Below are 54,889 nucleotides of genomic sequence, written 5' to 3' on the forward strand. Positions count from 1 at the left end.
GCCGCCGTCGCCGGATCCATCGGTATCGCCCCGGCGGCCAACCTCAACCCCGAGCGGGACTTCCCCTCGATGTTCGAGCCGGTGCACGGCTCCACCCAGACGGGTGTGCAGATCCTCTTCGCCTTCCTGCTGTCGCTGGCCTTCACCTCGCGCTTCGGGGACCTCGACACGGTCCAGCACGTCACCTACGTCATCACGCTGCTGCTGGCGGTCCTGGCCGCCGCGCTCTTCACCGCGCCGGCCGCGCTGCACCGCTCCCTCTTCCAGCAGGGCGCCAAGCCCCGCATAGTGCAGGTCTCCTCGCGCCTGGCCACGACCGGCCTGAGCGTGCTGGTGCTCGCGTTCAGCGGTTCCGTGCTGCTGGTGGTCGACGTGACCACGGGCCGTGCCGGTGGCATCGCCGCGGGCGCCGCGACCTTCCTGGTCTGCGTCGGACTGTGGGGGGTGCTCCCCCGGCTGGTGCGACGGGCGGGGCCGCGCGGGGAACGGGACGGGGCAGAGGAACCCACCGAGGAGGAGCCGGAGAGGGCCGGGATCAGGATCCCCGCACCGCTGTGGCGCACTGTCCGGCAGCCGTCAGGGCTACGAGGGGCGGCAGCACACCGGGAGGCGTCGGCTCGGCACCGGTGACGGCCACGTGCTCGAGCGGGTCGCGAGGCGCGGAGCGGGCCGCGTAGAGCCGTGAGGGTGGCCCGGATGTGGGTCGCGCGGGCCGGGGTGCGTCGGGGCACCCGATGGGGAGGCGCTTCGGGTCTTTCAGGTGTTCCAGGTCCTGCGGTGACGGGCTACGGCTCCTGCTGGCCCGCCGCCGTCACCGGCCGGACCGGAACGGCCCACGGGAGTTCGATCGAGATGGTCTTGCCGCCCTCGCGGGTCGGGCGGATGCGCAGTCTGCCGCCGCACTCGGCGGTCAGCCAGCGGATGATGACCAGGCCGCGGCCGTTGTCCTGCTGGACGGCTGCGGGCAGGCGTCTGGGGAAGCGCGGGTGACTGTCCGTGACACCGATGCGCAGTCGTTCGTCGCGGTCCAGCTCGACGTCCACGGTGAAGGTGGGCGACTGGCCGAAGGTGTGCTGGACGGCGTTGGTGGCGAGTTCCGAGATGATGAGCCGGACGGTGTCGGACTCCTCCGTGTCCGCCGGCAGACCCCACTCCGCCAGCGTGCTCACCACATAGGCACGCGCGGCGGAGACCGAGGCGGGATCGCTCGGCAGAGTGACGGATGCTTCCAGATGGTCTGCCATGGCGACGTCGTCCCTTTCCCACGGGACCGTAGTCCGACACGGAGCGGATGGTTCGAGTACGGTCCCGGACTGGTGCTTCGTCGTCAGAGTGCCACCAGAACACCCCTCCAGGTCGGCGATCCACCAAGATATGCATATATCTGTCGCTCAAAGCGGTGAACTCTGCGACGCGAGACCGTATTTGGGTGGCTCCGAAGGAGTAAGGAGGAGCCCATGCAGCACGGTCCCGCGGTGCGCCGCCGGAAACTGGGCGCCGAACTGCGTGCGCTGCGCTCCTCGGCGGGGCTCACGAGCGGTGAGGCGGCCCGGCTGGTGGGCTGGCACCAGTCCAAGGTCAGCCGGATCGAGACGGGCACGAGCGGGGTGAAACCGGCCGATGTGCGGTTACTTCTGGACGCCTACGGTGTGACGGACTCCCAACTCCGCGAACTGCTCATGGTGTTGGCGGGTGCCGAGGACAGCGGCGGCCGGCACCACTGGTGGCATGCCTACCGCGGGGTGCTGCCGCCGACGTACCGGGACTTCATCAGCCTGGAGTCCCAGGCCGGTGCGATGCGCACGCTGGAGACCACCGTCGTCCCGGGCCTGCTCCAGACGCCCGAGTACGCGCGTGCGGTGACACGGGCCGCGGTGGAGGGGCTCCCGGAGGACCGGCTCGACACGCTGGTCGAGGTGCGGCTGGCCCGGCAGGACGTGTTGCGCGCCGATCCCCCGCTGAAGCTGAGCGCCGTCCTGGACGAAGCGGTGCTGCGACGGGAGGTGGGCGGACCCGGGGTCATGGCCCGCCAGCTGGAACGACTGGTCGAGGCGGCCCGGCTGCCCCAAGTGCGCCTGCAAGTACTGCCGTTCGCCGCCGGAGCGCACATCGGCGTCACCGGCCCTTTCGTTATCTTGTCATTTTCGAGCACTTCTGATCTGGATGTGGTTGTTCTCGACCACTTGACGAGTAGCCTCTACCTCGAACGGAAAGAAGACCTCCAGGCCTACACGGAGGCCTTCAACGCCCTTCAGATCCACGCCCTTTCGCCCGAGGACTCGTTGGATTTCATCGCCGGGACAGCCGCCGGCGCGTAAGGAGGCACCATGCGTGCACTGCCTCGTCACGTCCCCTCAAGCACCGAACTGCACGGTGTGCGGTGGTTGCGCAGCAGCTACAGCACCGGCGCGAACAACTGCGTCGAGACCGGGTGTCCGGATGCCCCGCCCTGGGCCGGACTGCTCGCCGTGCGCGACTCCAAGGACCCGGCCGGACCCGCGCTGCTCTTCTCCCGGGGGAGCTGGGAGGCCTTCGCGGCCGGGGTGGACCGTATGTAGGCGCGCTGGCGGGCGCGTTCGATCAGACCGTCATCGTGCGACGCACGGCCGTGTCACGCCGACTCATGGCCGCGTCTCGCCGATCAGCCGTACAGCGCGTTCGATCTGCTGACCGGTCAGGTCCGCGCGTGCGGTCAGCCTGAGCCGTGAGATGCCGTCCGGCACGGAAGGCGGCCGGAAGCACCCCACGGCCAGGCCCGCCGCGCGGCACTGGGCCGCCCAGCGCACGGCGTCCTCGGGAGAGGGCGCCCGCACCGAGACCACCGCGGCGTCCGGACGGACCGCTTCCAGACCCGCGGCGGTCAGGCGTGCGTGCAGTTCGCCCGCCACCGCGCGGGCCCGTGCCGCCCGCTCCGGCTCGCGTCGCAGCAGCCGCAGGGCGGCCAGGGCCGCTCCCGCCGCCGCGGGGGCGAGTCCGGTGTCGAAGATGAAGGTCCGGGCCGCGTTGACCAGGTGGTCGACGACCCGCGCGGGCCCGAGGACGGCTCCGCCCTGGCTGCCGAGCGACTTGGACAGCGTGACCGTCGCGACGACGTCGTCCGCGCCCGCGAGCCCCACCGCCTGCGGGGCGCCGCGGCCGCCGTCGCCGAGAACGCCCAGTCCGTGGGCGTCGTCGACGACCAGCCCGGCGCCCTGTTCCCGGCAGGCCGCGGCGAGCGCGGTGAGGGGGGCCGCGTCGCCGTCGACCGAGAAGACCGTGTCGGACACGGCGATCGCCGTGCCCTCGTGGGTCGCCAGCGCCTTGCGTACGGCGTCCGGCTCGGCGTGCGCCACGACCTGGGTGGTGCCGCGGGCCAGCCGGCAGCCGTCGATGAGCGAGGCGTGGTTACCCGCGTCGGACACGATCAGGGAGCCGTGCGGAGCCAGCGCGGTGACCGCGGCGAGGTTGGCCGCGTAGCCGGAGGAGAAGACGAGGGCCGCCTCGAAACCACAGAAATCGGCCAGTTCGCCCTCGAGTTCGGCGTGCAGTTCGGTGGTGCCGGTGACGAGCCGGGAGCCGGTCGAGCCGCCGCCCCAGTCCCGCGCGGCCCGAGCGGCGCCCTCGGTGACCTCGGGGTGGCGGGCCAGCCCGAGGTAGTCGTTGCTCGCCAGGTCGAGGAGCGGCGAATCGGCCGGACGGGGGCGCAGAGTCCGTACGAGTCCGGCGCGGGCGCGCAGCTCCGCCTGCTCGTCGATCCAGCCGAACGCCATGGGTGGTCCTCCGGGGAATTTGTAGGCAGTGCACAGACACTAGCGGGACCACCAGCAGGTCAGTGTGTGGCAATACCCACACCTCGAAGCGACTCTGTTGTGCGAACTCTCCTTTGCCCCGGGCGCCTCCTTAGGACAGGATCGGCTTCCATGGACCTGCTGAACACGCTGGTGGACAAGGGGCTTCGGCGCGAGCTGCCGACCCGCGACGAGGCACTGGCCGTCCTCGCGACGTCCGACGACGACCTGCTCGATGTGGTGGCCGCGGCCGGAAAGGTGCGCCGGCACTGGTTCGGCCGACGGGTGAAACTGAACTATCTCGTCAATCTCAAGTCCGGCCTGTGCCCCGAGGACTGCTCCTACTGTTCGCAGCGGCTCGGCTCGACGGCCGGGATCCTGAAGTACACCTGGCTGAAGCCCGACCAGGCGTCCGACGCGGCGGCGGCCGGTGTGGCCGGCGGGGCCAAGCGGGTGTGCCTGGTGGCGAGCGGGCGCGGCCCGACCGACAAGGACGTGGACCGGGTCTCCGAGACGATCAAGGCGATCAAGGACAGCAACGAGGGCGTCGAGGTGTGCGCCTGCCTCGGGCTGCTCTCCGACGGACAGGCGGAGCGGCTGCGTGAGGCCGGCGCCGACGCCTACAACCACAACCTCAACACGTCCGAGGCGACGTACGGCGAGATCACCACCACGCACACCTACGAGGACCGCGTCGACACCGTGCAGAAGGCGCACGCGGCCGGTCTGTCCGCCTGCTCCGGGCTGATCGCCGGCATGGGCGAGACGGACGAGGACCTGGTGGACGTCGTCTACTCGCTGCGCGAGCTGGACCCCGACTCGGTTCCGGTCAACTTCCTGATCCCGTTCGAGGGCACCCCGCTCGGCAAGGAGTGGAACCTGACTCCGCAGCGCTGCCTCAGGATCCTGGCGATGACGCGGTTCGTCTGCCCGGACGTCGAGGTGCGGATCGCGGGCGGACGCGAGGTCCATCTGCGCACGATGCAGCCGCTCGCCCTGCACCTGGCCAACTCGATCTTCCTCGGCGACTACCTCACGAGTGAGGGCCAGGCCGGCAAGGCCGACCTGGAGATGATCGCGGACGCAGGGTTCGAGGTGGAGGGCACCGACCAGGTGACGCTGCCCGAGCACCGGGGCGCCGGCGGCTGTCACGACGGGGGCGGGGTGTGCGGCTCCGGTGGCGGGGCGTGCGGCTCCGGCGAAGAGCCGCAGGTCGCCGACTCCCACACGGGTACCGACGCCCGGACCGACCTGGTCGCCGTGCGCCGCCGGGGCGCCGGGACGGACCTCGCGCCCAATGCCTGAGCCGGCCGTTTCCGAGCTGCTGGAGCTCGACCGGCGGCACGTGTGGCATCCCTACGGCCCGATGCCCGGGCGGCAGGAACCGCTCGTCGTGGAGTCGGCGAGCGGGGTGCGGCTGCGGCTCGCCGACGGCTCGGGAGTGCCGGGCGACTCTGGAGTGCCGGGCGGTCCGTGCGAGCTGGTCGACGGGATGTCGTCCTGGTGGTCGGCGATCCACGGCTACAACCACCCGGTGCTCAACGAGGCCGCCCGTGAGCAGCTCGGGCGGATGAGCCACGTGATGTTCGGCGGGCTCACCCACGAGCCCGCCGTCCGGCTGGCGAAGCTCCTTGTCGACATGTCGCCCGAGGGCCTCGAGCATGTCTTCCTGGCCGACTCCGGGTCGGTGTCGGTCGAGGTCGCCGTCAAGATGTGCCTGCAGTACTGGCGTTCCCTGGGCCGCCCCGGCAAGCAGCGGCTGCTGACCTGGCGCGGTGGCTACCACGGCGACACCTGGCAGCCGATGTCGGTGTGTGATCCCGAGGGCGGGATGCACGAGCTGTGGACCGGGGTGCTGCAGCGTCAGGTGTTCGCCGACCCGCCCCCGGCGGAGTTCGAGGAGGCGTACGCCGAACAGCTGCGATCGCTGATCGAGCGGCACGCGGGTGAACTGGCGGCGGTCATCGTCGAGCCGGTGGTGCAGGGCGCGGGCGGGATGCGGTTCCACTCCCCCGCCTATCTGCGGGTGCTGCGCGAGGCGTGCGACGCGCACGACGTGCTGCTGGTGTTCGACGAGATCGCGACCGGCTTCGGCCGTACGGGTGCGATGTTCGCGGCGGAGCACGCGGCCGTCACGCCGGACGTGATGTGCGTGGGCAAGGCTCTGACCGGCGGTTACCTGACCATGGCGGCGACCCTGTGCACCGCGCGGGTGGCCGACGGCATCTCGCGGGGTGAGGTGCCGGTGCTCGCGCACGGGCCGACGTTCATGGGCAACCCGCTGGCGGCGGCGGTGGCCTGCGCCTCGATCGAGCTGCTGCTCGGCCAGGACTGGCTCACGGAGGTCAAGCGGATCGAGACGGGGCTGCGGGACGGGCTCTCGGCCGCCGCGGACCTGCCGGGCGTGAAGGACGTACGCGTCCTCGGCGCCGTCGGCGTCGTCCAGCTGGACCACGCCGTGGACATGGAGGCGGCGACGCGGGCGGCCGTGCGCGAAGGCGTGTGGCTGCGGCCGTTCCGCGATCTGATCTACACCATGCCGCCGTACGTGACGGGTGACGCGGACCTGGCGCGGATCGCGCGCGCCGTGTGCGCGGCGGCGCGGGAGGGTTGACATGCCGGTACTGGTGATCACGGGCACGGGCACGGAGGTCGGCAAGACGGTCGTGACCGCCGCCGTCGCCGCGACGGCGCTGGCGGCGGGCCGTTCGGTGGCCGTCCTGAAGGCCGCCCAGACGGGCGTACGGCCGGACGAGCCCGGGGACGCCGCCGAGGTGGCGCGCCTGGCGGGCCCGGTGACGACGGCCGAACTGGCCCGGTATCCCGAGCCGCTGGCCCCGGCCACGGCGGCGCGCCGGGCCGGCCGGGCCCCGGTCCATCCGCACGAGGTCGCGGAGGCCGCCGCCAAGCTGGCCACCGAGCACGACCTGGTGCTGGTCGAGGGGGCGGGCGGGCTGCTCGTCCGGTTCGACGCGGCCGGAGGGACCCTGGCGGACGCGGCCCGGCTGCTGTCGGCGCCGGTGCTGGTCGTGGCGCCCGCGGGGCTCGGCACCCTCAACACCACGGAGCTGACGGCGCGTGAACTGCGCTCCCGGGGGCAGGACCTGGCCGGGATCGTCATCGGGAGCTGGCCCGCGGCCCCGGACCTCGCCGCGCGCTGCAATCTCGCGGACCTGCCCGACGTGGCCGGAGCACCGCTGCTGGGCTCCGTCCCGGAGGGGTCGGGCACGCTGCCCCCCACCGCCTTCCGGGCGGCAGCGCCGCACTGGCTCGCGCCCGGGCTGGACGGTTCCTGGGACGCGGAGGCGTTCCGGGTACGGGAGGCGCCCGGGGCGTTCTGAGGGACGGGACGGGAGGAAGGTGAAACCGAAACGGATGTGATCGCGTGTTTAACCACGTAAGTGATCGCCTCCGAAGGGACCACCTTGCACACGAACGGATCACACCCGTCCCGCCGCACGGCCCTCACGATGGGCACGGCCGCCGCCGCTCTCGCGCTGGGCGGCGGCACGGCACACGCCTCGACCGCCACCGGCGGGGCGACCGCGCGGTTACGGGAACTCGAGCGGGAGCACACCGCCCGGCTGGGCGTGTACGCCCGCAACATGCGCACGGGCCGGACGGTGGCGTACCGGGCCGACGAACGCTTCCCGATGGCCTCGGTGTTCAAGACACTGGCCGCCGCGGCCGTACTGCGCGACCTCGACCGCGACGGCGAGTTCCTGGCCCGGCGCATCCACTACACCCAGGCCTACGTCGAGGCGTCGCAACACTCCCCCGTCACCAAGGACTACGTCGCGACCGGCATGACCGTCGGCGAACTGTGCGACGCCACCATCCGCTTCAGCGACAACACCGCCGGCAACCTGCTGCTGAAGGAGCTGGGCGGACCGACCGCGATCACGCGCTTCGCCCGCTCGACCGGTGACCGCGTCACCCGGCTGGACCGCTGGGAGCCCGCGCTCAACTCCGCGGAGCCGTGGCGCGTGACCGACACGACGAGCCCGCGCGCCATCGGGCTGACCTACGCCCGGCTGGTGCTCGGCGACGTGCTCGAGCCCCGGGACAGGGCCCGGCTCACGGACTGGCTGCTGCGCAACACCACGAGCGTGGAGAGGTTCCGCAAGGGTCTGCCGGCCGACTGGCAGCTCGCCGACAAGACGGGTGGCGGGCAGTACGGCAGCAACAACGACGTGGGCATCACCTGGCCGCCGGACGGTCCGCCGATCGTGATGTCGGTGCTGACCACGCAGCCGGAGGAGGACGCCGAGGGCGACAACCCGCTGGTGGCCGGCGTCGCCGCACTGCTGGCGGCGGAACTCGCCTAGCGTGGCCGCCGGCGGCAGGCCGTCTTGGGACCCCTGGCTGCCGACCGGCGCCCTCGGGGTCGCCGGTCTGCTCGCCCTGCCCTCCGCCGTGCCCAACCGGGTCGGGCGGCTGGGGAGCCAGCTGGAGACGTTCCTGCCGTGGCTGGGGGCGGCCGTGCCCGTGCTCGGCTGCCTCGCCCTCCTCGGACGGTCACGGGCGGGGCTTCTCGCCTGCCTGGCGCCCCTGGCCGTGTGGCTGTGGATGTTCGGCGGGATGTGGTTCTCCCGGACCCCCGGCCCGTACGACCTGACCGTCGTCCAGCACAACGTGGCCGACGACAACACCGACCCCGCCGGCACCGCCCGGGCCCTGCGCGCGACCCGCGCGGGGCTGGTGGCGGTGCAGGAGCTCACGCCAACGGCACGGCCCGTGTACGAGAACGTCCTGGGTGCCTCCCATCCGCATCGGGCGGTCCACGGCACGGTCGGGCTCTGGTCGGCGTATCCGCTGTCGGACGTGCGGCCCGTGGACATCCGGCCAGAGGGCTTCCCCGAGAGCTGGCGGCGCGGTCTGCGGGCCACGGTGTCCGCACCCGGCGGCAGGTTCGCGGTGTACGTGGTCCATCTGCCGTCGGTGCGGCTGGGCCTCACGGGCCTCGCCTCGGCGGCCCGGGACGAGAGCGCTGCCCTGCTCGGGGACCGGATCGGCGCCGACCCCGCCGGCCGGCTGCTGGTGGTGGGTGACCTCAACGGCACGGTGCGCGACCGTGGGCTCGGCCCGCTCACCTCCCGGTTGCACGCCCCGCCCGGGGGCTTCGCGTTCAGCTGGCCGGCCGGTCTGCCGGTGGCGAGGATCGACCAAGTGCTGGGCCGGGGGGTGAGGGTGACGGAGGTGTCGGCGCTGGAGGCGACCGGGAGCGACCACCTTCCGGTGCTGGGCCGCGTACTCCTGCGGTAGGGCAGGGATGCGCCGGGCCCGTCCGGGGGACACTCACGGTAAGGCGCAAGGCCGGCCTCGTCAGGGAGGTTCCCATGCCGCTCCGCTCCGGCAAGGTGCCACGGGACGCCGTGCACCATCCGCTGTTCGCCCGCTGCTACGCCCGGATCAGCGTGGCCGCCGAGACCCGGATGGGCATGGGCCCGCTACGCGGCAGACTGCTCGACGGGCTGTCGGGACGGGTGATCGAGATCGGCGCGGGCAACGGGCTGAACTTCGCGCACTACCCGGGCACCGTAGCGGAGGTCGTCGCGATCGAACCGGAGCGGCGGCTGCGGCACCTGGCCGTGGAGGCCGCTCTGCGGGCCGGGGTGCCGGTGGACGTGGTGCCGGGTGCGGCCGAGGCGCTGCCGGTCAAGAGCGAGGGCTTCGACGCGGCCGTGGTGTCGCTGGTGCTGTGCAGTGTGCGGGACGTGCCGCGGGCGCTCGCGGAGCTGCGGCGGGTGCTGCGGCCGGGCGGCGAGGTGCGGTTCTTCGAGCACGGCCGGGGTGGTGGCCGGGTGATGACCTTCACGCAGCAGGCGCTGGACCGCACGGTGTGGCCGGTGCCGAGCGGGGGCTGCCATGTGGCGCGGGAGCCGGTGCGGGCGCTGCGGGACGCCGGGTTCGAACTCGGCCCCTACCGGCAGGTGCTGATGCCGGCGGAGGGGCCGCAGCTGCCCACCTCGTACTGCGTACTCGGGACCGCCTGGCGCCCGGCCGGCGGGTGATCACAGGCTCCACTGACGCAGCTCCTGCTCGATGTCCCGTACGGAGGCCTCGCCGCTCTTGACCAACTGGGCGAGGTCGCGCACCTGCTCGGGCGAGGTGACGACCTTGACACCACCGGCGACGAGGTACGCGTAGGCGACGGCGGAGGCGAACAGGGCGTTGGAGCGTTCCAGCGCGGGAACGTGGATCAGGAGCTGGAGCAGGGCGGCGGCGCGGGCGTGCGGGCTGTCGTAGACGGGGACGTCGAACACGGCGGCCCGGTGGCGGGCGACGGCGGCGACGAGGGCTCCCCAGTCGGTGACCTGGGGGTCCCCGGGGGTCTTCTGCTCGGCGAGCATCAGCAGCCAGGCGAGGTCGATCTCGAGGTTGTCCAACGGTTCAGTGGCGACCTTCGCGCGTGCCCTCGCCGTCCTCCCCGGCTCTCGGCTTCGCTCGAGCGGGGGCACCCCCGTCGAACTCCTCGGCGAAGACGGTCTCGTACTGCTTCATGAAGTCCGCGGCGGCCTCCACGAAGGTGTGACCCACCTCGCCGGTGTCCTGTCTGACCAGCTCCTCGATGTAGCGGTTGACGCTCATCCCGCGGGCCAGGGCGCGTTCACGGGCGACGCGGGCGGTGCCCTCGTCGACGCGCACGTTCAGCTGGGTCTTCGCCATACCTCGAAGCTAGCGCCGAGGTGCTAGCACCGGCAAGGGCGGTGTCCGACCCGCGGAGGATACCGAGTGTGGGCCGGGTCACATTACCCTCGGGCAGGGTCGGGGGTCCTGACGTCCACCCAAGGAGGCGGCCTTGTCCACACCTGCTGCGGAGCACGCTCCCGGCCTCGCGCCGGCCGACGGGATCGCGGCCCGCGCCCGCGGTCTGACCAAGGCGTACGGCGCGGGCGAGACGGCCGTGCTCGCGCTCGACTCGGTGGACGTGGACGTCGTCCGGGGCCGGTTCACCGCGGTGATGGGCCCGTCGGGCTCCGGTAAGTCCACGCTGATGCACTGCCTGGCCGGGCTCGACACCGTCTCGGCCGGTCAGGTGTGGCTGGGTGACACGGAGATCACCGGGCTGAGGGAGCGTGAGCTGACGCGGCTGCGCCGGGACCGGATCGGGTTCATGTTCCAGTCGTTCAACCTCATCCCGACCCTGAACGCGCTGGAGAACATCACCCTGCCCATGGACATCGCGGGCCGCAAGCCCGACGGGACGTGGCTGGACCGGGTGATCGACACCCTGGGCCTGCGGGACCGGTTGGGGCACCGGCCCTCGCAGCTCTCCGGCGGGCAGCAGCAGCGCGTGGCCTGCGCGCGGGCGCTGGCCTCCCGGCCCGAGCTGATCTTCGCGGACGAACCGACCGGCAACCTCGACTCGCGCGCCGGCCTCGAGGTGCTCGGTTTCCTGCGCGAGGCGGTGGACCAGCTCGGGCAGACGGTCGTCATGGTGACCCACGACCCGGGCGCCGCCGCCCACTCGGACCTGGTGCTCTTCCTGGGGGACGGCCGGATCGTCGACGAGATGCGGCGCCCGACGGCGGAGGCGGTCCTGGAGCGGATGAAGAGGTTCGACGTGATCCGCACCCGCTCCGAGGACGCCGGCGCCCCGGTGTCGCCCGAGGAGAACTGAGTCCGTGCTCAAGGCGACCCTGCGGAGCTTCCTGGCGCACAAGGGGCGGCTGCTGCTCTCCGCGCTCGCCGTCCTGCTGTCCGTCGCGTTCGTCACGGGGAGTCTGATCTTCTCGGACACCGTCAGCCGCACGTTCGACCGGTTGTTCGCCTCCACCGCGGCCGATGTCACGGTCAGCCCGAAGAAGGACCTCGACGAGGCGCTGCCCTCGGGCCGGACGGCCACCTTGCCCGCCGCGCTCGCCGAACGGGTCCGGCAGGTCGACGGGGTCGCGGCGGCCCGCGCCGACGTGAAGGTGAACGGCCTCACGGTCGTGAACCAGGAGAACGAACCGGTGGGCCCGACCACCGGGGCACCGACGCTCGGCTACGCCTGGAACCCGAACGAACGCAGCCCCGTGCGACTGACCTCGGGCCACGCCCCGCGCGGACCCGCGCAGGCGCTGCTCGACTCCGAGACCGCCGGCCGCAGGAACGTGCACATCGGTGACACCCTCACGGTCATCGCTCCCCCCGGGTCGTTCCGGGTCCGGGTGGTCGGCATCGTCACGTTCACGACGACGAACCCCGGCTCCGCGCTGCTCTACTTCGACACCCCCACCGCCCAGTCGAAGCTGCTGGGCCGGGCGGGCACGGCCACGAGCATCTCGGTCGACGCGGGGCAGGGCGTGAGCGACGACCGGCTCAAACAGCGCGTTGCCGGCGCGCTCGGCGCGCACACCTACGACTTCAGGACGGCCGGCGAACAGGCCGAGTCGGATGTCGAGCAGCTGGGCGGGTTCCTCGACGTCATCAAGTACGTGATGCTCGGCTTCGCCGGCGTCGCCGTGCTGGTCGGCGTGTTCCTGATCGTCAACACCTTCTCCATGCTCATCGCCCAGCGCACCCGTGAGCTGGGCCTGCTGCGCGCGCTGGGCGCCGACCGCCGCCAGGTCCGCGCCTCGGTGCTCAGCGAGGCGCTGCTGCTCGGGCTGGTCGGCTCCACGCTGGGACTCGCCGCGGGCATCGGGCTGGCGGCCGGGCTGATCGGGCTGATGGGCCTGCTCGGCATGAACATCGACGCCGACGAGATGCAGATCGGCTGGGCGACCCCGGTGGCGGCGTACGTCGTCGGGCTGGGCGTCACCTTCGTCGCCGCGTACCTCCCGGCCCGGCGGGCCGCGGGCGTCTCGCCGATGGCCGCGCTCTCGGACGCCGAGGTGGCCGGGGTGGGCCGGCCGCTGCGGGTGCGTGCGGTGGCGGGCGCGATCGTCGGGGCGGCCGGTGCGGCGGCCCTCGCGGGCTGCGCGGTGTCCCGGCAGACGTCGTCGGCGGCGTCCCTGCTCGGCCTCGGCGTGGTGCTCACCCTGATCGCGACGGTCATCGCCGGGCCCCTGCTGGTGCGCCCGGTGATCCGGGTGCTCGGCGCGGCCTTCCCCGCGCTGTTCGGCCCGATCGGCCGGATGAGCCAGCGCAACGCCCTGCGCAACCCCCGCCGCACCGGAGCCACGGCGGCGGCCCTGATGGTGGGCATCGCCCTGGTCGGCGGGATGTCGGTGGCGAGCGAGTCGATGACCGCGTCGTTCGACCGGCAGATCGACACGACGCTCGGCGCCGACTTCGTCGTGCAGAACACCAACTTCCAGCCGTTCCCGCAGGAGGTCACCGACAAGGTGCGCCGCACCGACGGCGTGGGCCTGGTCGTGCGCGGGAGGTTCACACCGGTCGCGGTGCGCCTCCCGGACGGCGACCGCGTGGAGACCACGGCGGCGGGCTACGACCCGCGGCTGGACGAGGTCGCCGACATCACCTACGCGCGAGGGGACTCGGCGGCCGCGCTCGCACGCGGGCACCTGGCCATGGACCGGGACTTCGCACGCGACCACGGCGTCCGCGTGGGCAGCGTCCTCCCGGTGCGTTTCCCGGGCGGACGCTCGGCCGAACTGACGGTCGGCGCGCTCACCGACCAGGACGCCGCCGAGGGGTTCGGCACCCAGGGCGGGCTGTTCTTCGGGATGGACACCCTGGAGCGGTACGCGCCGGGCGGGCGGGACTCCGCGCTGTACGTCAACGCCGCCGCAGGCACGAGCGACGACGATCTGCGCGCGCACCTGGAGAAGACCCTGGATCCCTACCCGCAGGTGCAGGTACGGGACCTGGCCGACTACAAGCAGCTGGTCCATGACCAGATCGCCGTCCTGCTGTACCTCGTGTACGCCCTGCTCGGGCTGGCGATCATCATCGCGGTGCTGGGCGTGGTCAACACCCTGGCGCTCTCGGTCGTCGAACGCACCCGGGAGATCGGTCTGTTGCGGGCGATCGGGCTTGCCCGGCGTCAGCTGCGGCGGATGATCCGGCTGGAGTCGGTGGTGATCGCGGTGTTCGGCGCGGTCCTCGGGCTCGCACTGGGGCTGGTGTGGGGCGTGTGCATGCATGAGGTGCTGGCGCTCCAGGGCATGACGGCCCTGGCGATCCCGTGGCTCACGATCGTGCTGGTGGTGGCCGGCTCGGCGGTGGTCGGGGTCGTGGCGGCGCTGCTGCCGGCGTTGCGTGCGTCCCGCATGAACGTCCTCGCGGCCATCGCCCACGAGTGACGTCCGCATGCTGAAACGGTCTCCCGCCGGTCGGCGTGGGTGATGTGATCTTGGGATGACCGACTTGCGTATCCGGGCCGCGACGCCCGAGGACCTCGACGCCGTGCTGGCCTTCTGGAAAGTGGCCGCCGAGGGCACGAGCATCAGCGACGACCGCGGTGGGGTGGAGCGGCTCGTCGCCCGTGATCCCGAGGCGCTGATCCTGGCCGACCGCGGGGGCGAACTGGCGGGCACGGTGATCGCCGGGTTCGACGGCTGGCGCTGCCATCTGTACCGGCTGGCCGTGCACCCGGACCACCGCCGCCAGGGCGTCGCGACCGCGCTGCTCGCCGCCGCGGAGGAGCGCTTCGTACGGCTCGGCGGGCGCCGCGCGGACGCGATGGTGCTCACGCGCAACGAGATCGCGCACCGGACGTGGGGTGCCGCCGGATACGGGGCAGAGGAGCAGTGGCGACGCTGGGTGAAGCCGCTCACCGGGTAGGCGCGGCCGCGAGGCCGTGATCGCAGCCGGAGGCGGACTTTGCCCATCCTTTACTCTTGAATGGCCACTCGGTCCGGCATGAAAGGTTGTGAGCCTCCGCCCATGGGCGAGCCTCCCCGTGCGCGACACCGCGCGTTCCGCCCCGTCCTGGAGAACCATGGAACGGGGGTGAACCGATGACCGAAGTGCTCCTCCTCCTGGCGGCGATCGCGCTCTCGCTGGCCTGCGGCGCCTTCGTGGCAGCCGAGTTCTCCCTCACCACGGTCGAGCGCGCCGAGCTGGAGCGGGCCGCCGAGCGCGGCGAGCGGGGTGCGCAGGGAGCGCTGAAGGCCGTACGGAGTCTGACGTTCCAGCTCTCCGGGGCGCAGCTCGGCATCACCGTCACGAACCTGGTGGTCGGCATGCTCGCCGAGCCGTCGATCGCCGCCCTGATCGCCGGGCCGCTGGAGGACCTCGGCGTCTCGCGCTCGGCGTCGCACAGCATCGCGCTGGTGATCGGCACCGCCTTGTCCACGGTGTTCCTGATGGTCGTCGGCGAGCTGGTGCCCAAGAACTGGGCGATCTCCTCGCCGCTGGCCGTCGCCAAGACCGTGGGCAACGCCCAGCGCTGGTTCAGCGCCGCGTTCCGGCCGTTCATCACCCACCTCAACAACACGGCGAACCGGGTCGTACGGCGGATCGGTGTCGAGCCCGCCGAGGAGCTCGCCTCGGCGCGCGGGCCGCAGGAGCTGGCCGCCCTCGCCCGGCACTCCGCCAAGGAGGGCGCCCTGGAGGCCGACACCGCCGAGCTGTTCGTGCGCACGCTGAACCTCGCCGACCTGACCGCGGAGAACGTGATGACGCCCCGGGTGCAGGTCGTCGCGCTGGAGGTGCAGGCCACCCTGGAGGACGTCGCCAACGCGACCCGGGCGACCGGCCTGTCCCGGTTCCCGGTCTACCGCGGAACCCTCGACTCGGTCGTCGGGACGGCCCACGTCAAGGACGTGCTGGCGGTACCGGCCGAGCGCCGGACCCGGATCTACGTCTCCGAGCTGATGCGCGAACCCCTGCTGGTCCCGGAGAGCCTCACCGTCGACCGGCTCCTGGACCGGCTCTCCGGCAAGCGCACCATGGCCGTCGTCATCGACGAGTACGGCGGCACGGCGGGCGTGGCCACGCTGGAGGACATCGTCGAGGAGGTCGTCGGCGAGGTGCACGACGAGCACGACCCGCACGAGACGCCCGACCTGGCCGCGGCCGGCACCGACGAGTCCGGTCACGCGCTGTACTCGGCGGACGGCTCGGCCCGCGTGGACCACCTGGAACGGGTCGGGCTGCGCGCGCCGGAGGGGCCCTACGAGACGCTCGCCGGGCTGGTGGCGACAGTGCTCGGCCGGATACCGGCCGCCGGTGACACCCTCGAGGTCGCCGGCTGGCACCTGGAGGTCCTGGACGCGACGGGACGCCGGGCGGCCCGCGTCCGGCTGCGCGCCCCCCTCGACGACCACAAGCCCGACGAGAAGGGGGTGGAGCTGTGACCGCCGTCCAGCTGCTGATCGGACTGGCGACACTCGTCGTCAACGCCTTCTTCGTCGGTGCCGAGTTCGCTTTGATCTCCGTACGCCGCAGCCAGATCGAGCCCTACGCCGACCAGGGCGACCGGCGCGCGAAGAGCGTTCTGTGGGGCCTGGAGCACGTGTCCGCGCTGATGGCGGCCGCCCAGCTCGGCATCACGCTGTGCACGCTGGTGCTGGGCGTGGTGGCCGAGCCCGCGATCGCGCATCTGCTGGAGCCGGTGTTCCACGCGGTGGGCGTGCCCGAGGGCGCGGGGCACGCGGTGTCCTTCGTGATCGCGCTGTCCCTCGCCACCTACCTGCACATGCTGCTCGGTGAGATGGTGCCGAAGAACATCGCGCTCGCCGAGCCGGTGCGCAGCGCGCTGGCGCTCGGACCGCCCCTGGTCGCGCTGTCCCGCGCCCTGCGCCCTGTGATCTTCACGGTGAACGCCTTCGCCAACACGCTGCTGAAGCTGCTGCGGGTGGAGGCCCGGGAGGAGGTCGCCGCCTCCTACTCGGACGCGGAGATAGCGCAGATCGTGAAGGACTCCAGCGAGGCCGGCCTGATCGACGACCGTGCCCAGGAGCGGCTGCGCGACGCGCTGGAACTGGGCCGCCGCCCGGTGCGGGACGTGGTGCTGCCGCTGGAACGCGTGGTGTACGCGAGTGTGGGTGTCACCCCGGAGGAGCTGGAGCGGCTGTCGGCGGAGTCCGGGTTCTCCCGCTTCCCCGTGGTGGACGAGGGGCGGCGGATCGTCGGCTATCTGCATGTGAAGGACGCGCTGGACGCCCTCGGGCGTGACGTGCCCTTCCGCCTGCGGGACATGCGCCCCATCGCCCGCGTGCGGGAGCACACGCCGCTGGACGACGTCCTCACGGCCATGCGGGGCAGCCGTACGCATCTCGCGGCGGTCCTCGGGGCGGACGGACGGCTGGCCGGACTGGTGACCATGGAGGACGTCCTGCGGGAGCTGTTCGGTCAGCGCGCCTGAGGAGGCGGGTGCGGAGGGCCCGACCGACTGCTGGGTATGTGCACGGGATACCATTTCCGTCGCCATGCAGACGAACCCCACCCACAGCAGCCTGGTCGCCCTCGGCGACTCCTTCACCGAGGGCATGTCGGACCTGATGCCCGACGGCACCTACCGAGGCTGGGCCGACCTGCTCGCCACCCGGATGGCGGCCCGTACGCCCGGCTTCCGGTACGCCAACCTCGCGGTGCGCGGCAAGCTGATCCAGCAGATCGTCGACGAACAGGTCGACGTCGCGGCGGCCATGGGAGCCGACGTGATCACCCTGGTCGGCGGGCTCAACGACACACTGCGGCCCAAGTGCGACATGGGCCGCGTCCGCGGGCTCCTGGAGGAGGCCGTGGAGAAGCTGGCCCCCGCGTGCCGGCAGCTCGTCCTGATGCGCAGCCCGGCGCGGCAGGGCCCGGTCCAGGCGCGGTTCCGGCCCCGCATGGAGGAGCTGTTCGCCTGCATCGACGAGCTGGCCGCCCGGCACGGCGCACTCGTCGTCGACCTGTACGGCGCGCCCTCCCTGAGCGATCCGCGGATGTGGGACGTGGACCGGCTGCATCTGACGGCCGAGGGCCACCGCCGGGTCGCGGAGGCGGTCTGGCAGACGCTGGGCCACGACCCCGAGGACGCCGAGTGGCACACGCCGATGCCGGCGACGCTGCCGCCGGGCTGGGCCATGCGGCGCGTGGCGGACGCGCGGTTCGCCCGGCAGCACCTGCTCCCGTGGATAGGCCGCCGCCTGACGGGCCGCTCGTCGGGTGACGGACTGCCCCCGAAGCGGCCGGAGCTGCTGCCGTACCAGGACCCGGCGTAGCCGCAGGTGGATGCGCCCTGGACGCTCTCGTAGGTTCCGACAAAGACACCCGCGGCGCTGGCCTGCAGGAATCGCCAGTAGAATCCGTACACGTGACTTCTGCGCCCGCCAAGCCCCGCATCCCGAACGTCCTCGCCGGACGCTACGCCTCCGCCGAGCTCGCCACGCTCTGGTCGCCCGAGCAGAAGGTGAAGCTGGAGCGGCAGCTCTGGCTCGCCGTGCTGCGGGCCCAGAAGGACCTCGGCATCGAGGTGCCGGACGCGGCGCTCGCCGACTACGAGCGCGTCCTCGACACCGTCGACCTGGCCTCCATCGCCGAGCGCGAGAAGGTCACGCGGCACGACGTGAAGGCGCGGATCGAGGAGTTCAACGACCTCGCCGGGCACGAGCACGTGCACAAGGGCATGACGTCCCGCGACCTCACCGAGAACGTCGAGCAGCTGCAGATCCGCCTGTCGCTGGAGCTGGTCCGCGACCGCGCGGTCGCCGTCCTCGCCCGTCTCGGCAAGCTGGCCGGCGAGTACGGCGAGCTGGTCATGGCCGGCCGCTCGCACAACGTCGCCGCCCAGGCCACCACCCTCGGCAAGCGCTTCGCCACCGCCACCGACGAGCTGCTCGTCGCCCACGCCCGTATCGAGGAGCTGCTGAGCCGCTACCCGCTGCGCGGCATCAAGGGCCCGGTCGGCACCGCCCAGGACATGCTGGACCTGCTGGGCGGGGACGCCGCGAAGCTCGCGGACCTGGAACAGCGGATCGCCACGCACCTTGGCTTCTCGCAGGCCTTCACCTCGGTCGGCCAGGTCTACCCGCGCTCGCTGGACTACGAGGTCGTCACCGCGCTGGTGCAGCTGGCGGCGGCCCCGTCGTCACTGGCCAAGACGATCCGGCTGATGGCGGGGCACGAGCTGGTCACCGAGGGCTTCAAGCCCGGCCAGGTCGGCTCCTCGGCGATGCCGCACAAGATGAACACCCGCTCCTGCGAGCGTGTCAACGGCCTGATGGTGATCCTGCGCGGTTACGCCTCGATGACCGGCGAGCTGGCGGGCGACCAGTGGAACGAGGGCGACGTGTCCTGCTCCGTGGTGCGCCGGGTCGCCCTGCCGGACGCGTTCTTCGCGCTGGACGGTCTGCTGGAGACGTTCCTGACGGTGCTCGACGAGTTCGGCGCGTTCCCGGCGGTCGTCGCCCGTGAGCTGGACCGCTACCTGCCGTTCCTCGCCACCACCAAGGTGCTCATGGGCGCCGTGCGCGCGGGCGTGGGCCGGGAGCTCGCGCACGAGGCGATCAAGGAGAACGCCGTCGCCTCCGCGCTCGCCATGCGTGAGCAGGGCGCCGAGCGCAACGAGCTGCTCGACAAGCTGGCCGCCGATACGCGCATTCCGCTGGACCGGGACCAGCTGGACGCGCTGATGGCCGACAAGCTGTCCTTCACCGGTGCCGCGGGCGACCAGGTCGCCGCCGTCGTCGCCCGGGTCGAGGAGATCGTGAAGCAGCACCCCCAGGCCGCGGGCTACACGCCCGGCGCGATCCTCTGACGCGCCGCTCGCGATGGCGCGTTTCACGCCCGAGGAGCTTCAGGCCGCCCGCGACCGCGTCGTGCCCGACGTGGTCGCGGAGGGCCTGCACGTCCTCTTCTGCGGTATCAACCCCGGCCTGATGACGGCCGCGACGGGCCATCACTTCGCCCGGCCGGGCAACCGCTTCTGGCCGGTGCTCCACCGGTCCGGTTTCACACCGAGGCTGCTGAAGCCTTCCGAGCAGCAGGAGTTGCTGTCGTACGGGCTCGGCATCACCAATGTCGTGGCGCGGGCCTCCGCGCGGGCGGACGAGCTGAGCGCCGAGGAGTACCGGGAGGGCGGGCGGCTGCTCGCGGCGAAGGTGGCACGGCTGCGGCCGCGCTGGCTGGCCGTGGTCGGCGTGACCGCGTACCGCGCCGCGTTCGACGACCGCAAGGCGCGAGTGGGGCCGCAGGCTCGGACGATCGGTGAAACGCGCGTGTGGGTGCTGCCCAATCCGAGCGGGCTGAACGCGCACTGGACGGTCGACACCATGGCCGAGGAGTTCGGCCGGCTGCGGGAGGCCGCCGGGGACTGATCCGCTACGGCGGGTCCGTCTCCGTGACCAGGGCCAGCAGCTGGACCTCCCGCGAGGCGTCCCGGTCCGCGACCGCCACGGCGACCCAGCGGCCCGTGCCCTCCACCTCCCACAGGTGGGCGACGCCGGCCCGCGCGCTCAACTCGGCCCACGGCCGGGGTATGTCCTCCCGCTCGGTGCGCAGCAGCACGGTCTGCAGGTTGTAGGGGTCCGCGTCGCCCCAGCGGGAGGCGAGGAGTTCGTAGACGGCGTCCCGGTCCTTCTCGAACTGGTCGATCGTCACCGCCCGGGCCCCCGGGTCGCCGCCGGTCCCGGCCTCTAACACCGCGAGGTGGTGACCGGGGCCCGAGACACCGACGTCCGACGGGCCGTGCTCCGCCGGATAGGGGCGGTAGCACAGCTCGTCGATGAGGGCGATGTGCTGTGCGATGTTCATGGGTCCAGTAAACCCGCCGCCACTGACACTTGGCGGGGCATCAACCGGCCCGCCGTCAGGCGTCCCTGCGCCGTAGGCTCCAGGCGCCCGCCAGCAGGGCGGCGGCCGTCCAGAGCGCGGTCACCGCGAGCCCCGACCAGGGGCCGAGGGTGCCGTCGTACGTCTCCCGGAGGACCAACTGCCCGGCCTTGTCGGGCAGGAAGTCGGCGACGGTGCCCGTCGCGTCGCCGATCACGAACGACACGACGAGGATGAACGGCACCAGCAGGGAGAGGGTGGCCACGCCACTGCGGAGCAGGGCGGCGATCCCCGCGGCGAACAGGGCCATCAGCATCAGGTAGACACCACAGCCCACGACACCGCGCACCTGCTCGCCGGCGCTGAGCCCGTCGGCCGCCGCGCCGAGCCCCGCCCGTCCGGCGAGGAGGGCGGAGAGGGCCGTGACCAGCCCCACCAGGAGCGCCGGCAGGGCGACGACGGCCGCCTTGGCCGCGAACCACCGGCCGCGCCGCGGCACCGCGGCCAGGGAGAGCCGCAACGCGCCCTGATGGAACTCCGACGACACGGCCACGGCACCGAAGGTGATGACCGCGATCTGGCCCGGAATGACGCCGGACAGGGCCGTGAACAGCGGATCGAACCCCGGGTCCGAGGCATCGGAGGCTCCGGCGATCGCGGAGAACGCCGTGGTCACGGCGAGCAGGGCCAGCAGTGCTCCGGGGAGCGAGCGCAGCGTGCGGACCTTCAGCCACTCGGAGCGCAGTACGGGCGTGAATTCCATGGTCAGGCCTCCTGGGGCTGTGCGGTGAACTCGGCCTCGGCCCCGGTGAGGTCGAAGTAGGCCTGCTCCAAGGTGCCCTCCTCGGCGGCCAGTTCCAGGACCGGCACACCCGAGGCCGAGGTGATGCGGCCGATGTCGTCCACGCGCGCGTCGCACACGGTCCAGTACCCGTCGGCGTGTTCCTCGGCGGCGTGGCCGTGCCGGGCGAGGGCCGTCGTGAGGGCGCCTGGGTCGGTCGTGCGGATGCGGACGCGGGGCTGCACGCGTGCGTGGATGAAGTCCCGCATCGGGGTGTCGGCGAGGAGCCGGCCCCGGCCGAGGACGACCAGGTGGTCGGCGAAGGAGGCGGTCTCGTTCATCAGGTGGCTGGAGACCAGGACCGTGCGGCCCTCTCCCGCGAGGCGGCGCAGCAACCGCCGTATCCACACGATGCCTTCGGGGTCGAGGCCGTTGGACGGCTCGTCCAGCATGACTACCTCGGGATCGCCCAGCAGGGCGGCGGCGATGCCGAGCCGCTGGCGCATGCCCAGCGAGTACGTCCGTACCCGGCGCCGGGCCACCGACGCCAGGCCCGCCTCCTCCAGGACCTCGTCGACCCGCGCGTCCGGGATGCGGTTGCTCGCCGCCAGGACGCGGAGATGGTCGCGGGCGGTGCGGGAGCCGTGCGCGGCCTGCGCGTCGAGCAGGGCGCCCACGTGGCGCAGGGGTTCGCGGAGCGCCGGGTAGGGCCGGCCGCCGACCGTGGCGGACCCGGCGGTCGGCCGGTCGAGGCCGAGCACCAGCCGCATGGTGGTGGATTTCCCCGCGCCGTTCGGGCCGAGGAAGCCGGTGACGCGGCCGGGCAGCACACGGAACGTGAGCCGGTCCACGGCTCGCCGGTCGCCGAACTCCTTGGTGAGGTCCTGCACGTCGATGCTGGTCATGGCAGCAGCCTCGCGGCCGGACCGGGGTGCGGTCCTCCCCCGGCGGTGGAGATCGTCTCCCCCCTGTGGGGGAGGCCCGTCGCCGGTTGCCGCTGGCACGATGGCGTGATGGTCCTGGTCCGCATGCTGCGCCCGTTCACCCGGGTGGTGACGTACACGCGATGGCTTCATCTCTCCATGGCCATCGTGTGGCCGTCCCTGTGGCTGTTCGTCGACGAGGCGTGGTGGACCGTGGGCACCGCGACCGTGCTGCTCGGCCTCGCGGGCCTGGTCCCGGCCATGCGGGTCGTGGAGGGGTTCCAGGCCAGGTTGCTGCTGACCGGGCGTCGGGACAGGGGCGCGAGCGAGGAGATCGTCGTCACCCCCTCGGCCACGTGGGGCGACCGTGGACGGACGGTGGTCTGGCTCCAGACGAGGCTGGTCCTCGGCGCCCTGGCGTCGCATCTCGCCGTCCAGCTTCTCCTCCTCACGGTGGACCTGGTGTCGACGGCACTGGGCGGCGGGCGCGCCGGCGGCGCCTGGCTGCCCGTCGAGGGCCGGCACTGGTGGCACGCCCTGCTCGTCCCCGTGCCCGTGGTCCTGGCTGCCGCGGTCGTGGTCGGTTCGGGAAACCTCATCACCCGCATCGCCCTGCGTCTGCTCGGCCCGTCCCACTCGGAGCGGCTGGCCGCGCTGGAGGAGCGTACGGACCAGCTCCTGGAACGCACGCGGATCGCCCGCGAGTTGCACGACTCCATCGGACACGCGCTCACGGTCGCCGTCGTGCAGGCGGGCGCCGCCCGGGCGGCGGGTGATCCGGCCTTCACCGACCGGGCGCTGGTCGCCATAGAGGAGACCGGCCGGGCCGCCCTGGAGGATCTGGAGCGGGTGCTCGGCGTCCTGCGCGAGTCGGGGAAACCGGTGAGCGGGCGGCCGACGCTGGCGGACGCGGACCGGCTGCTGGAGTCGGCCCGCGCCTCCGGGGCGAAGGTCGACGCCGAGGTGACAGGCCCGGTGGAGACGGTGCCCGGGCCGGTGTCCCGGGAGGGCTACCGGATCCTCCAGGAGTCGCTGACCAATGTCCTGCGGCACGCGGGCGCGGTCCCGGTGCGCGTCCGCGTCCAGGTGACCGGCGCGACCGTGCTCCTCGCGATACGCAATCCCCTGCCGGCCGGGGCGACCGGCTCCGGACGCGGCAGCGGCCTGCGCGGGATGCGCGAGCGTGCGGCCCTGCTCGGCGGACGCGCGCGGACCGGCCCCGACGAAGGTGACTGGCAGGTCCATGTCGAACTGCCGTTGAGTTGATCTAGGCTGACCGGATGCCGGTCACCGTTCTCCTCGTCGACGACGAACCCCTCGTGCGCGCGGGTCTGCGGGCCGTGCTGGAGGCACAGCCGGACATCGAGGTCGTCGGGGAGGCCGCCGACGGTGCGGCGGTGATCCCGCTCGTGCGGCGGCTGCGGCCGGACGTGGTCGCCATGGATGTGCGGATGCCGCTGCTGGACGGCATCGAGGCCACCCGGGCGCTGCTGCGGACGGTCGACGATCCGCCCCGGATCCTCGTGGTGACGACCTTCGAGAACGACGAGTACGTGTACGAGGCGCTGCGGGCGGGCGCCGACGGGTTCCTGCTCAAGCGGGCCCGGCCCGCCGAGATCGTGCACGCGGTGCGGCTGATCGCCGAGGGCGAGTCGCTGCTGTTCCCGGCCTCGGTGCGGCAGCTCGCCGCCGAGTACGGCGACACCGGCGGGAACCGTGCGGCCCGGGCCGTGCTGGAGCGGGCCCGGCTGACCGAGCGGGAGGCCGAGGTGCTGCGGCTGATGGCGCGGGGCCTGTCGAACGCGGAGATCGCCGCCCGGCTGGTCGTGGGAACCGAGACCGTGAAGTCGCATGTCAGCTCGGTGCTGGCCAAATTGGGGGCGCGGGACCGCACCCAGGCGGTGATCGCGGCGTACGAGTCGGGATTCGTGGCGCCGGGCTGATCGCGAGCGGGCGGAGGCCTGCCCCTCGCCGGGGTGCGCGGTACCGAAGTACGATCCGGCCAACACGCGCACGACCTGGGAGGACGGACGGTGGGGCGGCTGACCGGCGGGGATCCCTCGCTGCTGCGAAGGATCAACTCCGCGGTGGTGCTGCACGCGCTGCGTGCCACGGACTGCGCGACGCTGACCGAGATCACCCGGGTGACAGGGCTGTCCCGGCCGACCGTCGAGGGTGTCGTCGAAGGGCTCATCGAGGCCGGCCTCGTCGTCGAGAAGGCGGCCGAGGAGGGTGCAGCTCGGCGGCAGGGGCGTCCGGCGCGGCGGTTCCGGTTCCGGGCTGAGGCCGGGCATCTGCTGGGGCTGGAGATCGGGGCGCACCGGGTGGCGGCGCTGCTGTCCGACCTGGACGGCCGGGTGATCGGCGCCCAGGCGAAGGACGTGCCCGAGACGGCCGGGGCCGACGAGCGGCTGGAGCGGCTGCGCGGGGCGGTCGCCGAGCTGCTGCGACGGGCCGGGGTCGCCCGCGGCTCGCTGCGGGCCGTGGGCGTGGCGACGCCCGGGATCGTCGAGGCCGACGGCACGGTGCGGCTGGGCACGGCGCTGCCCGGGTGGACGGGGCTGCGGCTGGGTGAGCGGCTGAGCCGGTCGTTCACGTGCCCGGTCCTGGTCGAGAACGACGCCAATGCCGCTGCGGTGGCCGAGCACTGGAAGGGCGCGGCCACCGAGTCGGACGACGTGGTCTTCGTGCTGGCGGGGCTCAGCCCGGGCGCCGGTTCGCTGATCGGGGGGCGGCTGCACCGCGGCTACGGCGGGGCGGCCGGCGAGATCGGGGCGCTGCATCTGCTGGGCCGCGGGGTGACGCCCGAAACGCTCCTGTCGACCACGGACGAACCTCTGCATCCTCTCGACGAGCAGGCGGTCGCCACGGTCTTCGCCCGGGCCCGCGAGGGCGACCAGCGCGCCCGCGCCGCCGTCGACCGCTTCATCCAGCGCCTGGTTCACGACGTGGCGGCCCTCGTCCTCGCCCTGGACCCGGAGCTGGTCGTGATCGGCGGCTGGGCGGCGGGCCTGGACGGCGTCCTGACCCCCCTGCGCGAGGAACTCGCCCGCTACTGCCTGCGCCCCCCGGAGGTCACCCTCTCGGGCCTGGGCGACGCAGCCGTGGCGACAGGCGCCCTACGCCTGGCCTTGGACCACGTGGAGGAGCAGCTCTTCGCCGTGGAACGTCCCTGAGCGACAACGCCCTCAGGACGCCTGCTTCTGAAGCCCGGCGTGGATCTCCACACCCCCCGGATCACCGAAGGTGAGACGGCACGTGTCAGCACGATAGGTCGCCACGGACAGCGCCGCCGTACGCCCCAGGGCGATGAAACGGGTCGTGACGACAAGGACCGGCGCCCCCGGCAGCCGGTCCAGCTCCTTCGCCTCGTCGGCCCCGGCGGAGCCGAGCTCCACCGCGTTCTCCTGCCGCTCCAGCTCCAGCCGCTGCAGTTCCCGCAGCACCGCACGCGCGTGTGCCGCTCCGGACGGCGCGTCGATGCCGGAGAGCTCGGGCACCGAGGGCTGGGGAATGTACAGCAGCTCCGCGGCCACCTGCCGGCCGTGCGACACGCGGGAGCGCCGCACGATGTGCACGGGCTCGTCCCGGGCGGTCTCCAGAGCGTCGGCGACACTCGCCGGCGGCACGGCCGCCGTGCAGTCGGCGGGCTGCCAGGCGTCCTCGGGGCCGCCCGGCCAGGTGTGCGGGCCGGTGCCGAGGGAGACGCCCATGCGGGGCGGCGCGACGGTCGTACCGACACCGCGGCGCCGCTGCAGCCTTCCTTCGAGTTCGAGTCGTTCCAGGGCCTGGCGGAGCGTGGCGCGGGCGACTCCGAAGCGGGCCGCGAGGTCGCGCTCGTTGGGCAGGATCTCGCCCACGGAGAACTCCGAGTCGAGCGCCTCGCTGAGCACGGTCTTGAGATGCCAGTACTTCGGTTCCTGCACCGATTCCAGCTGCGTGGTCCCCACCCTGTCCTCCGCATTCGCCGTGGTCGGCAGCGTTTAGCGCCCTTGTTTATTAAAGGTTGTTGCACTTCTCTGCGACCATAGGGCGGCCCTGATTCTTGGTCAAGACCAATGGCCGGGAACGTTCACGGGGCGTTCATGAAGGGTCGTGGAACGGACCCTCGGCGCGGCTAACCGGCAGCCAGGGACCGCAACTTGTCGGGATTGCGGATGATGTAGACGGACTGGACGCGGCCGTCGGCGACATCGACCTGGAAGACGGAGTCGGGCCTGCCGTCGGAGAGGATCAGCGCGGCCGGGCCGCCGTTGAGCTCCAGGAAGCGCACGGACAGGCCGGGCAGGCCCTTCTGCGCGGCGCCGACGAGGAAGCGGCCCACCTTGTCCGCGGTCTGCAGGACCCGCAGCGGCGCCCGGGACTTGCCGCCGCTGTCGCCGACGAGCCGGACCTCCGGGGCGAGCAGCGCCATCAGGCCGTCGAGGTCGCCACCGGCCGCCGCGGCGAGGAACCGCTCGGTGAGGTCGCGGCGCTCGGCGGGGTCGACCTCGTGGCGCGGGCGTCGCTCCTCGACGTGCTTGCGGGCCCGCCCGGCCAGCCGGCGTACCGCCGGTTCACCGCGGTCGAGCATGGTGGCGATGTCGGCGTAGGAGAAGCCGAAGGCCTCGCGCAGCACGAACACGGCCCGCTCCAGCGGTGACAGCGACTCCAGCACGACGAGCACGGCGAGGGAGACGGAGTCGGCGAGCACGGCACGCTCGGCGGTGTCCGGAGCGGTGTCGCCGAAGTCGGTGGCGTACGGCTCGGGCAGCCAGGGGCCGACGTACGTCTCGCCCCTGGCCTTGATCCGGCGGAGCCGGTCGATGGCGAGGCGGGTCGTGATCCGCACGAGGTAGCCACGCGGTTCGCGCACGTCGCCGCGGTCGCTGCCGGACCAGCGCAGCCAGGCCTCCTGGACCACGTCCTCCGCGTCGGCCACGCGCCCCAGCATCCGGTAGGCGACGCCCAGCAGGACGGGGCGGTGTGCTTCGAAGACGTCGGTCGCGGTCTCGGTGGTCACGGCTCCATCCCAGCCCACCGCTGCGGCCCTGTCCAGGCGGAATCGCCCCTTCCCGGACAGAATGGCCGACAGGACGCCGGTGATCGGCGTTACGGCTGCGGAGGTGGCGATGCGGTACGGGGTGCTGGGCACGGGACAGGTCGGGCGCACGCTCGGCGGGCGGCTGGTGGAGCTGGGGCACGAGGTGCGGCTCGGCTCGCGTACGCCGGACAACACGGCCGCCGCGCAGTGGGCCGCCGCCGCGGGCCCCCGGGCGGGCGCGGGGACATTCGCTCAGGCGGCGGAGTTCGGGGAGGTCGTGGTCAACGCCGTCGGCGGGCGGGTGGCACTGGCCGCGCTGGAGGCGGCGGGCGCGGAGAACATCGACGGCAAGGTCGTCGTGGACGTGTCGAACCCGCTGGCTTTCGAGGAAGGCGAGCTGCGGCTGTCCCCCGTCGAGTCGGACAGCGTGGGCGAGCAGATCCAGAGGGCCTTTCCGCACGCGCGCGTGGTGAAGTCGCTCAACACGGTCAACTGCCGGGTGATGGTGGATCCGGGCAGCGTGCCGGGCGGGCACAACGTCTTCGTCTGCGGGGACGACCCGGGCGCCAGGGAGCAGGTCACGGCGCTGCTCGGGGAGTTCGGCTGGCCGGCGGAGCGGGTGCTGGACCTCGGCGGCATCCGGGCGGCCCGCGCCGTGGAGATGTGGCTGCCCCTGTGGGTCGGCCTGTTCCAGAAGTTCGGGCACGGCGAGTTCAACCTGGAGGTGCGACGGTCGCGTTGAACGGGCCGACGCCGCGAAGGTCGCGTCACCATGGGGCTACCCGCGGGTAGCAATTGCTGACAAGCTGTCTACGCCGTCCGTCAGCGAGTACAGCCGAGGAGCACCCCATGTCCGCCACCGTCTCCTTCGAAGTCGCCTCCGCGCAGGGCGAGCAGAGCGTGACCCTGTCCTACACGCGCCGGGGCAGCGGCGAACCGCTGCTCCTGCTGCACGGCATCGGCCACCACCGGCAGGTGTGGGACCCGGTGATCCCGGCGCTTGCGGCCGAACGCGACGTGATCGCCGTGGACCTGCCGGGCTGCGGTGAGTCGCCGGCGCTCCCGGACGGCATGGCGCACGATCTGCCCACGATGAGCACGGTCCTGACGGCTTTCTTCGGGGCGCTGGAGATCGACCGGCCGCACGTGGCAGGCAACTCGCTGGGCGGTCTGCTGGCGCTGGACCTGGCCCGGGCGCAGCTCGTCCGCTCCGTCACCGCCCTGTCCCCCGCCGGGTTCTGGAACGAGGCAGAGCGCCGCTACGCCTTCACCGTGCTGACGGCGATGCGGCAGATCGCCCGGCGCATGCCGCCGCCCCTGGTGCAGCGGCTGGCCCGTCCGGCCCTCGGCCGCACCCTGCTGACGAGCACCATCTACGCCCGCCCGGGTCGCCGTTCACCGGAGGCCGTGGTCGCCGAGACGCTCGCCCTGGCCCGCGCCCAGGGGTTCTCCGAGACGCTGCGCTCCGGCCGGACGGTGCAGTTCACCGACGACATCGTGGGGACGCCGGTCACCGTGGCGTGGGGCAACCGGGACCGGCTGCTCATCCCCCGCCAGGGCGTGCGCGCCAAGGGCGTCATACCCGGGGCCCGGCTGGTGCGGCTGCCCGGTTGCGGCCACGTCCCGATGAACGACGATCCGGCGCTGGTGGCCCGGGTGGTGCTCGACGGCAGCCGCTGACCCGCGGGGAGGACCGCGGAGCCTCTAAGGTCTCCCCTCATGAGACCGACGCGGAGCGACCCGGGCGAAGGTGCGGCGTCCGCCGCCTGGGAGCTGCTGCTCCCGGCCGCTTCGGCCCCGGCCCGCACACGTGGCCGGTCCCTGCAGGCGGCACTGCGCGAGGCGGTCCGCTCGGGCCGCCTCGCGCCGGGCACCCGGCTGCCGTCGAGCCGGGACCTCGCGGCGGACCTGGGGGTGTCACGCGGGCTGGTCACGGAGACGTACGAGCAGCTGACGGCCGAGGGATACCTGCGCAGCGGCCGGGGCGCCGGAACGTGGGTGGGCGCGGCCGTACGGGCCGCGCCGCCGCGGGCGCACGATCTCGCTCCGCGCTCGCCCGATGCCGTGGCGGACTTCGTGCCCGGGACGCCGGACCTCGCGCTGTTCCCGCGCGCGGCCTGGGCCGCCGCGCAGCGCGCCGTGCTCGCGGAACTGCCGCACCAGGAGCTGGGTTACCCCGATCCGCGCGGGCTGCCGAGGCTGCGTACCGCGCTGGCCGAACTGCTCGCCAGGCGACGGGGCGTGGTGGCGGACCCCGAGCGCATCGTGATCGTCTCGGGCGTGGCCCAGGCGACGGCCTTGCTCGGCTTCGCCCTGCACGCGCGCGGGGTGCGCGCCGTCGGGGTGGAGGACCCGGGCAGTCCCCAGCACGACGCGCTCTACGCGTCGGCCGGGGTCGACGCCGTGCCGTTGCCGCTCGACGACGAGGGTGTCTCCCTGGAGCCGCTGCGGGCGTCCGGCGTACGGGCGGTGGTGACGACCCCGGCCCACCAGTTCCCCACCGGCATCGCCTGTTCGGCCCGGCGGCGCACCGAACTGCTGGACTGGGCGCGGTCCGTGGACGGCATCGTCCTCGAGGACGACTACGACGGTGACTTCCGCTACGACCGTGCCCCCGTGGGGGCGCTCCAGGGCCTCGACCCGGACCACGTGGCCTACACGGGCTCGGTCAGCAAGTCCCTCGCGCCGGGCCTGCGGCTGGGCTGGCTGCTGGTGCCGGAGTCCTGGACGGAGGAGATCGTCGAACGCAAGCGCACGATGGATCTCGGCCACCCGGCCCTCGACCAGGCCGTGTTCGCCCGCTTCCTGGAGCGCGGCGACTACGACCGTCAGCTGCGCCGCTGCCAGCGCGCCTACCGCGAACGGCGTGACGCGCTGGTCTCGGCCCTGGACGCCCGCTTCCCCGGCGCGGAGGTGTCCGGGATCGCCGCGGGCCTGCACGTGATCGCCACTCTGCCTCAGCGATACGGGCCCGAGGAGCGGTTCCTCGCGCGCCTGACGGAAGCGGGGGTGGCGGTGTGCCCGCTCTCGGCCTACGCCCACGACCCGGCCGGTCCCGAGGCGGGCGGAGAGGTCCGGCTGGTCCTGGGCTACGCCCATGTGCCGCCCGCGAGGATCGCCGAGGGCGTGCGCCTGATGGCGCGGGCCGCGACCGGGTGAGGCGACCGGTTCGCGCGTTCCCTCACCCTGCGGTCAGTTGTTCACTTGGGGTTCGTGTGTGCGCCGCGATGTGCCCGTAGGTGTGGCTCTGCACACTTGGCCGGATCCCGTCCCCCGGAGGCGTATCCATGTCACACCGTCCGTTGCCCGGACGCCGCAGCGTCCTGCGTGGCTCCCTCGCCGCGTCGGCGGCCCTCTCCCTGCCCACCGCTCTCGGCGCGGCGCCCGCCTTCGCGCGCTCCGGGCGCCCGACCGCGGAGTGGGGGGTGCAGGCGGGCGACGTGACCCGCGACTCCGGGCTGGTGTGGGTGCGCTCCGACCGGCCGGCCCGGATGATCGTCGAGACCTCGGCGACCGAGTCGTTCCGCGACCCCCACCGATGGCAGGGCCCGCTGCTCGGTCCGGGCACCGACTTCACCGGCACGACCCGGCTGCGCGGTCTGCCGTCCGGCGAGCAGATCCACTACCGCGTGCTGCTGACCGACCCGGACGACCCGCGCCGCACCGGCGAGCCGGTCACCGGCACGTTCCGCACCGCGTCCGCCAGACGCCGCGACGGCGTGCGGTTCGTCTGGTCGGGGGACCTGGCCGGGCAGGGCTGGGGCATCAACCCGGAGTTCGGCGGTTACACGATCTACAACGCGATGGCCGCCCTGGACCCGGACTTCTTCCTCTGCAGCGGCGACAACATCTACGCCGACGGCCCGATCACCGGGACCGTGGCCCTGCCCGACGGCCGGACCTGGCGCAACGTCACGACCGAGGAGAAGGCGAAGGTCGCCGAGACGCTCACGGAGTTCCGCGGCAACTTCCGCTACAACCTGCTGGACGAGAATTTGCGCGCCTTCAACGCCCGGGTCCCGTCCATCGTCCAGTGGGACGACCACGAGGTCGTCAACAACTGGTACCCGGGCGAGATCCTCACCGACACCCGGTACACCGAAAAGCGCGTCGACGTCCTCGCCGCCCGGGCCCGCCAGGCCTTCTCCGAGTACTTCCCGATCTCCACGCTGCGCCGTCCCGGCGGCCGGGTCTACCGTGTGCAGCACCACGGCCCGCTGCTGGACGTGTTCGTCCTGGACATGCGCACCTACCGCAACGCGAACTCGCCCGACGACCAGACCACCGACCCGCAGGGCATCCTCGGCCGGGAGCAACTGGACTGGCTCAAGCGCGAACTGTCCCGCTCGCGGGCGGTGTGGAAGGTGATCGCCTCCGACATGCCGATCGGGCTGGTCGTCCCGGACGGTCAGAACATCGAGGCCGTCGCGCAGGGCGATCCCGGCCAGCCCCTGGGGCGTGAGCTGCAGATCGCCGAACTGCTGCGGTTCGTCAAGCACCGGCGGATCACGGGCACGGTGTGGCTGACGGCCGACGTGCACCACACCTCGGCGCAGCACTACCAGCCGTCGAAGGCCGCCTTCACGGACTTCGAGCCGTTCTGGGAGTTCGTCTCGGGTCCGCTGAACGCGGGCGCCTTCCCCGCGAACGCGCTCGACGGCACCTTCGGCCCGGACCGCGTGTTCGTGAAGGCGCCGACCACCGCCAACGTCTCCCCCGCCGGCGGCTACCAGTTCTTCGGCGAGGTCGACATCGACGGTCACAGCGGCGAGCTGACGGTACGTCTGCGGGAGCAGGACGGCACCGTGCTGTTCACCCAGACGCTCCAGCCGGGCCTGGTCGGCCAGTAGGTACGGAACGCAACGTTTGAAGCGTTGATAAAGGGGGCAAACTGCCCCCTTTACCCATCGGTCACAATGCGTTCGCGATCACGCAACACCGTTCGGTCACAGTGGGTGCATGACGCGAGAAGTGACCCCCATGACGCATGGTGAAGCCGACTGCCGCCCCGCCACCTCGTGGCAGAAGGTCGCGGCGGCGTTCCACGCCTGGCGAACACGACGCCAGGAACACGCCCCGCCCACGAGTGATACCGGGTCCCCGGCACCGGAGCCGGTGCCGGGGGCGAACACCCTGTGGCGGATGCGGACCACGGTTCAGGAGGAACCGGGGTCCCTGGCGGCACTGTGCGGCGCCCTGGCCGGGCAGCGCGTCGACATCCTCAGCCTGCAGACGCACCCCCTGGCCGAGGGCACGGTCGACGAGTTCCTGCTGCGGGGCCCGGACGGCCTGCCGGCGTCCGCGATCACCACGGCCGTCGAGTCGGCCGGTGGCGCCGACACCTGGATCGAGCGGGCCGACGCCCACGACCTGGTGGACGCGCCGACCCGGGTCCTCGGGCTCGCCGCCCGCACCGCCTTGGACTCGGCGGAACTGCCGCTGGCCCTGCGTCAGTTGCTCGGCCGGTGCACGATCCGGTCCCTGCCCGCACCGGCCGGTGCCGGAGGGGCGCAGGGGAGCCTCGCCGTCGAGGGGGCCCTCGACGAAACGGTGATGCGGCTGCGCGCCCCCGAAGGCGGAGTGATCATCGTGGAACGGCCGTACCTGCCGTTCACACCGACCGAGTTCGCCCGGGCGAGGGCTCTGGTGGAGCTGGACGCCCGGCTCGGACCGCGCCTGCCGCACGGACGGGACGTGTTCACGCTCGCCGAGGGCAGCGACATCACCGTGCGGCGGGCCGACACACGCGACCTCGAAGCGGCCCGGGCGATGCACGAGCGGTGCTCGCCGCGCACGCTGAAGCTGCGCTACCACGGGCCCGTCGGTGACGCCGACCGGTACCTCAACCACCTGCTCAGTCCGCGCTACGGCCGCACGCTCGCCGTGCAGACGGCCTCCGGGCGGATCGTCGGGCTCGGTCACCTCCTGTGGGACGGGGACGAGACGGAGGTCGCGCTGCTCGTCGAGGACGCGTGGCAGCGGCGGGGTGTCGGGGCGGAGTTGCTGTCACGGCTCGTCGCCATGGCCGTCGAGGCCAGGTGCTCCAGCGTCTATGCCGTGACGCAGGCGTCCAACACGGGCATGGTCGCCGCCATGCGGGGGCTGGGGCTTCCTCTCGACTATCAGGTCGAGGAGGGGACGCTGGTCATCACGGCGCGGCTGGGTGAGACGGTCGTGAGGAGTGCGGAGGGGCTGGGGAGCGCCTCCGCGTCGTAGGGGCGTGCGTCAGTTCGCGAGTGCGGGTGCGCTGTGGTTGCTCGCGCAGTTCCCCGCGCCCCTTTCGGGGCGTTGTCCGAGGGCTGCGTCGAGATCCGACCACAGGTCGTCCACGTCCTCCAGGCCCACCGACATGCGCAGGAGCCGGTCGCTCACGCCGGCTCCCCTGCGGTCGTCCGCGTCCACGATGCGGTGGCTGATGGAGGCCGGGTGCTGGATGAGGGTGTCGACGCTGCCGAGGCTCACCGCCGGGGTGATCAGGCGGACCGCGCCGATCACCTCGTGCGGGTCGCCGTGCACCTCGAAGGCGACCATCGCGCCGCCGATGCGGGGGTAGTGCACCCGGGCGATCCGCGGGTCGGCGGCGAGGCGACGGGCCAGTTCGGCCGCCGTGGCGGAGGCCGCCCGGACCCGGACGGGAAGGGTGGACAGACCGCGCAGCAGCAGATAGCCGGCCAGCGGGTGCAGGACTCCGCCGGTGGCGAACCGCACCTGGCGCAGCCGGCCGGCGAACTCCTCGTCGCAGGCGACCACGCCCGCGAGGACGTCGCCGTGGCCGCCGAGGTACTTGGTGGCGCTGTGCAGGACCAGCCGGGCGCCGTGCTCGGCGGGGCGCTGGAGGACCGGCGTGGCGAAGGTGTTGTCCACCAGCAGCGGCACCGAGCCGCAGGCGTGTGCGACGGCCCGCAGGTCGACCTCGGCGAGCGTGGGGTTGGCCGGGGACTCGACCAGGACCAGTCCGGTGTCCGGGCGCAGGGCGTCTGCGACACCGGCCGGGTCGGTCCAGGTCACCTCCGTGCCCAGCAGCCCGGCGGTCAGCAGGTGGTCGCTGCAGCCGTAGAGGGGGCGTACGGCGACGACGTGCCGCAGACCCATGGAGCCGCGGACGAGCAGGACGGCGCTGAGTGCGGCCATGCCGCTGGCGAAGGCGACCGCGGCCTCGGTGCCCTCGAGGCGGGCCAGAGCGGTCTCGAAGCGGGCGACGGTCGGGTTGCCGAGCCGCCCGTAGACGGGCGGGCCGTCCGGCTCGGCGCCGGTGGTGGCGAAGGCGTCGATCCGGGCCGCCTCGCCACGGCTGTCGTACGACGGGTAGGTGGTGGACAGGTCGATCGGCGGGGCGTGCAGCCCCTGCCGGGCGAGGTCGTCCCGCCCGGCGTGCACGGCCTCGGTGGCGAGGGCTCGCGGTGCGGTGCGTACGGCGTCGTGGGCGCGCGTGCTCGTTGTGTCCATGTCCATGGTGGGCAAGGGTGAACATCGGCCGGGCTGGCGGGTGCGAGACCCGTGCTACGTTCGGCCAATGGCTGAATCTGTCGTACTGGATCCGGTAGATCTCCATCTGCTGCGGCTGTTGCAGAACGACGCCCGGGCGACCTACCGGGATCTCGCCGCGCAGGTCGGGGTGGCACCGTCGACCTGTCTGGACCGGGTGACGCGGCTGCGCCGCTCGGGCGTGATCCTCGGGCACCGGCTGGAACTGGATCCGGCCAAGCTCGGGCGAGGGCTGGAAGCCCTGCTGTCGGTGCAGGTCAGGCCGCATCGGCGGGAGCTGGTGGGGCCGTTCGTGGAGCGGATCCGGGCCCTGCCGGAGTCACGGACGGTGTTCCACCTGACCGGTCCCGACGACTACCTGGTCCATGTCGCGGTCGCCGACATGGCGGATCTGCAGCGTCTGGTCCTGGACGAGTTCACATCGCGGCGTGAGGTGGCCCGGGTGGAGACCCGGCTGATCTTCCAGCAGTGGGAGTGCGGCCCGCTGCTGCCGCCTTCGCCCTCGGCTCAATCCGCGTGACGTGCGCGGTCCGTCGTACGAGGATGGCCACATGTCTGAGATCAAGAGCCAGCTGCCCCGAGAAGTCGCCGACGCCTACGTCGACGAACTGGTCGCCCTCGATCCGATCACCGGTACGTTCCTCGGCGACAAGGAGAGTTCGAGCAGGCTGCCAGACACCTCGCCGACGGGCCAGGAGGCACTCGCCGAGCTGGCGCGCCGGACATTGGCCCGGCTGGACGAGGCCGAGCGGCTGCCCGGCGCGGACAGTGACATCGAGCGCCGGTGCGCGCGGCTGCTGCGCGAGCGGCTGGGCGCCGAACTCGCGGTGCACGAGGCCGACGAGAGCCTGCGCTCCGTGAGCAACCTGAGCTCCGTCGCCCACGCGGTGCGACAGGTGTTCACCGTGACGCCGGCGCAGACGGAGCAGGACTGGACGGCGATCGCCGAGCGGCTGCGCGGGGTCCCGGCCGCGCTGGAGGGCTACCGGGAGTCCCTGGCGCTCGGACTGGAACGCAAGCTGTACGCCGGGCCCCGCGCCACGGCCACGTTCGTGCAGCAGCTCGGCGAGTGGGCCGACTCCGACGGCGAGGGACACGGCTGGTTCGAGCAGTACGCGGCCGCCGGGCCCGAGGCCCTGCGGTCCGAGCTGGACGCCGCCGCCCGCTCGGCGACCGAAGCGGTCGTCGGGCTGCGCGACTGGATGCGGGACGTGTACGCCCCGACGATCGAGGGCGCGCCCGACGTCGTGGGCCGGGAGCGGTACGCGCGCTGGGTGCGCTACTTCAACGGCACGGATCTCGACCTGGACGAGGCGTACGCCTACGGCTGGTCCGAGTACCACCGCCTGCTCGGCGAGATGAAGAGCGAGGCCGAGAAGATCCTTCCCGGGGCCGGCACGCCGTGGGAGGCGCTGGCCCATCTCGACGCGCAGGGCACGCACATCGAGGGCGTCGACGAGGTCCGCGACTGGCTGCAGAGCCTCATGGACGAGGCGATGGACGCGCTCGACGGCACTCACTTCGACCTGGCCGAGCGGGTGCGCCGGGTGGAGTCGCGCATCGCCCCTCCGGGCAGCGCCGCGGCCCCCTACTACACGCCGCCGTCGGACGACTTCTCCCGCCCGGGCTGCACCTGGCTGCCGACCATGGGCGAGACGCGTTTCCCGGTCTACGACCTGGTGTCGACCTGGTACCACGAGGGCGTGCCCGGCCACCACCTCCAGCTGGCCCAGTGGAAGCACGTGGCGGAGAACCTCTCGCGCTACCAGGCGAGCGTCGGCATGGTGAGCGCCAACGCCGAGGGGTGGGCGCTGTACGCGGAGCGGCTGATGGACGAACTGGGCTTTCTGACGGACCCGGAGCGCAGGCTCGGCTACCTGGACGCGCAGATGATGCGCGCCGTGCGCGTCATCATCGACATCGGCATGCACCTGGAGCTGACGATCCCGGACGACTCGCCCTTCCACCCCGGGGAGCGCTGGACGGCCGAGCTGGCGCAGGAGTTCTTCGGCTCGCACAGCAGCCGGCCGGCCGACTTCGTGGAGAGCGAGCTGACCCGCTACCTGTCCATGCCGGGCCAGGCCATCGGCTACAAGCTCGGCGAGCGGGCATGGCTCCTGGGCCGCGAGAACGCCCGCAAGCGGCACGGCGACGCCTTCGACCCGAAGGCCTGGCACATGGCGGCGCTGTCGCAGGGGTCGCTGGGGCTGGACGATCTGGTGGACGAGTTGTCCGCCCTCTGATCAGCTTGCCGACTGTCTGATCAGCGCCGGAATCCGCCCTCGGAGTGGGTGACCTCTCCGGGGGCGCAGTGCTGTCGCCGTGCGAGCAGCCGGAGTTGGACCAGGCTCAGCCAGGTCTCCGGGCCGGGCCGGACCCTTGCCGCGCGCACCGCGTAGCGGCCAGGCTCCAGCGCCACCCGCACGTGGTCGGACCCCGACGGGTCGGACCCGGGCCACGCCGCGTCGAACAGGAGCACGGTCCCCGGCACCTCCCAGTGCACGTCCGATTCCCACTCCGCGCCGTCGATCGCCGACGGCACGCTCGCCAGCAGTTCGTCCTCACAGTCGCCGGCGCACCAGCGGACGAACACGCCGTGGTCGGGCAGGTAGGCGGTCGCGGCGGGCTCGTCACCCAGGACCAGCGCCGTGCAGTCGCCGACCGGGAGGAGGCCGACGTGACCGTCCACCTCGCAGGCCCGGTCGTAGTCCGAGGCCGTCTCCTCGCCGTCGGCGCCCGCCCAGAACGGCAGGACGGTCTCCGGCACCGCTATCAGCGGCCCCCCGCCCGACTCCACCCACTCCACAGCGCCCGGCTCCGCGTATCGCACCATGGCGCACGAACCTACAGGGTGGACTCGCGGCAGAGGACCAGGGGTTCAGCAGCCGCAGTCGTCCGCGTTCACGGGGGCCGTCAGGGGGTCCGGAGCCCGCCGCTCGCGACCCTGCCAGGTCTCGAACGCCAGCCCTTCGCGCACCCAGTACTCGAAGCCGCCGAGCATCTCCTTGACCTGGTAGCCGAGTTCGGCGAGGGCCAGGGCGGCGCGGGCGGCACCGTTGCAGCCGGGCCCCCAGCAGTACGTCACGACCGGCACCGTCCGGTCGAGGAGCTGCCCGGCCAGCTCGGGGACGAGCGCGGTCGGCAGGTGGAGCGCGCCGGGGACGTGACCCTGGTCCCAGGCCTCGGTGGAGCGGGCGTCGACGAGGACGAAGCCGGGGTCGCCGCCGGCGGCGAGTGCGGTGGCGACGTCGGACACGTCGGTGTGGAAGGCGAGACCGGCGCGGAAGTGCGCTGCGGCCTCGGCCGGAGCGGCGGGGGCGACGCGCAGGACGGGGTTCACGGTGGTGGTCATGCGGAAAAACTACGGCCGCATGCCTCGCCCCTGAAGTGACGATCCCCGGCACTCCGCTTGATCTGCCGGGGATTCCCCTGCTATGCCTCCGGAATGACCGAGTATTCCCCGGACGCCACCGACTGGCGCATCCTGGACGTCCTCCAGCGGGAGGGCCGGGCCAGCTTCGCCGAGCTGGCCCGCGCCGTGTCCATGTCGGCGAGCGCGGTGACCGAGCGGGTGCGCCGCCTGGAGGAGGCCGGGGTCATCCAGGGCTACGCGGCGGTGGTCGACCCCGAGCGGCTGGGCCTGCCGATCCTGGCGTTCGTACGTCTGAGGTACCCGAACGGCAACTACAAGCCCTTCCACGACCTGGTCGCCGTCACGCCCGAGATCCTGGAGGCGCACCACGTCACGGGCGACGACTGTTTCGTCATCAAGGTGACGGCCCGCTCGATGCGCCACCTCGAGGAGGTGTCGGGGAAGATCGGGGCGCTGGGCTCGGTCACCACGAGCGTGGTGTACTCCTCCCCCCTTCCCCGGCGCCCCCTGGGCCGCTGACCTCAGCCGGCGCCGCGCTGCCGCAGGGTCGACCCGGACCGGCCCTTCACCACGTCGAGCTGGGCGTGGATCCGCCGCCGCAGGTCGGCGACATGGCTGACGATGCCGACGCTGCGGTCGCGTTCACGCAGGGAGTCGAGCACGTCGAGAACCTCGTCCAGGGTCTGGTCGTCGAGGCTGCCGAAGCCCTCGTCGATGAACAGGGTGTCCAGGCGCACCCCGCCCGCCTCGTCCGTGACGACGTCCGCGAGGCCGAGGGCCAGAGCGAGCGAGGCGAAGAACGTCTCGCCGCCCGAGAGCGTCGCCGTGTCGCGTTCGCGGCCGGTCCAGGCGTCGACGACGTGCAGTCCGAGCCCGCTGCGGCCGCGTCCGGTGCGGTCGGCGGAGTGGACGAGGGTGTAGCGGCCGGACGACATGCGGCGCAGCCGTACGGTCGCGGCGGCGGCGACCTGCTCCAGCCGGGCCGCCAGGACGTACGACTCCAGGCGCATCCGGCGTTCGTTGTCCGCCGAGGTGCCTGCGGCGAGGCCGGCCATCCGGGCGACGCGGTCGTACTCCTCACGCAGCGGCGCCAGCCGGCGTACGGAGGCGGCCGCACGTGCGGAGAGGCGGTCGAGGTCGGCGCAGCGCCGCTCGGCGGCGTCGTGGGCGGACACGGCGTGGCGCAGCCGCCGGTCCGCCTCGTCTGCGGCCTGCTGCGCCGCGTCCGGGTCGGCCCGCGGCTCACGGGCCGCCGCGGCCGTGTCGGCCTCGGCGAGAACGGCCCGTACGGCGGCCTCCTCGTGCTGCCAGGCGTCCAGGCGGCGTTGCAGTTCGCGGTGGGCCGCGCGGTCGAGGAGGGCGTCGGCCGCGGCCTGCGGGGTGTCGAAGCCCGCGCGGAAGGCGGCGTCGGCGAGGCGGGCGTCGGCGTCCTTCAGCCGCTGGGCGGTGTCCTCGGCCACGCGGGCGGCGTCGGCGGCGTCCGTGAGCAGCGCGGTCCGCCGCTCCAACTGCGCGGCCCGCGCGGCGACACTGTCCAGGGAGCCGCGTGCCCGGTCCAGCTCCTCCTCCAGCGCGGCCCGTTCGTGGTCCAGCCGCTCCCGGTGACCGACGCGGGAGGCGGTGCGCACGGCGGTCTCCTGCCGGGCGGCGAGGCGTCGTTCGTGCTCCTGTCCGGCCTGCCGCAGTCGCTCCTGCGCGGCGTGCAGCTCGGCGGCGGCACTGCGGGCCTGCGCGTACCGCTCCTCCAAGTCCGCGAGATCTTCCGCGAGTTGCCCGGTCGGCGTGTCACCGGCCTCCGCGGAGGCGGCGGCGAGTGCCTGCCGTACGTCGCCGAGGCGCCGTTCGTCCTCGGCGCGCCGCTCGTCGGCGCGCTGGTAGGCGGTGAGGGCGTGCTCCTCCGCCTCGCGGTCCACGTGTCCGGCGATCTTGCGGGCGGGGGCGGGGTGTTCGGTGGCGCCGCAGACGGCGCAGGGTTCGCCGTCGGCGAGGTGCGCGGCCAGTTCGGCGGCGATGCCGTTCAGGCGCTGCTCCTTGAGGTCGAGCCAGTGCCGCTTGGCCCGGAGCGTCTCGTCCTGCGCGGTGCGGACCCGGTCGACCGCCCGGTCCGTGTCCTGGACGAGCCGGTCGCGCGTGCGGGCCGCCCGCAGCCGTTGCTGCGCGGGCTCGCGCCGTGCGCCGAGCTGCTCGGCGAGGGCGGCGGCCCGCTGCGCGGAGTCGACGCGGGTCTGGAGCGCGGTGCGCCGCTCCTCCCAGCCGTCGAGCCAGGCCTCCGCCTCCTGCAGGAGGTCGGCGTCGGCGCGTTCCTGGCGGTCCAGCCCGGCGCGCTGGTCGAGAAGTTCGGCCAGTCGTCGCTCGGCGCGGCGGGCCGAGTCGAGCCCGCCCAGTTCCTCGGCGGCCCGGCGTGCGGCGGCTGCGAGTCCGGCCGCGCCCTCGTCGGCGAAGGTCTGCGGCAGCAGGGCACGCGCGCGTGTCTCGGCGGCGGCCGCCCGGCGGTGTTCCGCTTCGGAGGCTTCGCGCAGGTCCAGGGCGGGCGCGACGGCTTCGGCCTTGCGGGCCCGTTCCATGAGGGTCTGGGCCTCCCGGTAGGCCTCGGCTCCCTGCTCCAGGCGCGCCGCTCGTTCGCGTGCCTCGTCGAACCGCCGCTGACGCCGGGCCAGTTCGCGTGCCTCGTCCAGGGCGCGGCCGGCGGCGGCCTGGGCGGACTCGGCCGCGGTGAGGGTGCACGCGGCGACGGTGAGCTGTTCGCGGGCGGTGCTGCGAGCCACTGCGGCGGCGCTCAGCACGGCTTCGGCGAGCCCTGGTTCGCCGGGAGCGAGTTCGGGCAGTTCCATCGCGTCGTCCGCGGCCTGCTGCATGCGGTGGGCGGCGGCCAGCAGTTCCGCGTCCCCGTCCCGCACCTGGGCCTCGGTGGTGCGGCGCCGCTCGGCGAGGCGCTTCTCGACGTCGGCGAAGCGGCGGGTGTCGAACAGGCGGCCCAGCAGTTTGCCTCGGGCCTCGGCGTCGGCGCGCAGGAACCGGGCGAAGTCGCCCTGCGGCAGCAGCACGACCTGGCAGAACTGTTCCCGGCTCATGCCGAGCAGCTGGGTGATCTCCTCGCCGATCTCCTGATGGGAGCGGCTGAGGTCCTTCCAGGCCCCGGCGGTCGCGTCGTACTCGCGCAGCCAGGTCTGGGCCTTGTCCAGGGTCGTGCCGGTGCCGCGCTTCTTGGGGCGCTCCCAGGGCGGCTGTCGGGTGACCTCCAGGCGGCGCCCGGCGACGGTGAGGTCGAGGGTGACCTCGGTGCGGGTCGCGGGCGCGGCGTGGTCGCTGCGCAGGGCCGTGCCCTGGCCGCCGCCCTGCCGGGCGCCCGGCACCGAGCCGTAGAGGGCGTAGCAGACGGCGTCCAGGACGGAGGTCTTGCCCGCGCCGGTGGGTCCGTGCAACAGGAACAGCCCGGCCGCCGACAGCTCGTCGAAGTCGACGGTCTGCGTGCCGCCGAAGGGGCCGAAGGCGGTGACCGCGAGCCGGTGGAGCCTCACCGGGCCACCTCCCGCACGGATTCGTCCGCCCGTACCGCGTCGAACGCGTCGCGCAGCACGCCCTGTTCGTGCGGGTCCGGTCCGGCGCCGCGCACATGGGCGACGAAGTCCTCGGCGATCTGCTGGTCACTGCGGCCGGCCATACGCCGGGCGTACGACACCTCGGACTCGTCCTCGTCGCGGTCGGGGTCGAAGACGAGGCTGAGCATGTGCGGGAAACGTGCGGTGAGCCGGGCCATCGGGTCGGCGGGGCGGACGGGGTCGGTGAGGGTCGCCTCGACCCAGGCCTCTTCGTGCCGTGTCAGATCCGCGTCGGCGAGCAGGACCTCCAGGGTGCCCCGGATCCGGGCGAGGGCGCGGGGCACCGGGCAGTCGACGCGCTCGGCGTCGACGGAGCCGTCCGCGGCCAGGTCGACCAGCCACATGCTCTTGCGATGGGCGGCCTCGGAGAAGGAGTAGGGCAGCGGGGAACCGGAGTAGCGAACGCGGTCGGTGAGGGTCTGGCAGCCGTGCAGATGCCCGAGCGCCACGTAGTCGACGCCGTCGAACACCCCGGCCGGCACCGCGGCGACGCCGCCGACGGTGATGTCCCGCTCGCTGTCGCTGGCTTCGCCACCGGTGACGAAGGCGTGAGCGAGGACCACGGAGCGGGTGCCGGGCGGGCGGGCGGCGAGGTCGGCGCGGACCCGGTCCATGGCGGCTGCGAGAACGGCCTCGTGCCCGGCCTTGTCCACACCGAACTGGTCCTTGACCAGGGCGGGTTCGAGATACGGCAGCCCGTAGAAGGCGACATCGCCGTGGGCGTCGGCCAGCATGACCGGAGTGCCGGCTGCCGCGGGTTCCGTCCGCAGATGGATACCGGCCCGCCCGATGAGCCCCGCCCCGACGCCCAGCCGACGGGCCGAGTCGTGGTTCCCGGAGATCATCACCGTCGGCACGCCGAGGCCGGCGAGGCGGTGCAGGGCGTCGTCGAACAGCTCGACCGCGGCGAGCGGCGGCACCGCCCGGTCGTAGACGTCCCCCGACACGACCACCGCGTCCACGGCACGCTCCCGCACGGTCGTGACGAGGTGGTGGACGAACCCGGCCTGGGCGTCCAGCATGTTCACCCGGTGGAACGCCCGGCCGAGATGCCAGTCGGAGGTGTGCAGCAGCCTCAAGACGCCGCTCCGACCTGCATGTCTCCCCCTACGGTTGGTTCGTCGGTGACGCGGGCCGGTCCGGCTCGCTGTCGGCCCACCACGCTAACGCCTGTGGGCACCTGGTCCACCACGAACCCCGGAGCGCACACTCCTGCGGCAGCAATTCAGCTGGAATGTCCGTAAGTGTGCTGTGAAGCAGGTCATTCCGGGACCATGCCGTCCCCCTGGCCATCGGGATGCCTCAGGCGTCCCCGTACGCCTCCCCGCCCGTTTCGAACCCGGCCGCGCCGGCGGTGGCGTCGGCTAGCCAGGAGCGGAAGGCGTCCACGTCGGAGTCCGGGAGGGCGATCTCGATCGTGACCTCCTCGCCGTAGCGGACGTCCCGGACTTCACGGCCCGTGCTGCGCAGGTCGTTCTCCAGCTTGCCGGCCCGCTGGTGGTCCACGGTGACCGTGGCCAGCCGGAACCTGCGGCGGGTGCGGGTGCCGAGAGCGTCCAGGGCCTCGCCGACCGCCCCGCCGTACGCGCGGATGAGTCCGCCCGCTCCGAGTTTGACCCCGCCGAAGTAGCGGGTGACGACGGCGACGACGTACCGCATGTCGCGGCGCAGCAGCATCTGGAGCATGGGGACGCCTGCGGTGCCCCCGGGTTCGCCGTCGTCGCTCGCCTTCTGGACGGAGGCGTCGGCGCCGATGACGTAGGCCCAGCAGTTGTGGTTGGCGTCCGCGTGATCCTTGCGGACCGAGGCGATGAAGTCCTGCGCTTCCTGCTCGGTGGCCGCCGGGGCGAGGGCGCACAGGAAGCGGGAGCGGTTGACCTCGGTCTCGTGCACCCCGGCACCGGCCACCGTGCGGTATTCGTCCTGCATCCGGCCAGCCTAATCGCGCGGTCGAGGGCGTTCCGAGGGGGCGGCTGCCTCTCGGGGGCCCGGGAGAGCGGGCCCCCGGCACCTCAGGCCGGCCGGACCGGCCGAGACCTCCGCTACGTGTGGGCCACGACCTCGCCGGCCGTGACCTGGGGCGGGTTGGGCAGCAGTTCGGCGAGCCGGTCCCGGACGAAACCGCCCGCCCTCTCGGTCGACTCCTCGGCGCCGGCCCGGTCCTGGAACACACCGGCGGACAGCATCACCCCGCCGCCGGCATCGACGAAGTAGTAGGCCACGAACCCCTGGACCTGGCGGACGAGCGGCAGGAACTCCTCGTTCACCCGGCGACCCGCCTCAGCCGGGTCGGTCACCCCTTCGTACCGCCGGATCACTGCGTGCATGACTGGTCTCCTCATGGGTCGGCAAGGCGTTCGACTCAGACGCCATACCCGCCGCGGGACGTGTGCGCAGCGCGAGCCCGTCACACATCACCGGAAAGGCCCCATGCCCGTGCGGGGCCCGGGCTAGTGCTTCGCGCCCCGGGGCACGGTCACGGACGTGAGCAGCGCGACGCCGGGGGACAGCGCCTGCCAGGTCGTGCCGTGCCAGGACAGGACGGCGATGGCAGAGGTGGGGAATTTCGTGCGGACCTGCTCCAGGGTGTCGTCGAGGCCGTCGCCGGCGAGGGCCAGGACCAGTTCCTCCAGCCCTGGGTTGTGCCCGATCAGCAGCAGTGTCTCCACCTCGGCGGGCACCTCCTGCACCACGGCCAGCAGGCCGGACGGGCCGGCGGCGTACAGGCGCCGGTCGTGCCGGACCGGCGGGGGTGTGCCCCACTCTGCCGCGGCCAGGTCCCAGGTCCGGCGGGCGCGGACGGCGGTGGAGCACAGTGCGAGGTCCGGCAGGAGGTCGGCCTCGGCCAGGGCCCGTCCCGCCGCGGGGGCGTCCCGGCGGCCGCGCGGGGCGAGGGGGCGTTCGTGGTCGGCGACATCCAGGGGCCAGGCCGACTTGGCGTGCCGCAGCACGATCAGGCGGCGCAGCGGGCCGGCGTTGCTGCGGGCGATCATGACGGCGATCCCAGGTCACGGGTGAGGTCGACGCCGAGGAGCCGGTCGGCGTAGGCGTATGTCTCGAAGCGGGCGCCGTCCGCCAGTTCCGGCTCGGTCTCGACCTGGCGCAGGACCTCCAGCACCCCCGGCACGTCCAGGTCGGCGTCCCAGGCTTCGCGCAGCCGCTCCCGTACGTCGTCGGGGACGGGCCGTGAGGGCTGTCGCGCCCAGCGGGCGACCGCGGCGCGCCAGCGGGCGAGGGTGGCGCCGGCCTCGTCGAGTCCGGCGGGCTCCAGCCGGACCGGGGCGCTGTGGTGCCGGGCGATCAGGGCGAGGCGCAGGGCGGCGGGGTCGCCGTGGTCCGGCGGGCCCGGCTCGACCGGTGCGACTGCGATCCGCACCCCGTCGGGTACCGCCTCGCCCTCGGCGGCGACATGGACGACCTGGGACTCGCCCAGACCGGCTCCGACGTCGGGGCTGTCCTCGAAGGGGCGGATGCCGAGTGTCGTGGCCTCCGCGCGCAGCTCCGCCTGCCGGTCGCCGCCGGTCAGCAGTGCCCAGACCGGGGTGCCGCCGAGCTCCAGGGCCCTCACGAGCAGGTCTCCGACGAGCAGCACCCGCAGGTTCGTCGTGCCGGAGTCCGACGCGTGCACCTGGACGCGGGTCAGGCCCCGGCGGGCCGGGGCGGCGTCGACCGGCTCACGGGTTCGGGCGTCGATGATGCGCAGCACGAGGCGAGCGTAGGCGGGCGGACGGGCCCGCGCAGGAAGGCCGGGCGTTTTCCGGCCATCGTGGCGCGATCGGCTCACCTCTGGCGCGGGCGGCCGCTCCTGTCAGTCCAGTGTCCCGAGGAACCGCACATGAGGCCGCCCTTCGGGTCCTTCCCGGGAGACGGCGGCCCGCACCCCGTACACCTCGGCGATGAGCTCCGCGGTGAGGACGTCTCCCGCGGGGCCCGCCGTCACCACCCTCCCCGCGCACAGCACGACGACCCGATCGCAGTACATCGCCGCGAGGTTGAGGTCGTGCAGGGCGACGACGGTGGTGACGGGCAGGGCGGTGACCAGGGCGAGCAGGTCGAGCTGGTGGTGGATGTCGAGGTGGTTGGTGGGCTCGTCGAGAAGGAGCTCGCGGGGTTCCTGGGCGAGCGCGCGGGCGATCTGCACCCGTTGGCGTTCGCCGCCCGAGAGGGTGTGCCACAGCCGTCCGGCCCGGTCGGCTAGACCCGTGCACTCCAGAGCGGCTCGCACCGCCCGCTCGTCCTCGGCCGAGGAGGGCGTCCAGGCGCGGCGGTGCGGGACGCGGCCGAGCCGCACGACGTCCATGACCGTCAGCTCGACCTGGGTGTCCGACTGTTGCTCGACGACCGCGAGGCGGCGAGCGACCGTGCGGCGGGGCAGGTCGGCCAGGGGCGTGCCGTCGAGGGTGACGACTCCGCAGGACGGCGACAGCAGCCCGGCCAGCAGCCTCAGCAGCGTGGACTTGCCGGAGCCGTTGGGGCCGAGGACACCGACCGTGGAGCCGGTCTCCGGCGCGAGGGCGACGCCGTCCAGGATGAGACGCCCGTCGGCACGGCGGCTGACCCGGTCGGCCCGCAGCCCCGCGCCCGTCGGCGCCCCCGCGCCGCTCACCGCACCCTCCGGGTCCGGTACAGCACCGCCACGAACGCCGGCACCCCGATCAGCGACGTCACGACACCCACCGGAACCTCCTGCGGATCGAGGACGGTACGGGCCAGGGTGTCCACCCACACCAGGAACACCGCTCCCGCGAGGGCGGTGACCGGTAGCAGTCGTGCGTGCCCGGGGCCGGTCAGGGCCCGGGCGGCGTGCGGCAGGACCAGTCCGACGAAGCCGATCGCCCCGGCCGAGCTGACCAGGGCCGCCGTGAGCAGGGCCGTGACGCACAGCAGGACCAGGCGGGTGCGGGCGACGGACACTCCGAGCGCGGCGGCGGCGTCCTGCCCGAAAGCGAAGGCGTCGAGGGTTCGGGCGTACGACAGACACACCACCAGCGCCACCGCCAGCGCGGCCAGACACAGCCACACGTCGGTCCAGCCGGAACCGCCGAGCGAGCCGAGGAGCCAGAACAGCACGCCGCGGGTCGTCTCGGCGTCGGCGGAGGTCATCACGATGAAGGAGGTGAGCGCCGAGAAGAGCTGCATGGCGGCGACGCCCGCGAGGACGACCCGGTCGGTGGTGCCGCCGAGGGTGTGGCTGAGCAGGAGCACCAGCGCGAACGACAGCAGGGCGCCGAGGAACGCGCCCGCCGACACCGGGAGGGCGCCGCCGCCCACGCCCAGCACGACGACGAGGACCGCGCCGGTGGAGGCGCCCGAGGACACCCCGAGCACGAACGGGTCGGCGAGCGGGTTGCGCAGCAGGGACTGCATCACCGCCCCGCACACGGCCAGTCCGGCCCCGCACACGGCGGCGAGCAGGGTGCGCGGCAGTCGCAGCTGCCAGACGATCCCGTCGCGGATCGGCGTCAGCCCGGAGCTGCCGAGCCCGAGATGGGCCGCCACGACGGACCACACGTCGGCGACGCCGAGGTCGGCGGGACCGATGGTGATGGCGACGGCGAGGGAGGTCATGAGCGCGACGGCCCCGGCCAGGCCCAGCGCGAGCCCGGCCCGGCGCCCGGGCCCGGCGGCCACCGGCCCCTGCTCCCGGGCGGTCACTTCGCCAGCCCGAACCGGCGCAGCCCGGCGGCCACCTGTTCCACGCCCTCGACGGTGCGGATCGTCGGGTTCATGGCCTGCCCGCTGAGCAGCACGTACCGCTTGTGCCGAACGGCGTCCATGGTCCTGGTGACCGGGTTGGACTCCAGGAAGGCGATCTTCTTCGCGGCCGACTCGGCGGTCTGGGACTCGCGGGTCAGGTCGCCGATGACGAGGACGTCGGGGTCGCGGTCGGCGACCGTCTCCCAGTTGACCTGGGGCCACTCCTCGTGCGTGTCGTCGAGGACGTTCTTCGCTCCGAGGGCCCGGGTGATGATGCCGGGTGCTCCGCAACAGCCCGCCATGTAGGGCGATTCGGAGTTCGCGAACCAGTACAGGAGAGTGACGTCGGAGGCGTCGATGCCCTTCGTGGCCTTCCTCATGCGCTGCTGAAGGGAGGCCACGAGCGCGTCGCCGCGTTTCTTCACGCCGAACACGGTCGCGAGGTCGTGGACTTCGCCGTAGACGGTGTCGATGTCCAGGGGCTTGTCGCGTGCGCCGTCGCCGCCGCCCGAGTTGTCCTTGCCGGCGCAGTCGGAGGGGGAGACGTAGGTGGGGACGCCGAGCTTCTCGAACTGCTCGCGGGTGGCGACGCCGCCTTTGCCGAGGGTGGAGACGAAGGAGGCGGCGACGAAGTCGGGCTCGGTGTCCAGGACGCGTTCGAAGGACGGGTTGTCGTCGGCGATGCGCGGCACCCTCGCGTTGGCCTTCTCCAGTCCCTTCATCACGGGGTCGGTCCAGGTGGCCGTGCCGGCGAGGCGGTCGGCGAGCCCGAGGGAGAGCAGAATCTCGGTGGTGCCCTGGTTGAGGGACACGGCGTGTCTCGGCGGGGCGGGAATGCGGACCTCGTGTCCGCAGTCGGTGAGCGTGACGGCGGCGTTCGCGTCGGTGGACGCGCTCCCGCCACAGCCGGTCAGCAGCAGGGAGCCGGTGGTGAGCAGGACGGCGGCACGGGAGGGTCGGGCGAGGGGCACGGGAACCAGTCCTCAGTCGTCGAGGGCCCGATCGCGGAGCCCGGTCGTACGGTGCTCCCCCGCCGCGCGCGGCCGCGGGGGCCGCCAGCAGGTCTTCGGACTCGGGTTCACCCGGGTCGGAGCGCCTTCCCGGACGTCCGCGGAGGAGTCCAGTGGCCGAGGCCCCGCCCGTCCCCCTCACCGCTGCGCGTCAGTTCCGGATTCGCACCGGATTCCCTGACCCACGTACATGGGTTCGACTGGCCTCGGCAAGCTATCACGGGGGCCGTCCGGGGAATCACCGCGCACCCGGAGCCGTTGAACGGGTTGAACGGAGAGCAGCTCGTTCACGACTTCGGAGGAGGCCGCCGGTGTACGGCGACGAGGCAACGGTCCGCAGGATCCTCACCGGGCTAGGCGACACCTGGGCCGTGGTCGGCCTGTCGTCGAACCGGCAGCGCGCCGCGTACGGCGTCGCCGCCGTGCTCCAGCGTTTCGGCAAGCGCGTTGTGCCGGTGCACCCCAAAGCGGAGACGGTGCACGGGGAGAAGGGGTACGCGAGCCTGGCGGACATCCCCTTCGACGTGGACGTGGTGGACGTGTTCGTGAACAGCGACCTCGCCGGTGCCGTCGCGGACGAGGCGGTCGCCAAGGGCGCGAAGGGCATCTGGTTCCAGCTCGGCGTGATCGACGAGGCGGCGTACGACCGGACCCGTTCGGCGGGCCTGGAGATGGTGATGGACCGCTGCCCGGCCATCGAGATCCCACGGCTGCCTCATCACCGCGTACAGGAATCCTGAAGCGTTCTCCAGGAAATACCCGCAGTCGGTCAAGGTTTCCCGCGCCCGGTCAAGCGTGCACAACTCCTCTTCTGCCTCCGGGCAGTCCATTCCTAATCTGAGGCCTCTTGCTCACTGAACTCTCCGAGTTCATTTATGAGAGGCCCCTGAATTCATGGAAAGAGACGGCCTGCGCCGGGATGTCGGGCTGATCGGGCTCATGTGGGCCTCGGTCGGCTCCATCATCGGCTCGGGCTGGTTGTACGGCGCCGAGAAGGCCGTCGTGGCGGCCGGCCCCGCGGCGATCCTGTCCTGGCTCATCGGTGCGGTGGCGATCGTGCTGCTGGCACTGGTGCACGCGGAACTCGGCGGCATGTTCCCGGTCGCCGGCGGCACCGCCCGTTATCCGCACTACGCGTTCGGCGGACTGGCCGGCATGTCCTTCGGCTGGTTCTCCTGGCTCCAGGCCGCGACGGTGGCACCGATCGAGGTCGAGGCCATGATCGGCTACGCCGGGCACTGGCACTGGGCGCAGGGCTTCCAGCACCCGAAGGACGGGACCCTGACGACGAGCGGCTTCGTCGTCGCGGTCGTCCTGATGGCCGTGTTCGTCGTCGTCAACTTCCTCGGAGTGCGGATCCTGGCGCACACCAACAGCGCCGCCACCTGGTGGAAGGTGGCCGTGCCGCTGGCCGCGATCTTCATCATCGCGGCGGGCAACTTCCACCCGGGCAACTTCACCGAGCACGGTTTCGCGCCGTTCGGCGCCCACGGTGTGCTGAGCGCCGTCAGTTCCAGCGGCATCATCTTCGCCCTGCTGGGCTTCGAGCAGGCGATCCAGCTGGCGGGCGAGAGCCGGGACCCGCAACGGGACCTGCCGCGCGCGACGATCGGTTCGGTCGCCATCGGGGCGGCCATCTACGTCCTGCTGCAGATCGTCTTCATCGCCGCCCTGCCGCTGGGCTCCTTCGCGCACGGCTGGACCAAGCTCGACTACCCGGGCATCAGCGGCCCGTGGGCGGGGCTCGCGACCCTGCTGGGCCTCGGCTGGCTGAGCGTGGTGCTGTACCTGGACGCGGTGGTCTCCCCGGGCGGCACCGGACTGATCTACACGACGGCCACGTCCCGGGTCTCCTACGGACTGGCCCGCAACGGCTACGCGCCGAAGCTCTTCGTCCGCACCGACGCGCGCGGCGTGCCGTGGTTCGGGCTGATCGTGTCCTTCGTGACGGGCGTGGTCTGCTTCCTGCCGTTCCCGAGCTGGCAGCAGCTGGTCAGCTTCATCACCTCGGCGAGCGTGCTGATGTACGCGGGCGCCCCGCTGGCCTACGGCGTGTTCGCGGACCGGCTGCCGCACCGGGAACGCCCCTACCGCCTGCCCGGCGGGAAGGTCCTCTCACCGCTGTCGTTCGTGGTGGCCAACCTCATCATCTACTGGTCCACCTGGGACACCCTGTGGCGGCTCGGCGTGGCCATCGTCCTCGGCTACGTCCTGCTCGGCGGCTACGCCTGGTACGCCACCAGCAAGGGCCTGCCCGACGCTCCCCGGCTCGACTGGAAGGCCGCCCAGTGGCTGCCCGTCTACCTGCTGGGCATGGGCGTCATCTCCTGGCAGGGCGGATTCGGCGGCCAGGGGCACCTCGGACTGTGGTGGGACATCCTGGTCGTCGCGGTGTTCTCGCTGGCGATCTACTACTGGGCCCGGGCCTCGGCCTCCCTGTCCGGAGAGATCGAGCTGAGCATCGAGGAGGTGGCCGTCACGGAGGTGCCGGTCCACTGAGACCGGCCTCCATAATGTGCGCATGACCCACGCCTCTGCGCCCTCCGACTCCGGCGCCCCGCAACGCTTCCCAGTCGTTGTCGTGGGCGCCGGTCCGGCGGGTCTGACCGTCGGGAACATCCTGCGGGCCGCGTCCGTCGACTGTCTGGTGCTGGAGACGGAGACCCGTGAGTTCATCGAACAGCGGCCCCGCGCCGGGGTGATCGAGGAATGGGCCGTCCGGGGCCTGGAGAAGCGGGGCCTCGCCAGGAACCTGCTGGACCGCGCGGAACTGCACACCGCGTGCGAGTTCCGCTTCGACGGGGAGCGCTACCGGTTCCCCTACGGCGAGCTGACGGGCAGTCACCACTTCGTCTACCCCCAGCCGTTGCTGGTGACGGACCTGGTGCGCGAGTACGCCGACGTCCGCGGCGGCGAGATGCGCTTCGGCGTCCGGGACGTGGAGCTGCACGACCTCGACAGCGACCGGCCGTCGGTGTCGTACATCTGCCCCGAGACGGGTGAACGCCGGGTGGTGCACTGCGACTTCGTCGCCGGGTGCGACGGGGCACGCGGAGCGACCCGTGCCTCGCTCCCTCCCGAGCGGGTGCGGATCGCACGGCACGACTACGGCGTCGGCTGGCTCGCCCTGCTCGCCGAGGCGCCGCCGTCCGCCGACCGCGTGCTGTTCGGCTGCCACCCGCGCGGGTTCGCCGGCCAGATGCCCCGCGGCCCGGAGGTGACCCGCTACTACCTCCAGTGCCCGCCGGGCGACACTCCGGACGACTGGCCGCACGAACGGGTCTGGTCGGAGCTTCAGCAGCGGCTGGGGGCGGCGGGCGTGCCCCCGCTGACCGAAGGACGGCTGATCGAGAAGCGCGTGCTGGACATGCACGACTACGTGGTCGAGCCGATGGTGCACGGCCGGCTGCACCTCGTCGGCGACGCGGCCCATCTGATCGCCCCCATCGCCGCCAAGGGCCTGAACCTCGCCCTGCACGGCGCCTTCCTGCTGGGCGACGCCCTGGTCACCCGGCTGGCCACCGGTGACGACAGCGGTCTGGCCGGCTACGAGCAGGCGTGCCTGCGGCGCGTGTGGGACTACCAGGAGTTCTCGCAGTGGCTGGCCGAGGTGTTCCACGGCACGGCGGCGGGCGATCCGTTCCGCGCGGGCACCGCGCTCGCCCGGCTGCGCCGCCTGTTCACCTCGCCCGCCGCGGCGGCCGCCTTCGCCGAGCAATACCTCGGGACGGCGGCGCGTTACTGAGTGGGCGTACGCGTCGGAACGGCGCCGCGGAGCGCGGGGACGCGTCGTGACGGCGCCGCGGAGGGCGCGTACTCGCCGAGACGCCCCACGGAGCGATCCGTGCTCGTCGGGGCCGCGGCGCCCCGCGGAGCGATCCCTGCCCGTCGGGGCCGCGGCGCGCTGCCGAGCGAGCCGTGCTCAGTCGTGCAGGGGGCGGTCGCTGAGCCGGTGGTCGGCCACGTTCAGTGCCTCGTCGACCAGCCTGCGCAGGTGGCCGTCGCGCAGCGAGTAGATCACCCGGCGGCCCTCCTTCCGCGTGTTCACCAGGCCCGCCAGACGCAGCCGCGCCAGGTGCTGGCTGACGGCCGGCCTGGCCGCCCCGCAGGCCTCCGTGAGCGTCGTGACGTCGGCCTCTCCCCCGGTCAGCGCGTGCAGCAGGGCGAGCCGGGTCCGGTCCCCCAGCAGGGCGAGGACCTCCGCGGCGAGGGCGAACTGCTCCTCGCCCGGACTGCGCGGATGCTCATCGTGCGCATGTGACAGGTGCATGCGTGCGCTCATACGCACATAATGGCGGCACGGCACGGGTACGTCCACTCCCGCGCGCACCGGAAGGGGATCCACGTGAGCGAACGGCACGAGCACACCCACACCCAGGACCACTCGCATGGGCACGACCACGGAACCGCCCACGGTCACGGCCACCGGCACTCGCTGCGCCACCGTATGGCCCACCTCTTCACCCCGCACTCCCACGAGACCGCCGACAAGGTCGACTCCGCCCTGGAGTCCTCGGCGCGCGGGATGCGGGCGCTGTGGGTCTCGCTCGCCGTGCTCGGCGTGACGGCGCTGGCCCAGGCGGTCGTCGTGGCTGTGTCGGGGTCGGTGGCCCTGCTCGGGGACACGGTGCACAACGCGGCGGACGCGCTGACCGCCGTCCCGCTCGGCATCGCCTTCGTGCTGGGCCGGCGCGCGGCCACGCGCCGTTTCACCTACGGCTACGGCCGCGCCGAGGACCTGGCCGGCCTCGTGATCGTGCTGACGATCGCGGCGTCCGCCGTCTTCGCGGGCTGGACGGCCATCGAGCGGCTGCTGGATCCGCGCCCGGTCGAGCACGTCCCGGCGGTCGCCGTGGCCGCTGTCGTCGGCTTCGCCGGAAACGAGTGGGTGGCCCGCTACCGCATCCGCGTCGGCCGCTCGATCGGCTCGGCCGCGCTGATCGCCGACGGCCTGCACGCCCGGACCGACGGCTTCACCTCCCTGGCCGTGCTGCTGGGCGCCGCAGGCTCGGCCCTGGGGTGGCAACTGGCGGATCCCATCGTCGGGCTGGCGATCACGGCGGCGATCGGCCTGATGCTGCGGGACGCGGCCCGGGAGGTGTTCCGCAGGGTGATGGACGCCGTCGACCCGGCCCTGGTGGACCGGGCCGAGCGGGCCCTGGCCGAGGTGCCCGGGGTGCGCGGGGTGGGTGAACTCCGGCTGCGCTGGATCGGCCACCGGCTGCGCGCCGAGGTGGCGGTCGTGGTGGACGGCGAGGCGACGGTGCGCGAGGCCCACCGCGTCGCAGTGGAGGCCGAGCACGCGCTGCTGCACGCCGTACCGCGCCTGACCGCGGCCCTGGTGCACGCGGATCCGGAGCCGGCCCCGGGCGAGAGCGACCCCCATCTCCCGCTGGCCCACCACATGGCGGCGTAGGCCGGCAGCCGTGTCGCCGGCTCAGGTCACAGGTGGCACCGAGACGGCCATGACCATCTCCATGGGGGCGTCACCGGTGTTGCCGTAGGTGTGCGGGACGTTCGCCTCGAAGTGGACGCTGGCACCCGCGGGCACGCGATGCTCGACGCCGTCGACGGTGAGGGTGAGTTCGCCCGCCGTGACGTGCAGCAGTTCGGTCGTGCCGGCGGGGTGCGGGTCCGACGGACTGCTCTCGCCGGGCATGAGCCGCCAGTCCCACATCTCCAGCGGGCCGGGTGCCTCGGTGCCCGCGAGGAGCCGGTTGTAGCTGCCGGCGTCGGTGTGCCACAGCCGTACGGCCTGCTCGGCGGGGACGATGCGGACGTTCGGGCCCTGCTCGTAGTCGAGCAGGGTGGTGATGCTGACGCCGAGCGCGTCGCCGATCTTGACGACGGTGCCGAGGCTGGGGTTGGTGCGGGCCTGCTCGATCTGGATGAGCATGCCGCGGCTGACGCCGGCCCGGGCGGCGAGCACGTCCAGGGTGAAGCCGCGCACCGCGCGCCAGTGCTTGACGCTCCGCGCCAGGGACTGGGTCAGCAGGTCGAGGTCCGACACATTCCGTCCAATATTTTGTATGACACAGTGCAGCAGGCTGCACTATGGTGTGGTTGACCTGATCGTTCACTGCACTGTACTGCGAGGTTCGTCCCATGACAGCGCTCTTCGCCCTGGCCACCAGCCTGCTGTGGGGGCTGGCCGACTTCGGAGGCGGCCTGCTGACCCGGCGCATGCCTGCCCTCACAGTGGTGGTGGTCTCGCAGTCGATCGCTGTGGTGGTGCTCGGCGCTGTCGTGGTCGCGACCGGCGGCTGGAGCGAGACGGGGCCGCAGCTGTGGTTCGCCGTGGCGGCCGGGCTGGTCGGGCCGGTGGCGATGCTCGCCTTCTACAAGGCGCTCGCGCTCGGCCCGATGGGCGTGGTCTCGCCGCTGGGCTCGATCGGTGTGGCGGTGCCGGTCGGGGTGGGGCTGATGCTGGGTGAACGCCCCGGCCTGCTGCAGTTCGTCGGCATCCTGGTGGCCGTCGCCGGTGTGTGCCTCGCGGGTGGCCCGCAGTTCCGTGGCGCCCCGGTCCAGCGCCAGGCCATCGTCCTGACCCTGCTCGCGGCGTTCGGCTTCGGCGCGGTGATGGCGCTGATCGCCGAGGCGTCGACGACGCTGACCGGCCTGTTCCTCGCCCTGTT

Annotated in this window: 56 protein-coding genes and 1 riboswitch (1 of these 57 cut by a window edge); of the genes, 33 read left to right on the top strand and 23 right to left on the bottom strand. The window is 72.9% G+C overall.

All coding sequences use genetic code 11. The features are described 5' to 3' along the window. The first annotated feature begins 69 nt into the window (after positions 1-69). Positions 70-630: a DUF6328 family protein gene (locus tag ABTX60_RS30795; protein WP_502992435.1), complete on the top strand. Its 561-nt coding sequence runs from the start codon at positions 70-72 to the stop codon at positions 628-630. Between the two features lie 155 nt (positions 631-785). On the opposite strand, the gene ABTX60_RS30800 is transcribed toward ABTX60_RS30795, so the two are convergent. Next, positions 786-1,244: an ATP-binding protein gene (locus tag ABTX60_RS30800; protein WP_352100289.1), complete on the bottom strand. Its 459-nt coding sequence runs from the start codon at positions 1,242-1,244 to the stop codon at positions 786-788. Between the two features lie 213 nt (positions 1,245-1,457). Here ABTX60_RS30800 and ABTX60_RS30805 point away from each other — a divergent pair, with 213 nt between their 5' ends. Further along, positions 1,458-2,318, top strand: a complete 861-nt coding sequence (locus ABTX60_RS30805) for a helix-turn-helix domain-containing protein (protein WP_352100290.1) — start codon at positions 1,458-1,460, stop codon at positions 2,316-2,318. Positions 2,319-2,327: 9 nt separating this feature from the next. Then, positions 2,328-2,558, top strand: coding sequence for a DUF397 domain-containing protein (locus tag ABTX60_RS30810; RefSeq protein ID WP_352100291.1), 231 nt, complete (start codon positions 2,328-2,330; stop codon positions 2,556-2,558). Between the two features lie 63 nt (positions 2,559-2,621). Here the strand turns inward: ABTX60_RS30810 and ABTX60_RS30815 are convergent, their stop codons facing one another. Beyond that, complete coding sequence (locus tag ABTX60_RS30815) at positions 2,622-3,749, bottom strand: 8-amino-7-oxononanoate synthase (protein ID WP_352100292.1); 1,128 nt, start codon at positions 3,747-3,749, stop codon at positions 2,622-2,624. 150 nt (positions 3,750-3,899) lie between these two features. Between ABTX60_RS30815 and bioB the strand changes: the two genes are divergently transcribed. The 6 genes from bioB to ABTX60_RS30845 all read left to right on the top strand — a co-directional run bounded on the left by bioB (position 3,900) and on the right by ABTX60_RS30845 (position 9,781). Then, entirely contained in the window at positions 3,900-5,072 is a 1,173-nt protein-coding gene (bioB, locus tag ABTX60_RS30820) for a biotin synthase BioB (RefSeq protein ID WP_352100293.1), read from the top strand. Then, positions 5,065-6,381 carry an adenosylmethionine--8-amino-7-oxononanoate transaminase gene (locus ABTX60_RS30825; RefSeq protein ID WP_352100294.1) on the top strand — a complete coding sequence of 439 codons (1,317 nt, stop codon included), beginning with the start codon at positions 5,065-5,067 and terminating at the stop codon, positions 6,379-6,381. Before bioB ends, ABTX60_RS30825 begins: the two co-directional genes overlap by 8 nt. A gap of 1 nt (position 6,382) precedes the next feature. Then, positions 6,383-7,108, top strand: a complete 726-nt coding sequence (bioD, locus tag ABTX60_RS30830; RefSeq protein ID WP_352100295.1) for a dethiobiotin synthase — start codon at positions 6,383-6,385, stop codon at positions 7,106-7,108. 129 nt (positions 7,109-7,237) lie between these two features. Next, positions 7,238-8,095, top strand: coding sequence for a class A beta-lactamase (gene bla / locus ABTX60_RS30835; RefSeq protein ID WP_352100394.1), 858 nt, complete (start codon positions 7,238-7,240; stop codon positions 8,093-8,095). Position 8,096: 1 nt separating this feature from the next. Then, on the top strand, positions 8,097-9,032 hold the full coding sequence (locus ABTX60_RS30840) for an endonuclease/exonuclease/phosphatase family protein (RefSeq protein ID WP_352100296.1): 936 nt from the start codon (positions 8,097-8,099) through the stop codon (positions 9,030-9,032). A 74-nt stretch (positions 9,033-9,106) separates the two neighbouring features. Further along, a complete protein-coding gene (locus tag ABTX60_RS30845; protein ID WP_352100297.1) occupies positions 9,107-9,781 on the top strand; it encodes a class I SAM-dependent methyltransferase in 675 nt (224 codons plus the stop codon). Here the strand turns inward: ABTX60_RS30845 and ABTX60_RS30850 are convergent, their stop codons facing one another. Together ABTX60_RS30850 and ABTX60_RS30855 are read right to left on the bottom strand one after the other, a co-directional pair. After that, positions 9,782-10,156, bottom strand: coding sequence for a fic family toxin-antitoxin system, toxin component (locus tag ABTX60_RS30850; RefSeq protein WP_352100298.1), 375 nt, complete (start codon positions 10,154-10,156; stop codon positions 9,782-9,784). Between the two features lie 4 nt (positions 10,157-10,160). Continuing rightward, entirely contained in the window at positions 10,161-10,436 is a 276-nt protein-coding gene (locus ABTX60_RS30855) for a toxin-antitoxin system HicB family antitoxin (protein ID WP_352100299.1), read from the bottom strand. A 133-nt stretch (positions 10,437-10,569) separates the two neighbouring features. Here ABTX60_RS30855 and ABTX60_RS30860 point away from each other — a divergent pair, with 133 nt between their 5' ends. The 8 genes from ABTX60_RS30860 to mug all read left to right on the top strand — a co-directional run bounded on the left by ABTX60_RS30860 (position 10,570) and on the right by mug (position 19,909). Beyond that, positions 10,570-11,391 (top strand): ABC transporter ATP-binding protein, encoded by an 822-nt coding sequence (locus tag ABTX60_RS30860; protein WP_352100300.1) that lies wholly within the window; start codon positions 10,570-10,572, stop codon positions 11,389-11,391. 4 nt (positions 11,392-11,395) lie between these two features. Further along, positions 11,396-13,963, top strand: a complete 2,568-nt coding sequence (locus tag ABTX60_RS30865; protein ID WP_352100301.1) for an ABC transporter permease — start codon at positions 11,396-11,398, stop codon at positions 13,961-13,963. 55 nt (positions 13,964-14,018) lie between these two features. Continuing rightward, complete coding sequence (locus tag ABTX60_RS30870) at positions 14,019-14,444, top strand: GNAT family N-acetyltransferase (protein WP_352100302.1); 426 nt, start codon at positions 14,019-14,021, stop codon at positions 14,442-14,444. A gap of 176 nt (positions 14,445-14,620) precedes the next feature. Next, entirely contained in the window at positions 14,621-15,961 is a 1,341-nt protein-coding gene (locus ABTX60_RS30875) for a hemolysin family protein (RefSeq protein WP_352100303.1), read from the top strand. Then, the gene (locus ABTX60_RS30880) at positions 15,958-16,971 is read left to right on the top strand and encodes a hemolysin family protein (protein WP_352100304.1); all 1,014 of its coding nucleotides are present in this window, start codon (positions 15,958-15,960) and stop codon (positions 16,969-16,971) included. The genes ABTX60_RS30875 and ABTX60_RS30880 overlap by 4 nt, the downstream gene beginning before the upstream one ends. Positions 16,972-17,035: 64 nt before the next feature. Then, a complete protein-coding gene (locus tag ABTX60_RS30885) occupies positions 17,036-17,815 on the top strand; it encodes an SGNH/GDSL hydrolase family protein (protein WP_352100305.1) in 780 nt (259 codons plus the stop codon). 92 nt (positions 17,816-17,907) lie between these two features. Continuing rightward, positions 17,908-19,350: an adenylosuccinate lyase gene (gene purB / locus ABTX60_RS30890; RefSeq protein ID WP_352100306.1), complete on the top strand. Its 1,443-nt coding sequence runs from the start codon at positions 17,908-17,910 to the stop codon at positions 19,348-19,350. Positions 19,351-19,363: 13 nt separating this feature from the next. Next, complete coding sequence (gene mug, locus ABTX60_RS30895; protein ID WP_352100307.1) at positions 19,364-19,909, top strand: G/U mismatch-specific DNA glycosylase; 546 nt, start codon at positions 19,364-19,366, stop codon at positions 19,907-19,909. Positions 19,910-19,913: 4 nt separating this feature from the next. On the opposite strand, the gene ABTX60_RS30900 is transcribed toward mug, so the two are convergent. Genes ABTX60_RS30900 through ABTX60_RS30910 form a run of 3 tightly spaced genes read right to left on the bottom strand, consistent with a single transcriptional unit; the run spans position 19,914 to position 22,049 of the window. Further along, on the bottom strand, positions 19,914-20,345 hold the full coding sequence (locus ABTX60_RS30900; protein WP_352100308.1) for a hypothetical protein: 432 nt from the start codon (positions 20,343-20,345) through the stop codon (positions 19,914-19,916). Positions 20,346-20,400: 55 nt separating this feature from the next. Then, a complete protein-coding gene (locus ABTX60_RS30905; protein WP_352100309.1) occupies positions 20,401-21,126 on the bottom strand; it encodes an ABC transporter permease in 726 nt (241 codons plus the stop codon). Between the two features lie 2 nt (positions 21,127-21,128). Then, entirely contained in the window at positions 21,129-22,049 is a 921-nt protein-coding gene (locus ABTX60_RS30910) for an ABC transporter ATP-binding protein (protein WP_352100310.1), read from the bottom strand. A 114-nt stretch (positions 22,050-22,163) separates the two neighbouring features. Between ABTX60_RS30910 and ABTX60_RS30915 the strand changes: the two genes are divergently transcribed. The 3 genes from ABTX60_RS30915 (at position 22,164) to ABTX60_RS30925 (ending at position 25,243) form a co-directional block, all read left to right on the top strand. Beyond that, positions 22,164-23,333: a sensor histidine kinase gene (locus ABTX60_RS30915; protein WP_352100395.1), complete on the top strand. Its 1,170-nt coding sequence runs from the start codon at positions 22,164-22,166 to the stop codon at positions 23,331-23,333. Between the two features lie 14 nt (positions 23,334-23,347). Further along, positions 23,348-24,010 (top strand): response regulator transcription factor, encoded by a 663-nt coding sequence (locus ABTX60_RS30920; protein WP_352100311.1) that lies wholly within the window; start codon positions 23,348-23,350, stop codon positions 24,008-24,010. 90 nt (positions 24,011-24,100) lie between these two features. Next, positions 24,101-25,243: an ROK family transcriptional regulator gene (locus tag ABTX60_RS30925; RefSeq protein WP_352100312.1), complete on the top strand. Its 1,143-nt coding sequence runs from the start codon at positions 24,101-24,103 to the stop codon at positions 25,241-25,243. 12 nt (positions 25,244-25,255) lie between these two features. Here ABTX60_RS30925 and ABTX60_RS30930 read toward each other — a convergent pair whose 3' ends face one another. Together ABTX60_RS30930 and ABTX60_RS30935 are read right to left on the bottom strand one after the other, a co-directional pair. After that, complete coding sequence (locus ABTX60_RS30930; protein ID WP_352100313.1) at positions 25,256-26,017, bottom strand: GntR family transcriptional regulator; 762 nt, start codon at positions 26,015-26,017, stop codon at positions 25,256-25,258. 167 nt (positions 26,018-26,184) lie between these two features. Continuing rightward, positions 26,185-27,069, bottom strand: coding sequence for an RNA polymerase sigma-70 factor (locus ABTX60_RS30935; protein ID WP_352100314.1), 885 nt, complete (start codon positions 27,067-27,069; stop codon positions 26,185-26,187). Positions 27,070-27,178: 109 nt separating this feature from the next. Between ABTX60_RS30935 and ABTX60_RS30940 the strand changes: the two genes are divergently transcribed. From ABTX60_RS30940 to ABTX60_RS30960, 5 genes are all read left to right on the top strand, one after another. Beyond that, a complete protein-coding gene (locus ABTX60_RS30940) occupies positions 27,179-27,832 on the top strand; it encodes an NADPH-dependent F420 reductase (RefSeq protein WP_352100396.1) in 654 nt (217 codons plus the stop codon). Positions 27,833-27,939: 107 nt separating this feature from the next. Beyond that, positions 27,940-28,770 (top strand): alpha/beta fold hydrolase, encoded by an 831-nt coding sequence (locus ABTX60_RS30945; protein WP_352100315.1) that lies wholly within the window; start codon positions 27,940-27,942, stop codon positions 28,768-28,770. A gap of 39 nt (positions 28,771-28,809) precedes the next feature. Further along, positions 28,810-30,249: a MocR-like pyridoxine biosynthesis transcription factor PdxR gene (pdxR, locus tag ABTX60_RS30950; RefSeq protein WP_352100316.1), complete on the top strand. Its 1,440-nt coding sequence runs from the start codon at positions 28,810-28,812 to the stop codon at positions 30,247-30,249. A 128-nt stretch (positions 30,250-30,377) separates the two neighbouring features. Beyond that, positions 30,378-31,940 carry an alkaline phosphatase D family protein gene (locus ABTX60_RS30955; RefSeq protein WP_352100317.1) on the top strand — a complete coding sequence of 521 codons (1,563 nt, stop codon included), beginning with the start codon at positions 30,378-30,380 and terminating at the stop codon, positions 31,938-31,940. A gap of 130 nt (positions 31,941-32,070) precedes the next feature. Next, entirely contained in the window at positions 32,071-33,306 is a 1,236-nt protein-coding gene (locus tag ABTX60_RS30960; RefSeq protein WP_352100318.1) for a GNAT family N-acetyltransferase, read from the top strand. Positions 33,307-33,315: 9 nt separating this feature from the next. Here ABTX60_RS30960 and ABTX60_RS30965 read toward each other — a convergent pair whose 3' ends face one another. Further along, positions 33,316-34,536 (bottom strand): trans-sulfuration enzyme family protein, encoded by a 1,221-nt coding sequence (locus ABTX60_RS30965; protein WP_352100397.1) that lies wholly within the window; start codon positions 34,534-34,536, stop codon positions 33,316-33,318. A 67-nt stretch (positions 34,537-34,603) separates the two neighbouring features. On the opposite strand from ABTX60_RS30965, the gene ABTX60_RS30970 reads away from it, so the two are divergent. After that, positions 34,604-35,095, top strand: a complete 492-nt coding sequence (locus ABTX60_RS30970; protein WP_283970851.1) for an Lrp/AsnC family transcriptional regulator — start codon at positions 34,604-34,606, stop codon at positions 35,093-35,095. Positions 35,096-35,126: 31 nt separating this feature from the next. Continuing rightward, positions 35,127-36,818, top strand: coding sequence for a DUF885 domain-containing protein (locus ABTX60_RS30975; RefSeq protein ID WP_352100319.1), 1,692 nt, complete (start codon positions 35,127-35,129; stop codon positions 36,816-36,818). 20 nt (positions 36,819-36,838) lie between these two features. Here the strand turns inward: ABTX60_RS30975 and ABTX60_RS30980 are convergent, their stop codons facing one another. Both ABTX60_RS30980 and ABTX60_RS30985 read right to left on the bottom strand, forming a co-directional pair. After that, positions 36,839-37,408 carry an immunity 21 family protein gene (locus tag ABTX60_RS30980; RefSeq protein WP_352100320.1) on the bottom strand — a complete coding sequence of 190 codons (570 nt, stop codon included), beginning with the start codon at positions 37,406-37,408 and terminating at the stop codon, positions 36,839-36,841. Positions 37,409-37,453: 45 nt separating this feature from the next. Next, the gene (locus tag ABTX60_RS30985) at positions 37,454-37,927 is read right to left on the bottom strand and encodes a rhodanese-like domain-containing protein (protein WP_352100321.1); all 474 of its coding nucleotides are present in this window, start codon (positions 37,925-37,927) and stop codon (positions 37,454-37,456) included. 93 nt (positions 37,928-38,020) lie between these two features. Here ABTX60_RS30985 and ABTX60_RS30990 point away from each other — a divergent pair, with 93 nt between their 5' ends. Further along, a complete protein-coding gene (locus tag ABTX60_RS30990) occupies positions 38,021-38,467 on the top strand; it encodes an Lrp/AsnC family transcriptional regulator (RefSeq protein ID WP_345665832.1) in 447 nt (148 codons plus the stop codon). A gap of 2 nt (positions 38,468-38,469) precedes the next feature. Here ABTX60_RS30990 and ABTX60_RS30995 read toward each other — a convergent pair whose 3' ends face one another. The 9 genes from ABTX60_RS30995 to ABTX60_RS31035 all read right to left on the bottom strand — a co-directional run bounded on the left by ABTX60_RS30995 (position 38,470) and on the right by ABTX60_RS31035 (position 48,215). Then, positions 38,470-41,466: an AAA family ATPase gene (locus tag ABTX60_RS30995; RefSeq protein ID WP_352100322.1), complete on the bottom strand. Its 2,997-nt coding sequence runs from the start codon at positions 41,464-41,466 to the stop codon at positions 38,470-38,472. Next, a complete protein-coding gene (locus ABTX60_RS31000) occupies positions 41,463-42,626 on the bottom strand; it encodes an exonuclease SbcCD subunit D (RefSeq protein ID WP_352100323.1) in 1,164 nt (387 codons plus the stop codon). The genes ABTX60_RS30995 and ABTX60_RS31000 overlap by 4 nt, the downstream gene beginning before the upstream one ends. Before the next feature lie 223 nt (positions 42,627-42,849). Next, positions 42,850-43,476, bottom strand: a complete 627-nt coding sequence (locus ABTX60_RS31005; protein WP_352100324.1) for a YigZ family protein — start codon at positions 43,474-43,476, stop codon at positions 42,850-42,852. Positions 43,477-43,589: 113 nt separating this feature from the next. Beyond that, positions 43,590-43,874 carry a hypothetical protein gene (locus ABTX60_RS31010; protein ID WP_352100325.1) on the bottom strand — a complete coding sequence of 95 codons (285 nt, stop codon included), beginning with the start codon at positions 43,872-43,874 and terminating at the stop codon, positions 43,590-43,592. A 123-nt stretch (positions 43,875-43,997) separates the two neighbouring features. Next, positions 43,998-44,540, bottom strand: a complete 543-nt coding sequence (locus tag ABTX60_RS31015) for a SixA phosphatase family protein (protein WP_352100326.1) — start codon at positions 44,538-44,540, stop codon at positions 43,998-44,000. After that, positions 44,537-45,253 carry a hypothetical protein gene (locus ABTX60_RS31020; protein WP_352100327.1) on the bottom strand — a complete coding sequence of 239 codons (717 nt, stop codon included), beginning with the start codon at positions 45,251-45,253 and terminating at the stop codon, positions 44,537-44,539. Before ABTX60_RS31020 ends, ABTX60_RS31015 begins: the two co-directional genes overlap by 4 nt. A 102-nt stretch (positions 45,254-45,355) precedes the next feature. Continuing rightward, positions 45,356-46,153, bottom strand: coding sequence for an ABC transporter ATP-binding protein (locus ABTX60_RS31025; protein WP_352100328.1), 798 nt, complete (start codon positions 46,151-46,153; stop codon positions 45,356-45,358). Beyond that, a complete protein-coding gene (locus ABTX60_RS31030) occupies positions 46,150-47,115 on the bottom strand; it encodes a FecCD family ABC transporter permease (protein ID WP_352100398.1) in 966 nt (321 codons plus the stop codon). The genes ABTX60_RS31025 and ABTX60_RS31030 overlap by 4 nt, the downstream gene beginning before the upstream one ends. A gap of 83 nt (positions 47,116-47,198) precedes the next feature. Beyond that, a complete protein-coding gene (locus ABTX60_RS31035; RefSeq protein WP_352100329.1) occupies positions 47,199-48,215 on the bottom strand; it encodes an ABC transporter substrate-binding protein in 1,017 nt (338 codons plus the stop codon). Positions 48,216-48,298: 83 nt separating this feature from the next. Continuing rightward, positions 48,299-48,459: riboswitch (cobalamin riboswitch) on the bottom strand. A gap of 106 nt (positions 48,460-48,565) precedes the next feature. Here ABTX60_RS31035 and ABTX60_RS31040 point away from each other — a divergent pair. From ABTX60_RS31040 to ABTX60_RS31050, 3 genes are all read left to right on the top strand, one after another. After that, positions 48,566-48,994, top strand: a complete 429-nt coding sequence (locus ABTX60_RS31040; protein ID WP_352100330.1) for a CoA-binding protein — start codon at positions 48,566-48,568, stop codon at positions 48,992-48,994. Between the two features lie 154 nt (positions 48,995-49,148). Continuing rightward, complete coding sequence (locus tag ABTX60_RS31045) at positions 49,149-50,753, top strand: APC family permease (RefSeq protein ID WP_352100331.1); 1,605 nt, start codon at positions 49,149-49,151, stop codon at positions 50,751-50,753. 22 nt (positions 50,754-50,775) lie between these two features. Beyond that, a complete protein-coding gene (locus tag ABTX60_RS31050) occupies positions 50,776-51,999 on the top strand; it encodes a 4-hydroxybenzoate 3-monooxygenase (RefSeq protein WP_352100332.1) in 1,224 nt (407 codons plus the stop codon). 177 nt (positions 52,000-52,176) lie between these two features. On the opposite strand, the gene ABTX60_RS31055 is transcribed toward ABTX60_RS31050, so the two are convergent. Further along, positions 52,177-52,536 carry an ArsR/SmtB family transcription factor gene (locus ABTX60_RS31055; RefSeq protein WP_352100333.1) on the bottom strand — a complete coding sequence of 120 codons (360 nt, stop codon included), beginning with the start codon at positions 52,534-52,536 and terminating at the stop codon, positions 52,177-52,179. 63 nt (positions 52,537-52,599) lie between these two features. Between ABTX60_RS31055 and ABTX60_RS31060 the strand changes: the two genes are divergently transcribed. Continuing rightward, entirely contained in the window at positions 52,600-53,670 is a 1,071-nt protein-coding gene (locus tag ABTX60_RS31060; RefSeq protein ID WP_352100334.1) for a cation diffusion facilitator family transporter, read from the top strand. A gap of 21 nt (positions 53,671-53,691) precedes the next feature. Here the strand turns inward: ABTX60_RS31060 and ABTX60_RS31065 are convergent, their stop codons facing one another. Next, the gene (locus ABTX60_RS31065; RefSeq protein WP_104781916.1) at positions 53,692-54,264 is read right to left on the bottom strand and encodes an XRE family transcriptional regulator; all 573 of its coding nucleotides are present in this window, start codon (positions 54,262-54,264) and stop codon (positions 53,692-53,694) included. Positions 54,265-54,359: 95 nt separating this feature from the next. Here ABTX60_RS31065 and ABTX60_RS31070 point away from each other — a divergent pair, with 95 nt between their 5' ends. Next, on the top strand, positions 54,360-54,889 hold the 5' portion of the coding sequence (locus tag ABTX60_RS31070; RefSeq protein WP_352100335.1) for an EamA family transporter. It continues 328 nt past the right edge of the window; the window shows 530 of its 858 coding nt (coding positions 1-530); its start codon is at positions 54,360-54,362; its stop codon lies beyond the right edge, outside the window.

Source organism: Streptomyces sp. NPDC126510 (assembly GCF_040302345.1).
Taxonomy (GTDB): domain Bacteria; phylum Actinomycetota; class Actinomycetes; order Streptomycetales; family Streptomycetaceae; genus Streptomyces.

Excerpts from the sequence above, each read along its gene's own strand:
- ABTX60_RS30795 (WP_502992435.1), top strand. The coding sequence starts at position 70 with ATGTTCGAGCCGGTGCACGGCTCCACCCAGACGGGTGTGCAGATCCTC.
- ABTX60_RS30800 (WP_352100289.1), bottom strand. The coding sequence starts at position 1,244 with ATGGCAGACCATCTGGAAGCATCCGTCACTCTGCCGAGCGATCCCGCC.
- ABTX60_RS30805 (WP_352100290.1), top strand. The coding sequence starts at position 1,458 with ATGCAGCACGGTCCCGCGGTGCGCCGCCGGAAACTGGGCGCCGAACTG.
- ABTX60_RS30810 (WP_352100291.1), top strand. The coding sequence starts at position 2,328 with ATGCGTGCACTGCCTCGTCACGTCCCCTCAAGCACCGAACTGCACGGT.
- ABTX60_RS30815 (WP_352100292.1), bottom strand. The coding sequence starts at position 3,749 with ATGGCGTTCGGCTGGATCGACGAGCAGGCGGAGCTGCGCGCCCGCGCC.
- bioB (WP_352100293.1), top strand. The coding sequence starts at position 3,900 with ATGGACCTGCTGAACACGCTGGTGGACAAGGGGCTTCGGCGCGAGCTG.
- ABTX60_RS30825 (WP_352100294.1), top strand. The coding sequence starts at position 5,065 with ATGCCTGAGCCGGCCGTTTCCGAGCTGCTGGAGCTCGACCGGCGGCAC.
- bioD (WP_352100295.1), top strand. The coding sequence starts at position 6,383 with ATGCCGGTACTGGTGATCACGGGCACGGGCACGGAGGTCGGCAAGACG.
- bla (WP_352100394.1), top strand. The coding sequence starts at position 7,238 with ATGGGCACGGCCGCCGCCGCTCTCGCGCTGGGCGGCGGCACGGCACAC.
- ABTX60_RS30845 (WP_352100297.1), top strand. The coding sequence starts at position 9,107 with ATGCCGCTCCGCTCCGGCAAGGTGCCACGGGACGCCGTGCACCATCCG.
- ABTX60_RS30855 (WP_352100299.1), bottom strand. The coding sequence starts at position 10,436 with ATGGCGAAGACCCAGCTGAACGTGCGCGTCGACGAGGGCACCGCCCGC.
- ABTX60_RS30870 (WP_352100302.1), top strand. The coding sequence starts at position 14,019 with ATGACCGACTTGCGTATCCGGGCCGCGACGCCCGAGGACCTCGACGCC.
- ABTX60_RS30875 (WP_352100303.1), top strand. The coding sequence starts at position 14,621 with ATGACCGAAGTGCTCCTCCTCCTGGCGGCGATCGCGCTCTCGCTGGCC.
- ABTX60_RS30885 (WP_352100305.1), top strand. The coding sequence starts at position 17,036 with ATGCAGACGAACCCCACCCACAGCAGCCTGGTCGCCCTCGGCGACTCC.
- mug (WP_352100307.1), top strand. The coding sequence starts at position 19,364 with ATGGCGCGTTTCACGCCCGAGGAGCTTCAGGCCGCCCGCGACCGCGTC.
- ABTX60_RS30900 (WP_352100308.1), bottom strand. The coding sequence starts at position 20,345 with ATGAACATCGCACAGCACATCGCCCTCATCGACGAGCTGTGCTACCGC.
- ABTX60_RS30905 (WP_352100309.1), bottom strand. The coding sequence starts at position 21,126 with ATGGAATTCACGCCCGTACTGCGCTCCGAGTGGCTGAAGGTCCGCACG.
- ABTX60_RS30910 (WP_352100310.1), bottom strand. The coding sequence starts at position 22,049 with ATGACCAGCATCGACGTGCAGGACCTCACCAAGGAGTTCGGCGACCGG.
- ABTX60_RS30920 (WP_352100311.1), top strand. The coding sequence starts at position 23,348 with ATGCCGGTCACCGTTCTCCTCGTCGACGACGAACCCCTCGTGCGCGCG.
- ABTX60_RS30940 (WP_352100396.1), top strand. The coding sequence starts at position 27,179 with ATGCGGTACGGGGTGCTGGGCACGGGACAGGTCGGGCGCACGCTCGGC.
- ABTX60_RS30945 (WP_352100315.1), top strand. The coding sequence starts at position 27,940 with ATGTCCGCCACCGTCTCCTTCGAAGTCGCCTCCGCGCAGGGCGAGCAG.
- pdxR (WP_352100316.1), top strand. The coding sequence starts at position 28,810 with ATGAGACCGACGCGGAGCGACCCGGGCGAAGGTGCGGCGTCCGCCGCC.
- ABTX60_RS30955 (WP_352100317.1), top strand. The coding sequence starts at position 30,378 with ATGTCACACCGTCCGTTGCCCGGACGCCGCAGCGTCCTGCGTGGCTCC.
- ABTX60_RS30960 (WP_352100318.1), top strand. The coding sequence starts at position 32,071 with ATGACGCATGGTGAAGCCGACTGCCGCCCCGCCACCTCGTGGCAGAAG.
- ABTX60_RS30965 (WP_352100397.1), bottom strand. The coding sequence starts at position 34,536 with ATGGACACAACGAGCACGCGCGCCCACGACGCCGTACGCACCGCACCG.
- ABTX60_RS30970 (WP_283970851.1), top strand. The coding sequence starts at position 34,604 with ATGGCTGAATCTGTCGTACTGGATCCGGTAGATCTCCATCTGCTGCGG.
- ABTX60_RS30975 (WP_352100319.1), top strand. The coding sequence starts at position 35,127 with ATGTCTGAGATCAAGAGCCAGCTGCCCCGAGAAGTCGCCGACGCCTAC.
- ABTX60_RS30980 (WP_352100320.1), bottom strand. The coding sequence starts at position 37,408 with ATGGTGCGATACGCGGAGCCGGGCGCTGTGGAGTGGGTGGAGTCGGGC.
- ABTX60_RS30985 (WP_352100321.1), bottom strand. The coding sequence starts at position 37,927 with ATGACCACCACCGTGAACCCCGTCCTGCGCGTCGCCCCCGCCGCTCCG.
- ABTX60_RS30990 (WP_345665832.1), top strand. The coding sequence starts at position 38,021 with ATGACCGAGTATTCCCCGGACGCCACCGACTGGCGCATCCTGGACGTC.
- ABTX60_RS31005 (WP_352100324.1), bottom strand. The coding sequence starts at position 43,476 with ATGCAGGACGAATACCGCACGGTGGCCGGTGCCGGGGTGCACGAGACC.
- ABTX60_RS31010 (WP_352100325.1), bottom strand. The coding sequence starts at position 43,874 with ATGCACGCAGTGATCCGGCGGTACGAAGGGGTGACCGACCCGGCTGAG.
- ABTX60_RS31015 (WP_352100326.1), bottom strand. The coding sequence starts at position 44,540 with ATGATCGCCCGCAGCAACGCCGGCCCGCTGCGCCGCCTGATCGTGCTG.
- ABTX60_RS31030 (WP_352100398.1), bottom strand. The coding sequence starts at position 47,115 with ATGACCTCCCTCGCCGTCGCCATCACCATCGGTCCCGCCGACCTCGGC.
- ABTX60_RS31045 (WP_352100331.1), top strand. The coding sequence starts at position 49,149 with ATGGAAAGAGACGGCCTGCGCCGGGATGTCGGGCTGATCGGGCTCATG.
- ABTX60_RS31050 (WP_352100332.1), top strand. The coding sequence starts at position 50,776 with ATGACCCACGCCTCTGCGCCCTCCGACTCCGGCGCCCCGCAACGCTTC.
- ABTX60_RS31055 (WP_352100333.1), bottom strand. The coding sequence starts at position 52,536 with ATGAGCGCACGCATGCACCTGTCACATGCGCACGATGAGCATCCGCGC.